Raw genomic sequence first — 56702 nt, 5'->3', positions numbered from 1 at the left:
GCCACGGCCGTGGCGTTGAGCTCCTTGACCGCGTCCTGCTGGAGCTTCTCGCCGTTGTCGACCGGCGGCGCCCCGGCGCCCTCGATGGCCTTGGCGAGCGCCCGGTCCGCGTCGGCGATGTCCTGGAAAGCCTTCGAGTCGGCGGCCTGGATATCGGCGGGCTTGCCGTCCGCGGCCGTCGAGATGATCAGCTGCTGGGCGTTGGCCCGCTTCTGGATCTGGGGCTTCGCCTGGTCGCAGACCGTCTTGGCCCAGTCGTTCACCTTGTCGCCGTCGTCGCCGCAGCCGGACAGCGTGAGCACCAGTACAGCGGCGCCGGACAGCGCGACAGCAAGCTTCTTGTTCACCGGATCGGTCCCTTCCAAGGCTCTCGGCCCCGGAACATACACGCCGAGCGGGCGCCATCCATCTTTCGTGCGATGGATTCATCCGTTTTTGCAGCCGATTGCACCAAGGGAGACACGCCTCACGCGCCCATGACAACGGGCGGGCAGCATGTCAACACATGCTGCCCGCCCGCTCTCTGACCTGGTGTTACGAAATCACCGGCGCGTCCGGTGAGGCCGCCGTCCGCCGCGCGGCGTTGTCTTCGTCACCCACGTCGTTGCTCGCGTCGTCGCCGACGACCACGGAGCGCCGCTTGGAGACGTAGACCGCGCCGACGATGACGACGATCGCGAGGACCGCGACCAGCGACCGCAGGCCGCTGCTCGCGTCGTCGCCGTAGCTGAACTGCACCACCGCGGGCGCGATCAGCAGGGCGACCAGGTTCATCACCTTCAGCAGCGGGTTGATGGCCGGTCCCGCCGTGTCCTTGAACGGGTCGCCGACGGTGTCGCCGATGACGGTCGCGGCATGCGCCTCGCTGCCCTTGCCGCCGTGGTGGCCGTCCTCGACGAGCTTCTTGGCGTTGTCCCAGGCGCCGCCGGAGTTGGCGAGGAAGACGGCCATCAGCGTGCCCGTGGCGATGGCGCCGGCGAGGTACGAACCGAGCGCGCCGACGCCGAGGGTGAAGCCGACCGCGATCGGCGCCATGACGGCGAGCAGTCCGGGCGTGGCGAGTTCGCGCAGCGCGTCCTTGGTGCAGATGTCGACCACGCGCCCGTACTCTGGCTTCTCGGTGTAGTTCATGATCCCGGGGTGCTCGCGGAACTGCCGCCGCACCTCGTAGACCACGGCGCCGGCCGAGCGCGACACCGCGTTGATCGCGAGCCCCGAGAAGAGGAAGACGACCGCGGCGCCGAGGACCATGCCGAAGAGGTTGTTGGGCTGCGAGATGTTCATCGACAGGTTCATCTCGGTGGCCCTGGCCCCGACGTCGGAGACCGCCGTGGCGATCGCGTCGCGGTACGAGCCGAAGAGCGCCGCCGCCGCCAGGACGGCGGTGGCGATGGCGATGCCCTTGGTGATGGCCTTGGTCGTGTTGCCGACGGCGTCGAGGTCGGTGAGGACCTGCGCGCCTGCACCGTGGACGTCGCCGGACATCTCGGCGATGCCCTGCGCGTTGTCGGAGACCGGGCCGAAGGTGTCCATGGCGACGATCACGCCGACGGTGGTCAGCAGACCGGTGCCGGCCAGGGCGACCGCGAAGAGCGCCAGCATGATCGACGTACCGCCGAGCAGGAACGCCCCGTAGACCCCGAGGCCGATGAGCAGGGCGGTGTAGACGGCGGACTCCATGCCGATGGAGATGCCGGCGAGGACGACGGTGGCGGCGCCGGTGAGCGAGGACTTGCCGATGTCCCTGACCGGGCGCCGGGTCGTCTCGGTGAAGTAGCCGGTGAGCTGCTGGATCAGCGCGGCCAGGACGATGCCGATGGCGACGGCCACCAGGGCGAGGATCCGCGGGTCTCCGGGGTGGTCCTGGATGCCGGGCTCGGTGACGCCCTTGAGGTCGGCGTAGGAGGACGGCAGGTAGACGAAGACGGCGACGGCCACCAGGGCGAGGGAGATCACCGCGGAGATGAAGAAGCCGCGGTTGATCGCGGTCATTCCGCTGCGGTCGGCGCGCCGCGGGGCGACCGCGAAGATGCCGATCATCGCGGTGACCACGCCGATCGCCGGGACGATCAGCGGAAAGGCGAGTCCGAGGTCGCCGAAGGCCGCCTTGCCCAGGATGAGGGCGGCGACGAGCGTGACGGCGTACGACTCGAAGAGGTCGGCGGCCATGCCTGCGCAGTCGCCGACGTTGTCGCCCACGTTGTCGGCGATGGTCGCGGCATTGCGCGGGTCGTCCTCGGGGATGCCCTGCTCGACCTTGCCGACGAGGTCGGCGCCGACGTCGGCGGCCTTGGTGAAGATGCCGCCGCCGACACGCATGAACATGGCGATGAGCGCCGCTCCCAGGCCGAAGCCCTCCAGGACCTTGGGCGCGTCGGCCGCGTAGACGAGGACGACACAGGCGGCACCGAGCAGGCCGAGGCCCACGGTGAACATGCCGACCACTCCGCCGGTACGGAAAGCGATCTTCATCGCCTTGTGCGCGACGGCTGTCAGATCCTTTTCCGGTTCACCCGGCGCCGGGGTCGCCTCGCGGGCGGCCGCGGCCACGCGCACATTCGCCCGTACGGCGAGCCGCATGCCGATGTATCCGGTGGCCGCCGAGAAAAGCGCACCCACCAGGAAGAACAGGGAACGCCCGGCACGCTGCGACCAGTCGTCGGCGGGCAGCAGCATCAGCAGGAAGAACACGACGACGGCGAAGATCCCGAGGGTGCGCAACTGTCGTGCGAGATAGGCGTTGGCGCCTTCCTGCACGGCAGCGGCGATCTTCTTCATCGAGTCGGTGCCCTCGCCTGCGGCGAGCACCTGACGTACCAGCAGCTGGGCGACGAGCAGGGCCGCGAGCGCGACGCCCGCGATGACGATCACGATCATGCGGTTCTCGTTGGTGAGTACCGCTGCGGCGAGAGAAGTGGGGTGTCCGGTCAGTTCTGGGTTGAAGAGCCCCGCCATTCGTCCTCCTTGACGTTGCGAGCTCAAGATGTGGACGGATTCTAGGGAGCGGAACCTGATCAAAACAGGGCGCCGCAATTGGAATTCCCCATTGCCACGATCTTCCAGCCGAAAGCGGTAATGGGCCAAAAGCATTGACGGATGATCGATGATCTAGGGAAATGAAAAGAGGCCCTGCTCGGCAGGGCCTCTTCACGTGCGTCCGGGGTCGGCTTCCGCCGGTCGGTCCGGCGTCGGTCAGGTGAGGTCGATCACCGGAGTCGTCGGCCAGCTCATCCTGATGACCCCGCCTTCCTCACCGGCTCTCACCTCGACGTCGTCGACGAGCCCGCGGATCACCGCGAGACCCATCTCGTCCTCCCCGTCGGCGTCGTCGAACTCCTCGACGGGCGCCTCGCCCCGCGCTCCGGGCACACCGGCGGCATCGGCCGCCGCCACACCCGCGCCCGGCACCTCGTCGCCGACCTCGATGGAGAACGTCTTCTCCTCCTCGGTCAGCACGACCTTGACGGGCGTGGTGACCCCGTTGCTGCGGTGCAGCCCGACGGCACGGGAGCACGCCTCGCCGACGGCGAGCCTGACCTCGTCGAGGACCGCCTCGTCGACCCCGGCCCGGCGCGCCACCGCGGCCGCCACCAGGCGGGCCGTGCGGACGTGCTCGGGCTGGGCGCTGAAGCGGAGTTCAACGGTGGCCATGCGGTCCCCCTAGGAACATCTGGGCGGGCAACTCGGAGGACCGGGCGTGTCCGGCCCGGCTCTCCACTCCTTCTTCCGACGCCGGCCGGCCGTCAGTCGGTGGCGTTGACGGCCTCTTCGACCGTGGTGTGGATGGGGAACACCTTGGTCAGACCGGTGATCCGGAAGATCTTGAGAATGCGCTCCTGGTTGCAGACCAGGCGCAGCGATCCTTCGTGCGCGCGCACGCGCTTCAGGCCGCCCACCAGCACGCCGAGGCCGGTCGAGTCGAGGAAGTCGACGCCCTCCATGTCGACTACCAGGTGGTAGCTGCCGTCGTTCACCAACTCGACCAACTGCTCGCGCAGCTTGGGCGCGGTATACACATCAATCTCGCCACCGACCTCGACGACCGTACGGTCGCCACTCGGGCCGGACACATTGCGAGTCGACAGGGACAGGTCCACGGATCCTCCAGCACCTTGCTATCGAGCGGTCGCCCCTCAAGTCTCCCCGGCGGAGTCGGGGGACGGATCGCCAGCCGCGATGGCATTCAATCACTTACCAGCAGCCATGCACGACGCCTTGGGAGCATTGTCCGTCACTCCAGTGACACACTCGGTGCCGATGGCCAAGAATCACCGCCCCAGTCGTCCAGCCGGGGACACGGGCAACCGCCCCTCCCCCGGCCTGGTCCTCGACCGGCTCTCCTCGGGCGAGAGCCGGGCTGCGCGCATCACTCATACGGAGCACTTGCCCGCCCGGGAGGGCCGCCATGCAGTCTGGCCGCATCGCATCCGGGCGGAAGTGATCAGCGCGATCGAGGCGGCGGGCATCGAGCATCCCTGGGCCCACCAGGCGGAGGCCGCCGAGCACGCCCTGGACGGCGAATCCGTGGTGATCGCGACGGGCACCGCCTCTGGCAAGTCGCTGGCCTATCTCGCCCCGGTCCTGACCACCCTCCTGGACGGCTCCGAGGCCCCCAACGGCCGCGGCACGACGGCGCTGTACCTGGCGCCCACCAAGGCCCTCGCCGCCGACCAGCGCCGCGCGGTCCGTGAACTGGCGGCTCCGCTCGGCAACCGGATCCGGCCCGCGGTCTACGACGGCGACACGCCCGTCGAGGAACGCGAGTGGGTCCGCCAGTACGCGAACTACGTGCTCACCAACCCCGACATGCTGCACCGGGGCATACTCCCCTCCCACCCCAGGTGGTCCTCCTTCCTGCGCTCCCTGCGCTATGTCGTGATCGACGAGTGCCACACCTACCGGGGCGTCTTCGGCTCCCACGTCGCCCAGGTGCTGCGCCGGCTGCGGCGTGTCTGCGCCCGGTACGGCGCGGATCCCGTCTTCCTGCTGGCCTCCGCCACCTCGGCCGAGCCCGCCCTGGCCGCCGGCCGGCTGACCGGCCTGCCGGTCTCGGAGGTCTCCGACGACGCCTCCCCGCGCGGCGAGCTGGTCTTCGCTCTCTGGGAGCCGCCGCTGACCGAGCTCCACGGCGAGCAGGGCGCCCCGGTGCGCCGCACGGCCACCGCAGAGACCGCCGACCTGCTGACCGATCTGACCGTCCAGGGCGTCCGCTCGGTCGCCTTCGTCCGCTCGCGGCGCGGCGCCGAGCTGATCTCGGTCATCGCCCAGGAGCGTCTGGCCGAGGTCGACCGCTCGCTGGCCCGGCGTGTCGCGGCCTACCGGGGCGGCTATCTCCCGGAGGAGCGCCGGGCCCTGGAGCGCGCCCTGCACTCGGGCGAGCTCCTCGGCCTGGCCGCCACGACGGCCCTGGAGCTGGGCGTGGACGTCTCCGGCCTGGACGCCGTGGTGATCGCCGGGTATCCGGGCACCCGGGCGTCCCTGTGGCAGCAGGCGGGCCGCGCCGGGCGGTCCGGCGAGGGCGCCCTGGCGATCCTGGTCGCCCGGGACGACCCGCTGGACACGTTCCTGGTCCACCACCCCGAGGCCCTCTTCCAGCAGCCGGTCGAGTCGACCGTCCTGGACCCCGACAACCCGTACGTCCTCGCCCCCCATCTGTGCGCCGCCGCCGCGGAGCTGCCGCTGACCGACGCCGACCTGGCCCTCTTCGGCCCCGCCGTCCCCGGCCTGCTGCCCCAGCTGGAGGCCGCCGGGCTGCTCCGCCGGCGCTCCACCGGCTGGTACTGGACCCGCCGTGAGCGGGCCGCCGACCTCACCGACATCCGGGGCGGAGGCGGCAGCCCCGTCCAGATCGTGGAGGCCGCCACCGGCCGCCTCCTCGGCACGGTCGACGAGGCCGCCTCCCATACGGCCGTCCACGAGGGCGCGGTCCACCTCCACCAGGGCCGCACGTATCTGGTGAAGACCCTCGACCTGAAGGACTCCGTGGCCCTGGTCGAGGAGGCCAGTCCGCCGTACTCCACCACCGCCCGGGACACCACCTCCATCTCCGTCCTCGAGACCGACACCGAGATCCCCTGGGGAGCCGGCCGCCTCTGCTACGGCTCCGTCGAGGTCACCAACCAGGTCGTCTCCTTCCTGCGCCGTCGTCTGATCACCGGCGAGGTGCTCGGCGAGACCAAGCTCGACCTGCCGCCCCGCACCCTGCGCACCCGGGCCGTGTGGTGGACGGTCACCGAGGACCAGCTGGACGCCGCCCGGATCAACCCGGAGATCCTCGGTGGCGCCCTGCACGCCGCCGAACACGCCTCCATCGGCATGCTGCCGCTCTTCGCCACCTGCGACCGCTGGGACATCGGCGGGGTGTCCGTGCCGCTCCACCCCGACACCCTGCTGCCCACCGTCTTCGTCTACGACGGGCACCCGGGCGGCGCCGGCTTCGCCGAGCGGGCCTTCCATACCGCCCGCGCCTGGCTGACGGCCACCCGGGAGGCGATCGCCTCCTGCGAGTGCGACGCGGGCTGCCCGTCCTGCATCCAGTCCCCCAAGTGCGGCAACGGCAACGACCCGCTGCACAAGCGCGGCGCCGTACGCCTGCTCATGGAACTGCTGCGGGAAGCCCCGGCAGAGCCCGAGGAGGCCCCGCCCGCGCCCTGACCGCCGGCGCGTACGGCCCGGCGCGCACCACGGCCGTCACGTCCGCGACATCGCCCCGCACCGCGCACCGCACCACGGAGGCCCCCTGCGCGCCCGCGACCCGGGCCGCCGCCGCACAGGCGGTCTCCTCGCCCCACAGGGCCCGGTCGGCGGCGGCGAGCGCGGCCAGGTCCGCTGCCCCGCCCGCCCGGTGCCGGGCCGCCACCGCCTGCCCCAGCGCGAGAACCGCACCGAACACCACGCACAGGACACAGGCCGCGAAGGCCGTCCACACCGTCGCCATCCCACGGTCGTCCCGCGCCCCCGCCGTGCCCTTCGCGCCGCCGGTCATGGCGCCGTCACCCCCACCGAGTCCTCCGCGAGCGCCGCCGCGCCGGCGCGCAGCGTGAGCCCCATCCCGCCGGGCCCGGGGGCCGGTGCCTCCACCGTCACCCGCCACAGCTCGCCCGACCGCGCGACCGAGACCCTGGCGCCCTCCGGCGCTGCCGCCCGGGCGGCGGCCTCGGCACCGGACACCGGCTCCGACCGGGCCGCGGCCCGCGCACCGGCCCGCGCCGCGTCCACACACTGGATCTGCGCCGCCGCGGCGGCGAGCGCCCAGACCAGGGCCATGGCGAAGACCACCAGCGTCGGCAGGGCCATCGCCGCCTCCACGGTCACGGCGCCCCGGTCATCAGAACGGCGCATCGAGTGCCTTCCCGATCACCGACTCCAGCGCGCTGGAGACCGAACCGCTGGTCACGATCTTGTACAGCACGGCCGCGAAGCCGGCCGCCGCGATGGTGCCCATGGCGTACTCCGACGTGGTCATCCCCGCATCGCTCCGGGCCGCCCACCGGGCCCGCCACCACGCGCTCATCCTCTTCATGCCAACCCCCATGTGTCGTTGTCGTGTTCGTCTTCGTGTTCGGTTTCGTGTCTCAGTTCCGCAGCAGCCCGGTCGCGAGGCCGATCACCACCGGGGCCACTCCCACCGCCAGGAAGGCGGGCAGGAAGCAGAGCCCCACCGGAGCGGTGATCAGCACCTGGGCCCGCTGGGCCCGGGCAGCTGCCTTCCTGGCCCGGTCCGCCCGCAGGTCGGCCGCGTGTCTCGAGACGGCCTCCGCGGCGGGCGCCCCGGAGGAACCGGCCCGCTCCAGGCAGCGAGCCAGGCCCTCGGCACCCGGTATCGCGCCGAACCTCCGCCACACATCGGCCGGTTCGCCCCCCAGTCGCAGCTCCGCGGCCGTTCGTGCCAGCCGCTCGCCGACCGGTCCGCCCAGCGACCGCCCCACGGCCTCCGCGGCCTCGCCCGGCCCGGCTCCGGCGGACGCGCAGGCCGCCAACAGATCGGCCGCGAGCGGAAGCTGCCGTGCGGCCTCCTCTTCGTCACCGGCCGCCGAGGCACTGCGCGTGCTCCATCGCCGTACGGCCAAGCCCGCCGCGATCCCCGCCAGGATTCCGGCCGGCCCGCCGATCACGGCCCAGCCCACGGCCGCTGCCGCGAGCGGCGCGGCCCACCTCCGCAGCCAGGGCGGAAACCCGTTCCCGCGCCGTCCACGGCGCACCGGCCCGGCCCCTACCAGGGCCGTGATCCGCTTCCGAGTGCGCCGCTCGCGCCGCCGGTCGGCCACGGTCCAGGCCGCCCAGGCGACCGAGGCGGCCACCGCGACCGCCATCCCCAGTCTGTGGACGAACTCCCCCAGGAGACCCGCCGCTCCGGTCACACCCGCTCACCTCCCCTGACGATCCGCGCGGCCCACCACAGGCCGGCCGCCTCCAGTGCCACGCCGACGGCCAGACATCCGAGCCCCACCGGCGTGTGCAGCAGCACGTGCAGCGGTCGCGCGCCCAGCGCCGTCCCGAGCACGAGCCCCACCGCGGGGAGCACCGCGAGGACGGCCACCGTGGCCCAGGCCCCGGCCAGTTGAGCCCGCAGTCGCTCCCGCTGGTCCCGGTGCTCCCGCAGCGCGGCCTCCAGCCGGTCCAGCCCGGCGGCCAGTCCCGCGCCACCGTCCACGGAGACCTGCCAGCAGGCCGCCATGCCGGCCAGCCCGTCCGCCCCGTCCTGCCGCGCCGCGCTCCGCAGCGCCCGCGCCACATCACCGCCGAACCGGGCCGCCGCGAGCACCTCGGCCTCCTCCGGCCCGAGCGCCCCGGTCTCCCCGACCGCGAAGCGCAGCGCCGGAGCGGGCTGTCGGCCGGCTCTCAGCTCGGCCGCGACCGCCCCGCACAGAGCCACCACCGCGTCGGACCGGGCCTCCCGCTCCCTGCGGAGCGCCACCGCCCGCAGCCGCCGCCCCACCAGCGGCACCGCGAGCGCACCCGCCACCAGCGGCAACGGCGACTGCCCCAGGAGCGCGAGGACCGCCGCCACCGGCAGACAGAGCCAGGCGCGCCGCCCCCGCGTGACCGCCCGCCAGCGCTCGCCGATCGCACGCCACGACGGACCTGCCCGCCCCGGTTCCCCCGGAAGCCCCAGAGCCCCCACGCCCGCGAGCACCGCCCGCGCCCGGCGCAGACCACGCTCCCGCTCGACCACCCACCACATCGCGGCCCCGGCGCACAGCACCGCCGCGCTCTGGGCCAGCACCCACTGCTCCCTCATCACGACACGCCCCCGATCAGCGACCGCAGCCGCTCCCAGCCCCGCTCCCGCTCGAACCCGGCCGCGCCCCAGCGCAGCGCGGGCACGGTCACCACCAGCCCCTCCCGGTTCCTCTCCAGGACATGGATCTCCGCGATCCGCCGCCGCCCCGCCCGGTCCCGCACGAGATGGAGCACGGCCGACAGGCCGGCCCCCAACTGGCTGTGCAGCGCCGCCCGGTCGAGCCCTGCGGCCGTGCCGAGGGCTTCGAGACGGGCCGGGACGTCCGCCGCCGTATTGGCATGAACCGTGCACGAGCCGCCTTCGTGGCCGGTGTTCAGAGCGGCCAACAGATCGACCGCCTCCCCGCCCCGTACCTCTCCGACCACCAACCGGTCGGGCCGCATCCGCAGGGCCTGCCGGACCAGGTCCCGCAAGGTCACCAGTCCCGCGCCCTCCTGGTTCGCCGGCCGCGCCTCCAGGCGCACCACGTGCGGATGGTCGGGCCGCAGCTCGGCCGAGTCCTCTGCGAGGACGATCCGCTCCCGCTCGCCGACCAGACCGAGCAGCGTGGACAGGAGGGTCGTCTTTCCCGAACCCGTGCCGCCGGAGATCAGATACGAGACCCGAGCCTCGATCAGGGCGCGCAGGATCCGCTCCCCGCCCGGCGGGACCGTCCCAGCGTCGGTCAACTCCCCTACGGAGAAGGCCCGCGGCCGGACCACCCGCAGCGACAGGCACGTCGATCCGACGGCCACTGGCGGCAGTACGGCATGCATGCGGGTCCCGTCCGGGAGACGGGCGTCCACCCAGGGCCGGGCGTCGTCCAGGCGCCGCCCGGCGACCGCCGCGAGCCGCTGCGCCAGCCGGCGCACGGCCGGAGCGTCCGCGAAGCGGACCGTGGTGAGTTCGAGTCCGGCACCCCGGTCGACCCAGACCCGGTCGGGGGCCGAGACCAGCACGTCGGTGACCGCGGGATCGGCCAGCAGCGGCTCCAGCGTGCCGGTGCCGACCAGTTCGCACCGCAACGCCTCGGCAGCGCCGAGGACTTCCGTGTCGCCCAGCAGCCGCCCCTGCGCCCGCAGCGCCGCCGCGACCCGCGCGGGCGTCGGCTCGGCCCCGCTCTCGGCGAGCCGCTGCCGCACGGCCTCCAGGAGCCCCGCGCCGCCCACGGGCGTACCGGCGCTCACGCGGCGCCCTCCGGGGCCAGGGCGCACTCCCAGAACGCGGCGCAGAACCGGCCGAGCGGTCCGCCCGGCTCTCCGCCCGGCGGCGCGCCGGTGTCGAGGGCGGCCACGAGGCCTGGATCGTGCGGGAGTTCCCCGGCGAGCGGCAGCCCCAGCGTGTCCGCGACCCACTGCTCGTCGAGCCCCGGCGCGTACGGTCCGCGCACCACAGCGCGCAGGTCGCCCAGCACCGTGCCCGCCAGGGAGGCGACCCGGTGGGCAGCCGCGACGGCCCGCAATTCGCCGGGGACGACCAGGAGCCCGAGGTCGAGCTGAGCCAGCGCCTCGGTCACCGCCCCGTCGAACCGGCGTGGCAGGTCCACGACGACAATGCCGCCCCTCCTTCGCGCCGCGGCGAGCACCGAGCGCATGGCCTCGGCCGGGACGAGGACCGAGTCTCCCCGGTCCCAGCTGAGCACCCGAAGCCCGCGCACCGACGGCAGCGACTCCTCCAGGGCGCCGCCCGCGACCCGCCCCTTGGAGGCGACGAAGTCGGGCCATCGCCTGCCTTCGGCCCGCTCCCCGCCGAGCAGGACGTCGAGCCCTCCGCCGAGCGGATCGCCGTCGACGAGCAGGGTGCGCCGCCCGGTCCTGGCGGCGGCCAGCGCGAGCGCGCAGGCCAGCGTCGAGGCCCCGGCGCCGCCACGTCCGCCGATGACGCCGACGGTCAGCGCCTGCTTCCCCGTGCCCTCGGCGGCGTCGGCGATCCGGTCGACGAGCCAGCTCTCGGCGTCCGGCAGCCGCAGCACGCAGTCGGCGCCGATCTCGACGGCCTGCCGCCACACCTCAGGGTCGTCGAGATCAACCGGATCCCGGCCGACGAGGATCACCCCCTGCCTGCGCGCCGCACCGCGGCAGCGGGCCGCCGCGTCGTCGCCGACCAGGACGAGCGGGGCGTCGGCCCAGCTCGTGCGGTGTTCCGGCACCGTGTGGTGCACCTCGGGCTCCGCCCCCGCTGCGGCGCACAGCCGCAGCAGGTCGTCGAGGAGCGCGAGGTCCTCGGTGACGATCAAGGGCCCGTTCCCCCGTCCCGCCCCGCCCGGCCGGACACCCACATCCGGGAAGGAGCGGGCGGACCTGGCCGGCCCGGAAGCCCCGGACGTTCCGGAAGCCCCCGACGTTCTGAAAGTCATGATTCCCGCCACAGCACACGCCCCCTGTCCTTGTGATCCCGCCCGCGCCCGTCGCGCAGCCGAGATCGGTGATTCCTTCCGTCCGCGGAGTTCGCGGCGGGAATCACCGTGGCGCCATCCCGGAAATCGTGTGGATCTTGCTCAAAAACTGTGGATAACTCCGTGGCTGTGAATATCCCCGTCGCCCATACCGGGGATGTCCGGAGAGCACCCCGACGGCTACGCTGAGTGATGAAACGACGGCATCGCGCCGTGGCGGCCGGACGGCCGACGAGAGGGGGACACATGAGGATCGTCGGGACGAAAACGCGTCCGGACATGCGACGACCCCCGCCGGGGGGGAGAGCGGGGGTCGTCTCTCCGGCCGACTCGGGGGGGGAGGAGCCGGACCGGGTTAGCACGGTCGCGAACGATCCGTGACTTCCATGGTGTACCCGAGAGCCTTCTCAGGCAAACCCACACGCCCGAGCGTACGCCGAATGGCGGGCACCTATGCTCGGCTCGTGGAAAACCACTCGTTGCCGCGCACAGCCGCCTTCTTTGACCTGGACAAGACGGTCATTGCGAAGTCCTCGACGCTGACCTTCAGCAAGTCCTTCTACCAAGGCGGACTGATCAACCGCCGCGCCGTCCTGCGGACTGCCTACATCCAGTTCGTCTTCCTCGTGGGCGGCGCCGACCACGATCAGATGGAGCGGATGCGCGAATATCTTTCCGCGCTCTGCAAGGGATGGAACGTCGCGCAGGTCAAGGAGTTGGTCGCCGAGACCCTGCACGAGCTGATCGACCCGATCATCTACGACGAGGCGGCCTCCCTCATCGAGGAGCACCATGCCGCCGGCCGGGACGTCGTGATCGTCTCCACCTCGGGCGCCGAGGTCGTGGAGCCGATCGGTGAGATGCTCGGCGCCGACCGGGTCGTCGCCACCCGGATGGTCGTCGGTGACGACGGCTGCTTCACCGGGGAGGTGGCGTACTACGCCTATGGACCCACCAAGGCGGAGGCGATCCGGGAGCTCGCGGAGTCGGAGGGGTACGACCTCTCGCGCTGTTACGCCTACAGCGACTCGGCGACCGACGTACCGATGCTGGAGTCCGTGGGCCATCCGTACGCGGTCAATCCCGACCGGGCGCTCCGCCGCGAGGCCACCGCCCGGGGCTGGCCGATCCTGGCCTTCGAAAAGCCGGTCCGGCTCAAGCAGCGCCTGCCGGCCTTCCGGATGCCACCGCGCCCCGCGCTCCTGGCCGCGGCCGCCGTGGGCGCGGCCGCGGCGACGGCGGGCCTGGTCTGGTACGCCAATCGGCGGCGCCACTCCGCCCTTGCCGATCGCTTTGCCCGGATTTGATACGAAAGTAAAGAACTGGAGCCAGGACTTTCGCTTCCCACCCGACAGGAGTAGAAAGGACTTAGGCCCGCGAGACCTAGGACATCCGAGAGGATCACCTGTTGAGCAAAAAGGCCCCACGGACCATGCACAGAAGCTGAGCACCCACGCGACGTCGACCCGTCGATTACGGGCCAGCCGCACCAGGCGATGGGCAAAGTTCCCCCGCCTGATGGGCACATATCGAGGACGCTTGGTAACTCGGCGGACGTGCCAGCGGCGGTACCAGGACTGGTACCGCCGCAACCCTTTGTGAGGACGGTTTTCAGGCCGCGCCGCGCTGCAGCGCCTCGCAGACCGCCGTCGACTCCCGGACCCCCAGCTCCACGGCCCGCCCGCAGTGGGCGATCCAGGCGGCCATGCCCTCGGGGGTCCCCGACAGATAGCCGTCGAACGCGGCGACGTACGCCGCCCGCCCCTGTTCCGCGTGGCCCACCTCGGCCGGGCAGATCGACTTGGGGTCGAGTCCGCTGCCGACCAGCACGATCCGCTCGGCGGCCCGGGCGATCAGCCCGTTGTACGAGGTGAAGGGGCGCAGCGCGAGCAGTTCGCCGTGTACCACGGCCGCCGTCACGAGCGCCGGGGCCGTACCGCCCGCGATGATCAGCTCGGAGAGTCCGTCGAGCCGCCCCGCGACCTCCGCCGGGTCCGGCAGCGGGGCCTCGATCAGCGGTTCGTCGACCTCCTCGCCGGCCTGCCGCGGCCTGCCGACGGAGTCGGCGACCTCGCCCGGTGCCGCCCCGAGCGCCGCGTCGCCGACCGCGACCAGGTGCAGCCGGGCGAGCACACGCAGCGGCGACTGGCGCCAGATGGAGAGCAGCTGGCCCGCCTCGGCGCCAAGCCGCAGGGCCGCGCCCACCGTCCGCGCCTCGGCGTCGCCGCCGAAGTCGGTGCGCCGGCGGACCTCTTCCAGAGCCCAGTCGGCACCGGACAGCGCGGCCGAGGCGCGCGCGCCGCGCAGGGCGGCCTCGGAGGTGATCTCGTTGCTGCGGCGCCGCATCACGCGGTGTCCGTAGACCCGGTCGACGGCCTTGCGTACGGAGTCCACCGAGTCGGCGACGCCCGGCAGGGAGCCGAGGGCGGCCAGGGGGTCAGAGGCGTGCGTACTCATAAGTAGGGAGGCTACGCGCCCGGGACGCCCGCCCCACGTTGGAGTGGTCTTCTTCACGGAGCTTGACCACTCGACGCGATCGTGCGGCTACCCTTCGTGAACATGAAGATCGCTTTCGTAGGGAAGGGCGGCAGCGGCAAGACCACGCTGTCCTCGCTCTTCATCCGCCATCTCGCCGCCAACGAGGCCGCCGTCGTCGCGGTGGACGCCGACATCAACCAGCATCTCGGGGCCGCGCTCGGGCTCGACGAGGCGGAGGCGGCGGCGCTGCCCGCGATGGGCGCGCATCTGCCGCTGATCAAGGAGTATCTGCGTGGCTCGAACCCGCGGATCGCCTCCGCGGAGTCGATGATCAAGACGACCCCGCCCGGCGAGGGCTCGCGGCTGCTGCGGGTCCGCGAGGACAACCCGGTGTACGAGGCCTGCGCGCGGACCGTGCGCCTCGACGACGGCGAGATCCGGCTGATGGCGACGGGCCCGTTCACCGAGTCGGACCTGGGGGTGGCCTGCTACCACTCCAAGGTGGGTGCGGTGGAGCTGTGCCTGAACCACATGGTCGACGGGGTGGACGAGTACGTGGTCGTCGACATGACGGCGGGCTCGGACTCCTTCGCCTCGGGGATGTTCACCCGCTTCGACATGACGTTCCTGGTCGCCGAGCCGACCCGCAAGGGCGTGTCGGTCTACCGCCAGTACAAGGAGTACGCGCGGGACTTCGGGGTCGCGCTGAAGGTCGTCGGCAACAAGGTGCAGGGCCGGGACGACGTGGACTTCCTGCGCGCCGAGGTGGGCGAGGACCTGCTGGTGACGGTGGGCCACTCGGACTGGGTCCGCGCGATGGAGAAGGGCCGCCCGTCCCGCTTCGAACTCCTTGAGGCGGACAACCGGATGGCGCTCCAGGCGCTCCAGGACGCGGCGGACGACTCGTACGCCGGCCGCGACTGGGAGCAGTACACCCGCCAGATGGTCCACTTCCACCTGCGGAACGCGGAGAGCTGGGGCAACGCCAAGACGGGGGTCGACCTGGCGGCGCAGGTCGACCCCGGTTTCGTGCTCGGCGAGGAGCTGGCCGTACCCCAGCCCAGCTGAGGGACGGCCGCCGGAGAGATCAGTGCTTGAGGTCCGGCTGGGGTGAGGTCAGGGGCTGGGGGCCAGGAAGGTCGCCCAGCCGCCCTTCGGGGCCTCGCCGACCTTCAGGGTCCGCATCTTCTCGATCACCGCCGGGTCCTGGGCGTCGAGCCAGTCGGCGAGCTGCCGGAAGGACACGCACTTCACGTCCTTCTGCACGCACACCGTCGCGATGGTCTCCTCGATCGCGCGCATGTACGTGCCGCCGTTCCAGGACTCGAAGTGGTTGCCGATGATCAGCGGCGCCCGGTTGCCGTGGTACGAGCGGTTGAAGGCCTGCACCAGGCCGTCGCGCATCTGGTTGCCCCAGAACTCGTGCATGGACGGGTCGCCCTGGGTCTTACCGGACTGGTTGACCAGGAAGTTGTAGTCCATCGAGGTCGTCTGGAACGCGCGGCCCGGGAACGGGACGAGCTGCATCGACAAGTCCCACAGACCGTGGTCCTTCTTGGGCCAGATCTGTTCGTTGACGCCGCTGCTGTCGTAGCGGAAACCCAGCTCGGACGCGGCCCGCACGAAGTTCTCACGGCCCTCCAGGCACGGGGTGCGGGCGCCGATCAGCTCCTTGTCGTAGTCGAAGGGGAGCGGCTGCTCGGCGGTCAGGCCGGCGTTCGTCTTCCAGTTCTTCACGAAGGACTTGGCCTGGCTGATCTCGCTCTTCCAGTCGTCGACCGACCAGGTGCCGACGCCGCCGTCCTTGCCGCAGAAGTGGCCGTTGAAGTGCGTTCCGACCTCGTTGCCCTCCTGCCAGGCGCCGCGCAGTTCACGGACGGTGTCACGGATGCCCTGGATGTCGTTGAAGCCGATGTCCGAGCGGCCGGGGGCGTGTCGCGGCGGCTCGTAGAGCTTCCGCTTGTCCTCGGGCAGCAGATACACGCCGCTGAGGAAGTACGTCATGGTCGCGTCGTACTTCCGGCCCACCTTGCGGAAGTGGGAGAAGAGCTTCTGGCTGTCCTCGCCCGCGCCGTCCCAGGAGAACACCACGAACTGCGGGGGCTCCTCCCCCGGCTTCAGCTTCCGCCAGACGGGCTGATGCGGCTGCGCGCCGGTGAAGGCGGTGGAGCCGTCGCCGATCAGGCGCACCGCGCTCTGCGGGGCCGCGGCGGGCTTCTGCGGTCCGGGGGCACCCCGCGGGGTCGTCTCCTGCGAGTCCGAACACCCGGCGAGCCCGGTGGCAAGTGCGACGACGAGGGCACCGACGGCGAGTGCCCTCCTGCGGACAGTGGTCCTTCTCCCGGCGGCTGACATCCGCCCACCTCTCCTCGGATTCCGTACGGCGTGCGAGCGGCGTCAAGGTCGCACCACGGATCCCGGAAAGATGAAACGACAAGCGGAATGGCAGCCGCCCGTCACCCCAACCGGTGAATCATTGCCCTGTTTGCCCCGAAAATAATGCCGCAGTCTTTACTCTCCATTACGATCCATTTACCGAGCGTTGATACTTGCCCGGTCATCCCGCCACTGCACGCCGTGACCCAGCCGCGCCCGCGCTGCCCCGGAAGAGACGGGAAAACATGACTCTCTGCACCCCACCCGACCGCACGACATCCGACCGCACGACATCCGACCGAACGACCACCCGGCCCGACGCCCAGCGACCCCACAGCCCGCCGGACGGCCGCGGCCGCCGCCGCTTCCCCGTCGCGGGCGCCGACCTGTCCGCGTCCATCGCCGTCTTCCTGATCGCGCTGCCACTCTCCCTGGGCATCGCACTCGCCACCGGAGCCCCGCTCCAGGCCGGCCTCGTCGCCGCCGCCGTCGGCGGCATCGTCGCCGGCCGGATCGGCGGCGCACCGCTCCAGGTCAGCGGACCCGCCGCGGGCCTCACCGTGGTCACCGCCGAACTGATCCAGCGCTACGGCTGGCGCACCACCTGCGCCATCACCGTCCTCGCCGGGCTCGCCCAACTCGGCCTGGCCGCCCTGCGGGTGGCCCGCTCCGCCCTCGCGGTCTCCCCCGCGATCGTGCACGGCATGCTGGCCGGCATCGGCGTGACCATCGCCCTCGCCCAGCTCCACATCGTGCTCGGCGGCACACCGCAGAGCTCCACCGTGGACAACGTCCGTGGCCTGCCCGCCCAGTTGGCCGACCTCCACCTGGCGGCCCTGTCCATCAGCGCCCTCACCGTCGCCGTCCTGCTGCTCTGGCCCCGCCTGCCCGGGCGCGCCGGACGGTTCCTGCGGAGGATCCCCGCCGCTCTCGCCGCCGTTGCCGCGGCGACGGCGGCGGCAGCACTCGCCGGGCTCACCCTCCCCCGCGTCGATCTGCCGTCCTGGCGCAGCCACGCCCTGCCCGAGCTGCCCGACGGGCCGGTCCTCGGCCTGCTCGCAGCCGTGCTGACCATCACCCTCGTCGGCAGCGTCGAGTCGCTGCTCTCCGCCGTCGCCGTCGACAAGCTGGTGGCCGCCCGCAAGAGCGGGCCACCCGTTCCCCGGGCTCGGCTGGACCGCGAGCTGGCCGGCCAGGGCGCGGCGAACGCGCTCTCGGGGGCGCTCGGCGGGCTGCCCGTCACCGGCGTCGCGGTCCGCAGTGCCGCCAACGTCTCGGCGGGCGCGGTCAGTCGCGACGCGGCGATCCTGCACGGCGCGTGGGTCGTGCTCGCCGCGCTGTTCCTCGTCCCCGTGCTCGATCTGATCCCGCTGGCCGCCCTCGCCGCGCTGGTCACCGTCGTCGGCGTCCAGATGGTCAACATCACCCATCTGCGCAGCGTCCACCGCAACCGCGAGGTGCTCGTCTACGCGGCGACCCTGATCGCCGTCGTCCTCAGCGGTGTCCTGGAAGGCGTACTGATCGGCATCGCGGTCGCCGTGGCCGTGGCGCTGCACCGCCTGACGCGGACGCGGATCACCGTCGAGGAGACAGAGCTCGGCCACCGGGTGCGGGCGCGCGGGCAGTTGACCTTCCTCGCCGTGCCCCGGCTGAGTCGAGTACTGCACCAGGTGCCGCACGGCTCCCCCTGCGTGGTGGAGCTGGACGGATCGTTCATGGACCACGCGGCGTACGAGGCGCTGCACGACTGGCAGACCTCCCACGGCGGCGCCGTGGAGATCACCGGCCCGTCCGGCGACCTGATCGCCGAGCCCGATTCCGCGTCCCACGCCTGCTGCCGCCCCTGGACCCCCTGGCGCAACCACCACTGCGGCGAACACCACCCCACCGACGAGACCCGGCGGACGACCGGTCACCAACTGGTGAGCGGCATCGGCAAGTTCCAGCGCAACACGGCCCCGCTGGTACGGGACGAGCTCGCGCGCCTCGCCCGCGAGGGCCAGCGCCCCTCGCAGCTCTTCCTCACCTGCGCCGACTCCCGGCTGGTCACGAGCATGATCACGTCCAGCGGGCCGGGCGACCTGTTCACCGTACGGAACGTGGGCAATCTGGTTCCGCTGCCCGGCGAGGAGAGCGGGGACGACTCGGTGGCCGCGGCGATCGAGTACGCGGTGGAGGTCCTGCGGGTCCAGTCGATCACCGTCTGCGGACACTCCGGCTGCGGCGCGATGCAGGCCCTGCTGAACGGCGGACCGGACACGTCGCAGACCCCGCTGCGGCGCTGGCTGCGCCACGGCCGGCCCAGCCTGGAGCGGATGGACAGCCGCAGACACGCCTGGGCCCGGATCGCGGGGCGGCTGCCGGCCGACGCGGTCGAGCAGCTGTGCATGACCAACGTGGTCCAGCAGCTGGAGCATCTGCGGGCGTACGAGTCGGTGGCGCGGCGGCTCGCCGAGGGCACGCTCACGCTCCACGGGATGTACTTCCATGTCGGCGAGGCCCAGGCGTACCTGCTGGCGGACACGGACGCGCCGCACCGCTACGACGACGTCTTCGACCGCGTCCCGCCCTCCCAGGTGCCTTCCCGGGACCAGATCACCCCGCCCGAGGACCGGATCACCCGGCCCGGGGACCCGATCACCCCGACCGCGATCAAGGGCCGGACAGCGGCGCGCGCGTCCTGAACCATCCCCTCCCCACGTCCGTGAGACTGAGTGGCCCCTTCCTCCCACCGCTCGGAGGGAGGGGCCACCGCACGCCCGCCACCCCATAGGTCTAAACCAATTTCCTGGAGACTCTTGTCACCCGGGCATCTGACTGATGAGCTATGGCGCGGGACACATAGGCACATAGGACGCCCTGGGAAAGGGAGATGTCGTGAGCAACGAAAGCCTGGCCAACCTCTTGAAGGAAGAGCGGCGGTTCGCGCCGCCGGCCGAGCTGGCCGCGCACGCCAACGTGACGGCGGAGGCGTACGAGCAGGCCGCGGCGGACAGGCTTGGCTTCTGGGCCGAGCAGGCGAAGCGGCTCACCTGGGCCACCGAGCCGACCGAGACCCTCGACTGGTCGAACCCGCCGTTCGCCAAGTGGTTCGCCGACGGCGCGCTCAACGTGGCGTACAACTGCGTCGACCGCCACGTCGAGGCCGGCAACGGCGACCGGGTCGCCATCCACTTCGAGGGCGAGCCGGGCGACAGCCGCTCCCTCACCTACGCCGAGCTCAAGGACGAGGTCTCCAGGGCCGCCCACGCCCTGACCGAGCTGGGCGTCACCAAGGGCGACCGGGTCGCGATCTACCTCCCGATGATCCCCGAGGCCGTCGTCTCGATGCTGGCCTGCGCCCGCATCGGTGCCGCGCACTCCGTGGTCTTCGGCGGCTTCTCCGCCGACGCCATCGCCACCCGCATCGAGGACGCCGACGCCAAGCTCGTCATCACCGCGGACGGCGGCTACCGCCGCGGCAAGCCGAGCGCCCTCAAGCCCGCCGTGGACGAGGCCATCAGCCGCGTCGACCGGGTGCGCAACGTCCTCGTCGTCCGCCGCACCGGCCAGGACGTGGCCTGGACCGAGGGCCGGGACGTGTGGTGGGACGACATCGTCGCCCGCCAGTCCGCCGACCACACACCCGAGGCGTTCGAGGCCGAGCACCCGCTCTTCATCCTCTACACCTCCGGTACGACGGGTAAGCCCAAGGGCATCCTGCACACCTCCGGCGGCTACCTCACCCAGGCGGCGTACACCCACCACGCCGTCTTCGACCTCAAGCCGGAGACCGACGTCTACTGGTGCACCGCCGACATCGGCTGGGTGACCGGACACTCGTACATCACGTACGGGCCGCTGGCCAACGGCGCGACGCAGGTCATGTACGAGGGCACGCCGGACACCCCGCACCAGGGCCGGTTCTGGGAGATCGTGCAGAAGTACGGCGTCACGATCCTCTACACGGCGCCGACCGCGATCCGTACGTTCATGAAGTGGGGCGACGACATCCCCGCGAAGTTCGACCTGTCGAGCCTGCGCGTCCTCGGCTCGGTCGGCGAGCCGATCAACCCCGAGGCGTGGGTCTGGTACCGCGACCACATCGGCGCGGGCAGGACCCCGATCGTGGACACCTGGTGGCAGACCGAGACCGGCGCGATGATGATCTCGCCGCTGCCGGGCGTCACCGAGACCAAGCCGGGCTCGGCGCAGCGCCCGCTGCCCGGCATCTCCGCCACCGTCGTCGACGACGAGGCGAACGAGGTGCCGAACGGGGGCGGCGGCTACCTGGTCCTCACCGAGCCGTGGCCGTCGATGCTGCGCACCATCTGGGGCGACGACCAGCGGTTCCTCGACACGTACTGGTCGCGCTTCGAGGGCAAGTACTTCGCCGGCGACGGCGCGAAGAAGGACGAGGACGGCGACATCTGGCTGCTCGGCCGGGTCGACGACGTCATGCTCGTCTCCGGGCACAACATCTCCACCACCGAGGTCGAGTCGGCGCTCGTCTCGCACCCGTCCGTCGCCGAGGCGGCGGTGGTCGGGGCGGCCGACGAGACGACCGGCCAGGCGATCGTCGCCTTCGTCATCCTGCGCGGTACGGCGAGCGAGGACGACGGGCTCGTCGCGGAGCTGCGCAACCACGTCGGCACGACGCTCGGCCCGATCGCGAAGCCGAAGCGGATCCTGCCGGTGGCGGAGCTGCCCAAGACCCGGTCCGGCAAGATCATGCGGCGGCTGCTGCGGGACGTGGCGGAGAACCGGGAGCTGGGTGACGTGACGACGCTGACGGACTCGTCCGTCATGGACCTCATCCAGACCAAGCTGCCGTCGGCTGCCAGCGAGGACTGAGCCGCCCTAAGGCTCTTGTGGGCGCCCACTCCAGGACACCTGGGGTGGGCGTCCTTGTGTGCGGCGCCACGCTCGTGCCCACAGTTCCGCCCTGCGGAACGTACGCCCACAACGCAAACGTATGCCCACAACGCAAAGGGGACTTTCCGGACCTAAAGTGAGGATCGCCGGACACCGCGCGACCTCGTTAGGTAACGTAAGGATCGCGTCAGAGACGCGACAGAAATACCTAGGTGCGCCGGGAAGTCTGGTCGGCATGTGCTTCGCCCTGCCAACCGACCGGAGGTCGCCCACCGTGCCCGCGCCCACGCCCGCACCCAGCCGTCCCAATGGCCGTAAGTTCCTCGGCCGCCTGTCGCTGCCCGAGCGACGGTTCGTGGCCGACGCGCTGCGTGCCGAGACCGTCGGTGGCGTGCTCCTGCTCGCGGCCGCCGTCACCGCGCTCGTCTGGGCGAACACCCCCCTCAACGACAGCTACGCGACGGTACAGAACTTCCACATAGGGCCCGCCGCCCTCGGCCTGGACCTCTCCATCCAGCACTGGGCGGCCGACGGCCTGCTCGCGATCTTCTTCTTCGTCGCCGGCATCGAGCTCAAGCGTGAACTCGTCGCGGGCGAGCTGCGCGAGCCCAAGGCCGCCGCGCTCCCCGTCATCGCCGCCGTCTGCGGCATGGCCGTCCCGGCCCTCGTCTACGCCCTGACCAACATCATCGGCGGCGGCTCCTTGGACGGCTGGGCCGTGCCCACCGCCACCGACATCGCCTTCGCGCTCGCGGTCCTCGCCGTCATCGGCACCTCGCTGCCGTCCGCGCTCCGCGCGTTCCTGCTCACGCTCGCCGTCGTCGACGACCTCTTCGCGATCCTGATCATCGCGATCTTCTTCACCAGCGACCTGAATTTCGCCGCGCTCGGCGGCGCCATCGCCGGCCTCGCCGTCTTCTGGCTGCTGCTGCACAAGGGCGTCCGCGGCTGGTACGTCTACGTCCCGCTCGCCCTGGTCATCTGGGGCCTGATGTACAACAGCGGCGTCCACGCCACCATCGCCGGTGTCGCCATGGGCCTGATGCTGCGCTGCACCAAGCGCGAGGGCGAGGAACACTCCCCCGGCGAGCACATCGAGCACCTGGTCCGGCCGTACTCCGCCGGTCTGGCCGTGCCGCTGTTCGCCCTGTTCTCGGCCGGCGTGAGCATCACGGGGAAGACGATCGCCGACATCTCCACCAACCCGGTCACCCTCGGCGTCATCCTCGGCCTCGTCGTCGGCAAGACCGTCGGCATCTTCGGCGGCACCTGGCTCGCGGCCCGCTTCACCCGGGCGGAGCTCAACAGCGACCTGGCCTGGCCGGACGTCCTCGCCGTCGCCTCCCTCGCCGGAATCGGCTTCACCGTCTCGCTCCTCATCGGCGAACTGGCCTTCGAAGGCGAGGGCACGCTGACCGCCGAGGTCAAGGCGGCCGTCCTCATCGGCTCGCTCACGGCCGCCGTGCTCGCGACGATCCTGCTCAAGCTGCGGGTGCGCACGTACGAGGCGCTGCTGGCCGACGAGGAGCGCGACGAGGACCAGGACGGCATCCCCGACATCTACGAGGAGGACAACCCGGAGTACCACCTGCGGATGGCCGCGATCTACGAGAGGAAGGCCGCCGAGCACCGCGAGCGCGCCCAAGTGGCGGGGGCATCGCGCGATGACGGCGACAGTCCGGCATGATCTGAGGTCGGACCGCAGAAGAGAAGTCGGACCGTAGAAGAGAAGAGGGAGCAGCGATGAGCGACCCGGTCAACGGAGCCGAGCGCAGCCTCGGTCAGCTGGTCGCCTCGGCGACCGCCGAGATGTCCGCGCTGGTGCACGACGAGATCGCCCTGGCCAAGGCCGAGATCCGGCAGGACGTCAAGCGGGGCGCCATCGGCGGCGCGGCCGGCGTGGCGGCAGCCGCGGTGCTCCTCTTCTCGCTGCCGATGCTGAGCTTCGCGCTCGCCTACGGCATCCAGGCCTGGAGCCACTGGCACATCTCGGTCTGCTTCCTGCTCTCCTTCGCGGCGAACGTGCTGCTCGCGGGGCTGCTCGGGCTGATCGCCTACGCCAAGTTCAAGAAGGTCAAGCGGCCGGAGAAGTCCATCAACTCGGCCAAGCAGACCGCCGCGGTCCTCCAGAACGCCAAGCCGCACGCCCGCCCCCAACGGGCGGCTCTGCCCGGCGCGGTCCAGGAGAAGGTCGCCGCTGTGGGACGCTCGTCCGCATGACCGTCCCTGAGAGCAGCAACGGCAGCGGCAGTCCCGGCGGTAGTCCCGCCGGCAGTCCGGTACGGATCGACGGCCCCTGGACCCACCGCGACGTGGCCGCCAACGGCGCGCGTTTCCACATCGCGGAGATGGGCGAAGGGCCGCTCGTCCTCCTGCTGCACGGCTTCCCGCAGTTCTGGTGGACCTGGCGCCACCAGCTGCCTGCTCTCGCCGACGCCGGCTTCCGGGCCGTGGCGATGGACCTCCGGGGTGTCGGCGGCAGCGACCGTACGCCCCGGGGTTACGACCCCGCCAACCTGGCGCTCGACATCACCGGCGTCGTCCGCTCCCTCGGCGAGCCGGACGCGGCCCTGGTCGGCCACGATCTGGGCGGCTACCTCGCCTGGACGGCGGCGGTCATGCGGCCGAAGCTGGTGCGCCGCCTCGCGGTCTCCTCGATGCCGCACCCGCGCCGCTGGCGCTCGGCGATGCTGTCCGACTTCTCGCAGTCGCGCGCCGGATCGTACGTATGGGGCTTCCAGCGCCCTTGGCTGCCAGAACGTCAGCTCGTGGCGAACGAGGCGGCCTTGGTGGGGCGGCTGATCGAGGACTGGTCCGGACCCGGACTGCCGGACGAGGAGGCGATCGCGGTGTACCGGCGGGCGATGTGCATCCCGTCGACGGCGCACTGCTCGATCGAGCCGTACCGGTGGATGGTGCGGTCCATGGCACGGCCCGACGGCATCCAGTTCAACCGGCGTATGAAGCGCCCGGTGCGGGTACCCACACTGCATCTGCACGGTTCGATGGACCCCGCGATGCGGACGCGCAGCGCGGCCGGTTCGGGCGAGTACGTGGAGGCGCCGTACCGCTGGCGGCTCTTCGACGGCCTCGGGCACTTCCCCCACGAGGAGGACCCGGTGGCCTTCTCCACGGAGCTCGTCAACTGGCTGAAGGACCCCGAGCCCGACCGGTGACGTACTGCCGTTCTACGAACGGCCATGTGCCCCGCGCATACTCCAATTGGCGGGCCCCCGGGAGGTTACCGACCTTGGGCCACGGGCAGACGTCGGGGTATGGGCTGGACGCACGACTACGGTGACACAGCACGCAACCGCCGCTCGGCCGCTGGGCCGGGCTCCCACGAGAGGAGCGGCACGCAGGAACAGGGCCGCTCGCATCCCGTGCAGGGCATCGGGATCCCGCGCATCCTGCGCCGCCGGGCCCGCTGGGTCTCGGCCCGGCTCAGGCACACCCGGGACTGAGCCACCCGCCGTCTCCGCGTACGGCGGTACACCCGCTCGGAGCGGCGCACACGCCACCCGCCGTACGGCCGCTCGGAGCGGCGCACACGCCACCCGCCGTACGCCCGCTCGGGGCAGAACACTGCCTACAGCGCGCACCCCTGGCTGTCGACCTGCTGCGTCGCCGCGCGGCCCTGGGCGATGTCGTCCTGGATCTCGTCGACCGTCAGCGCGTAGCCGGTGTTCCTGTCGTCGAGCGAGCGGGCGAAGATCACGCCGGACACCTTGCCGTCCGCGGTGAGCAGCGGCCCGCCGGAGTTCCCCTGACGGACCGTCGCGTACAGCGAGTACACGTCCCTGCGCACCTCGCCGCGGTGGTAGATGTCCGGGCCCTGAGCGTTGATACGGCCCCGGACGCGCGCCGAGCGGACGTCGTACGAGCCGTTCTCGGGGAAGCCCGCGACGATCGCGCTGTCGCCGCTGCGGGCGTCCTCGTCGGTGAACCTCAGCGGTTCGACGTCCAGGTTCGGCACGTCCAGTACGGCGATGTCGCGCTGCCAGTCGTAGAGGACGACCTTCGCGTCGTACAGCCTGCCCTCGCCGCCTATCTGGACGGTCGGCTCGTCGACACCGCCGACGACGTGGGCGTTGGTCATGACCCGGCGCTCGTCGAAGACGAACCCGGTGCCTTCGAGGACCTTGCCGCAGCTCGGGGCCGTACCGACGACCTTGACGATGGCCCGCTGGGCCCGGGCGGCGACCGGGCTGCCGGCGAGCGCCGGGTCCGGGGGCCGGACCTCGGTGATGGGCTCGTTGGCGAACGGGCTGAAGACCTGCGGGAAGCCGTTCTGGGCGAGCGTCGAGGTGAAGTTCGTGAACCAGGTGGACGCCTGATCGGGCATCACCTGTTCGACCCCGAGCAGCACCTTGGAGTTGCGCACCTCCTTGCCCAGCGTGGGCATCGAGGTGCCGGCGAGGGCGGAGCCGAGGAGCCAGGCCACGAGCAGCATCGCGACCACGTTGACCAGCGCGCCGCCGGTGGCGTCCAGGGCGCGCGCCGGTGACCAGGTGATGTGCCGGCGCAGCTTGTTCCCGAGGTGGGTGGTGAAGGCCTGCCCGACCGAGGCGCAGACGATCACGACGACCACGAAGACGACCGTCGCCGTGGTGGAGACCTCGGAGTGGTCCGTCAGCCAGTCCCAGACGACCGGGAGCAGCAGGACGGCGACGAGGCCGCCGCCGAGAAAGCCGATGACCGACAGGATGCCGACCACGAATCCCTGGCGATAACCGATGATCGCGAACCACACGGCGGCGAGCAGCAACAAGATGTCCAGCACGTTCACCGTCAATAGCCTCGCAGATTCGTCTTCGGTCGCCCCGGCTCCGGGGGTCAGCCTGTCATGAGCGCCAGTCCAGCGGGACCTGGTTGGCGCGGTCCCACGGCCGCTCCCAGCCGGAGTAGTGCAACAGCCGGTCGATCACTCCGGCCGTAAAACCCCAGACCAGGGCGGATGCGACAAGGAATGCCGGGCCCTTGTGGCCGCTGGGGTGGACGGCGGTCGCGCGGTTGGCAGGGTCCGTGAGATCCGCCACGGGGACGGTGAAGACCCGGGCGGTCTCACCGGGGTCGACGACCCCGACGGGGCTGGGGGTGCGCCACCAGCCGAGGACGGGGGTGACGACGAAGCCGCTGACCGGGATGTAGAGCTGGGGCAGGACGCCGAAGAGCTGGACGCCGGAGGGGTCGAGGCCTGTCTCCTCCTCGGCCTCGCGGAGAGCGGCCCGCAGCAGACCGCCGTCGCCCGGTTCGCCGTCCTCGGGGTCCAGGGCGCCACCGGGGAAGGAAGGCTGTCCCGCGTGGGAGCGCAGGGAGCCTGCGCGCTCCATGAGCAGCAGCTCGGGGCCGCGCTCGCCCTCGCCGAAGAGGATGAGGACGGCGGACTGCCGCCCGGCGCCGCTCGCGGGCGGCAGGAAGCGGCTGAGCTGCTCGGGCTCGACCGTGCGCGCCGCCCGGTCGACGGGCGCGAGCCAGTCGGGCAGCCCGTCCCGGTCCAGCAGCCCACCGGTACCCACGCCATGGGGCGCGGCGGTCGTTTCCTCGGTCTCTTCTTCAGTGCGCGTCATAGGCACCCCGTGTTTCACAACGCACTCCGCACGTGGGTTCGTTCCCTCGGGTCTCGGCTCATTCGGCCCCCGGGGCCACGCCGGGCGCGGGGGCGGCGGGGCGCCCCGGGTAGTCCGGGGGCGGATTGAGGCGCTGGCCCGGGAAGCCGCCCTTCTCGTACTTCAGGAGCTTCCGCGCCTTCTCCGGGTCCGTCTCGCCCTCCCCGTATGCCGGGCAGAGCGGGGCGATCGGGCAGGCACCGCAGGCGGGCTTGCGGGCGTGGCAGATCCGGCGGCCGTGGAAGATCACCCGGTGCGAGAGCATCGTCCACTCGCTCTTCGGGAAGATCTCGGCGACCTCGGCCTCGATCTTGACCGGGTCGTCGCTCTCGGTCCACTTCCAGCGGCGGGCGAGGCGCATGAAGTGGGTGTCGACGGTGATGCCGGGCACCCCATAGGCGTTGCCGAGGACGACGAAGGCGGTCTTGCGGCCCACGCCGGGCAGCTTGACCAGGTCGTCCAGGCGGTCGGGGACCTCGCCGCCGAATTCGTCCCGGAGGGCCGCGGCGAGGCCCATGATCGACTTGGTCTTGGCGCGGAAGAAGCCGGTGGGCCGGATCAGCTCCTCGACCTCCTCGGGGACGGCGGCGGCCAGGTCCTCGGGCGTCGGGTACCTCGCGAAGAGCGCGGGGGTGGTCTGGTTGACCCGGAGGTCGGTGGTCTGGGCGGAGAGGACCGTGGCGACGAGCAGCTCGAAGGGGTTCCGGAAGTCCAGTTCGGGATGGGCGTACGGATAGACGTCGGCCAGCTCCCGGTTGATCTTCCGGGCCCGGCGGACCATTGCCAGCCGGGATTCCGCTTTCGCGGGCTTCGCGCCGGCCTTCGGGGCCTTCGCGCCTGCGGCGGGCTTCGCCGCCGGCTTGGCACCGGCCGCCTTCGCACCCGACTTCGCGGTCGCCTTTGCAGTCGACTTCGCCGCAGCCTTCTCCGGCGCCCTCGCAGTCGACTTCGCGGCAGCCTTCTTCGTCGCCTTCACCGCGGCCTTCTTCGTCGCCTTCACCGCGGGCTTCTCCGTCGCCTTCCGGCTCGCCTTCGCGGGGCGTTTCGGGGCATTTGTCCCCTTCGGCGTACCCTGTTCGCCCACAGCGGAATTACCTTTGGCGGACACTCTTCCAGCCCCCTTGGCCTGCGCTCTCACCGGCGAGTTGGACACCCAGCCAGCCTAAGGGCCACCACTGACATCCGCCCCGAGCACGGCCGATGAGGACCCAATCGGGCCCCTGACGTACAGACGGGCGGTTCGGTACGTCAAACTTGTTGTGATTGATCGCACTGTTTTGTGCGTCCGGCATCATGGGATCAAGGTCCCCTGAGCAGGTCGACATAGGAGAGAACTCGTGGACGACGTTCTGCGGCGCGCCCCGCTCTTCGCGGCGCTCGATGACGAGCAGGCCGCGGAGCTGCGCGCCTCGATGAGTGAAGCGACGCTCGCCCGTGGCGACGCGCTCTTCCACGAGGGAGACCCCGGCGACCGCCTGTACGTGGTCACCGAGGGCAAGGTGAAGCTGCACCGCACCTCCCCCGACGGCCGCGAGAACATGCTGGCCGTCCTCGGCCCCGGCGAGCTCATCGGCGAGCTCTCCCTCTTCGACCCGGGCCCGCGCACCGCCACCGCGACCGCGCTGACCGAGGTCAAGCTGCTCGGTCTCGGCCACGGCGACCTCCAGCCCTGGCTGAACGCCCGCCCCGAGGTGGCCACCGCCCTGCTGCGCGCGGTCGCCCGTCGGCTCCGCAAGACCAACGACCAGATGTCCGACCTGGTCTTCTCCGACGTGCCGGGCCGTGTCGCCCGCGCGCTCCTCGACCTGTCGCGCCGCTTCGGTGTGCAGTCGGAGGAGGGCATCCACGTCGTCCACGACCTCACCCAGGAGGAGCTCGCCCAGCTGGTCGGCGCCTCCCGCGAGACGGTCAACAAGGCCCTGGCGGACTTCGCCCAGCGCGGCTGGCTGCGCCTGGAGGCCCGCGCCGTGATCCTGCTGGACGTGGAGCGCCTCGCGAAGCGCTCGCGGTAGGCAGTCCCGTACATACGAGAAAGGCCGCCCGGTCGACGACCGGGCGGCCTTCTTCGTACGTACGACCTGCGCGACTACCGCTTCGTGCCGTCCACGATCAGCGGGTTCCCGTTGCCGCCGCCGCACGGAACCGCGTACACGGGGTTCTGCGCCGCGGCCTCCTTGTACGCGTCGATGCACTGGTTCATCAGGACCTTGTCGGTCAGCGACTCGTTGAGGATCTTGTTGGCGCGGGCGATGCCCTCGGCCTCGATACGGCGCCGGTCGGCCTCGGCCTTGGCCGTGCGGGACGCCTCGGTGGCACGCTCGGTCGCCTGCTGCTGCTGGATCTTGCGGTCGATCTGGTCCTGCAGGGCCTTCGAGGGCTTCACATTGCGCAGATTGACGGCCGTGACGTCGATGCCGCGCGGGGCCAGGCGCTCCTTGATGAGCGTGCCGATCTCGGCGTTGATCTTCTCCCGGTCCGTGGCGTAGCCCTGCTCGCTCGTGTAGCGGGCGAAGACGTTGCGAACGATCTCCCGGCTGTCCGGGTAGACCAGACGCTGCTGGATGGCCTCCTCGGTGCCCGCGAGACGGTACAGCTCGACCGCCTTGGCCGGCGTGACCGCCCACTTCACGGTCACCTCCACCTCCATCACGCCGCCCTGCGAGGAGCGGACCTCGACCACGTCCTTGTCGGAGAGGTTGAGGTCGACGGGGCGGGTGGAGAAGGTCGTGACGTCGGTGAACGGCGACTTGACGTGCATGCCGGAGGTCATCGGCTCACCGACCTTGCCGAAGGCGACCGGGACGCCGACCTCGTACGCGCTGACCACGTACGTCATGCTGGCGATCAGCGCGAAGGCACCGGCGAGGACGGCGCCGAGCGCGCCGAGCTTGAGCCCCTTCGAGTCGTTCGAGCGGGCGACGAAGAAGAGCACCACTGCCGCGATGAGCAGCAGGATGGATATGACGAACACGAGTGTTCCCCCCGAGAGCTACGGTCAGAAGTGAGCGGAGCGTAAGACACGAACCGCGAGTGAGTACCCAGGGGGTGGGGGTCAGATCAGTCCGTGCTCCCGCAGATACTCGAGCTGGGCCCGTACGGAGAGTTCGGCAGCCGGCCACAGCGAGCGGTCCACGTCCGCGTACACATGGGCGACGACCTCCGCAGGGGTGCGGTAGCCGCTCTCGACGGCCGTCTCGACCTGCGCGAGGCGGCCCGCGCGGTGCGCGAGGTAGTACTCCACCGCGCCCTGCGCGTCCTCCAGGACCGGCCCGTGGCCCGGCAGCACGGTGTGGACGCCGTCGTCGACGGTGAGCGAGCGCAGCCGGCGCAGCGAGTCCAGATAGTCGCCGAGCCGCCCGTCGGGGTGGGCCACCATCGTCGTACCCCGCCCCAGGATCGTGTCGCCCGTCAGGACGGCCCGGTCGGCGGGCAGATGGAAGGAGAGCGAGTCCGCGGTGTGACCGGGCGTCGGCACCACCCGCAGCTCCAGACCGCCGACGGTGATCACGTCACCGGCGGCCAGCCCCTCGTCGCCGAGCCGCAGCGCCGGGTCCAGGGCCCGCACCTGAGTCCCGGTCAGCTCGGCGAACCGGCCGGCGCCCTCGGCGTGGTCGGGGTGGCCGTGGGTGAGCAGGGTGAGTGCGACGCGCTTGCCGAGCTCCTCGGCGGTCGCGACGACGTTCCGGAGGTGACCCTCGTCGAGCGGGCCCGGGTCGATCACGACGGCAAGGTCGGAGTCGGGTTCGGAGACGATCCAGGTGTTGGTTCCATCCAGGGTCATCGCGGACGGATTCGGCGCGAGGACGTTGACGGCGCGGGCGGTCGCGCGGCCGGAGAGGGCCCCGCCCCGCGGCTGCCCGGGCAGCGCGGCGGCATCGCTCATCGCGCCCCTCCCTCCTCCACGTCAGGGCCCGAGGCCGGGCCGGCGGCCGGGTCCTGGCCAGCAGCGGCGTCCGGGGCCGGGCCCGCACCCGCGTCCGAAGCCGGGCCTTCTCCCGAACTCCCCGGGCCTTCTCCCGAACCCCCCGCGCCGGAACCCAGAGCGCCCGGAGCGCCCGGAGCGGCAGCACCCGGACCCGTCGGGATGTGCTTCGTGAACTCCTCGTGCCCCGGCCAGGACAGGATCAGCTCCTCCCCCTCCAGGCGCGCCTGCGCGAGTACGGGAGTCAGGTCCTGGCCCCCCGCCGCGGCCAGCGCCTCGGCGGCCGAGCCGAAGCGCGTGAGCCCACGCAGGGTCGAGATCGTCGGCGGCATCATCGTCAGCTCGCCCCGGTCGTACCCGGCCGCGGCCTCCGCCGGCCGGATCCAGACCGTGCGGTCGGCCTCCGACGACGCGTTACGGGTGCGCTGGCCGGCCGGCAGCGCGGCCACGAAGAACCAGGTGTCGTACCGCCGGGGCTCGAACTCCGGCGTGATCCAGCGCGCCCACGCGCCGAGCAGGTCCGAGCGCAGCACGAGACCGCGCCGGTCGAGGAAGTCGGCGAAGGACAGCTCGCGCGCGACCAGCGCCTCCCGGTCCTTCTCCCAGTCGTCGCCGGTCGTGTCCCCGACCACGGAGTCGGCGGTCTCCCCGGCGAGCAGCACGCCCGCCTCCTCGTACGTCTCGCGCACGGCCGCGCAGACGATCGCCTGGGCCTCTTCCGTACCCGTGACGCCGAGGCGCTCGGCCCAGCTCTCCAGGGAGGGCCCGGCCCACCGCACCGGGTGCTCGTCGCGCGGGTCGACACCGCCGCCGGGATACGCGTACGCCCCGCCCGCGAAGGCCATGGAGGCCCGTCGCCGCAACATGTGGACGCTCGGCCCCTCGGCGGCGTCGCGCAGGAGCAGGACGGTGGCCGCCCGCTTGGGTGTCGCGGGGGTGAGCTCGCCCGCGGCCAGGGCGCGGATGCGGTCGGGCCATTCCGGTGGGTACCACTGACCATTCGGCATGGCCGGATGGTATGCGCAACTACCCGTATGCACGAGAGCCGGTTCCCCCCGGACGGGAGAACCGGCTCTCGACGGTGTTGACGGTCGGTCCTGGACAGGCTCAGGCCTGGTCGAGCTCCACCTGGACCTCGACCTCGACCGGGGCGTCGAGCGGGAGCACCGCGACACCCACCGCGCTGCGCGCGTGCACGCCCTTGTCCCCGAGGACCGCGCCGAGCAGCTCGCTGGCGCCGTTGATGACGCCCGGCTGTCCGGTGAAGTCGGCGGCCGAGGCGACGAAGCCGACGACCTTCACGACCCGCTTGATCCGGTCAAGGTCACCGGCGACCGACTTCACGGCGGCGAGCGCGTTGAGCGCGCAGGTGGCCGCGAGCTCCTTGGCCTCCTCGGCGGTGACCTCCGCGCCGACCTTGCCGGTCAGCTGGAGCTTGCCGCCCACCATCGGGAGCTGGCCCGAGGTGTAGACGTACACGCCCGACTGCACGGCCGGCTGGTAGGCGGCCAGCGGCGGCACGACCTCCGGCAGGGTCAGGCCCAGCTCGGCGAGCTTCGCCTCGACGGTTCCGCTCACGCGCTCTTCTCCCGCTTCAGGTAGGCCACGAGCTGCTCGGGGTTGTTCGGTCCGGGAACGACCTGGACGAGCTCCCACCCGTCCTCGCCCCAGGTGTCCAGAATCTGCTTCGTCGCGTGCACGAGAAGGGGCACGGTCGCGTATTCCCACTTGGTCATGGAGCCGACTGTATCCGCTGCCACAGGCAGCCTCCTGCTTAGGCGGGCGCCGCAGTGGTTAGGCTCGAAGGCGTGAGCAGGCTCCAGGTCGTCAGCGGCAAGGGTGGTACCGGTAAGACGACGGTCGCCGCCGCCCTCGCGCTCGCCCTCGCGACGGAGGGCAAGCGGACCCTCCTCGTCGAGGTCGAAGGCAGACAGGGCATCGCACAGCTCTTCGAGACGGAGGCACTTCCGTACGAGGAGCGCAAGATCGCCGTCGCCCCGGGCGGCGGCGAGGTGTTCGCGCTGGCCATCGACGCCGAGCGCGCCCTCCTCGACTACCTCCAGATGTTCTACAAGCTGGGCAGCGCGGGCCGGGCACTGAAGAAGCTCGGCGCGATCGACTTCGCGACGACGATAGCGCCGGGCGTACGGGACGTGCTGCTGACCGGCAAGGCGTGCGAGGCGGTCCGCCGGCGCGAGAAGCACGGCGGCTACACGTACGACCACGTCGTCATGGACGCGCCCCCGACGGGCCGGATCACCCGCTTCCTCAACGTCAACGACGAGGTCGCGGGGCTCGCGCGGATCGGCCCGATACACAATCAGGCGCAGGCCGTGATGCGGGTCCTGAAGTCCCCGGAGACGGCCGTGCACCTGGTGACCCTCCTGGAGGAGATGCCGGTGCAGGAGACCGCGGACGGCATCGCGGAGCTGCGCGAGGCCGAACTGCCGCTGGGCGGCGTCATCGTGAACATGGTCCGTCCGCACGTCCTCGACGAGGCGGCGGTACGGGCGGCCTCCGGCGACCACCGGGACGCGGTCGCACGGACCCTGGCCGCGGCGGGCGTCCGCGGCGGTACGAAGCTGGTCGAGCCGCTCCTGGAGCAGGCGGCCGAGCACGCGCAGCGGGTGGAGCTGGAGCGCGAGCAGCGGGCGGTGCTCATGGAACTCGGCGTACCGGCGTACGAACTCCCCTTCCTGGGGGACGGGGCGGACATCGCGGGCCTGTACCGGCTGGCGAAGGAGCTGCGGAAGCAAGGGGTGGGCGCGTGACGGAGAAGGCTGCCGCGGTGGATGGTCTCGACTCCCTGCCGGCCGTGAACGGGCTCGACTCCTTGCCGGCAGTGAACGGGCTCGACTCCTTGCCGGCCGTGAACGGTCTCGATTCCGCCCCCGTCCTGCACCTTGATCCGCTCATCGACGACCCGGGCACGCGGATCATCGTCTGCTGCGGTGCGGGCGGCGTCGGCAAGACGACGACGGCGGCGGCGCTGGGCGTACGGGCGGCAGAGCGGGGCCGGAAGGTGGTCGTCCTGACAATCGACCCGGCGCGGCGACTGGCCCAGTCGATGGGGATCGACTCGCTCGACAACATCCCGCGCAAGGTCGACGGCATCAAGGGCTCCGACTGCGGGGAGCTGCACGCGATGATGCTCGACATGAAGCGGACGTTCGACGAGATCGTCGAGGCGCACGCCGACGCCGAGCGGGCCCGGGCGATCCTGGAGAACCCCTTCTACCAGTCCCTGTCGGCCGGTTTCGCCGGTACGCAGGAGTACATGGCGATGGAGAAGCTCGGGCAGCTGAGGGCCCGCGACGAGTGGGACCTGATCGTCGTCGACACCCCGCCGTCCCGCTCCGCGCTCGACTTCCTGGACGCGCCGAAGCGGCTCGGGTCCTTCCTGGACGGGAAGTTCATCAAGCTGCTGATGGCCCCGGCGAAGATGGGCGGCCGGGCGGGGATGAAGTTCCTCAACGTCGGTATGTCGATGATGACGGGGACGCTGGGGAAGCTGCTGGGCGGTCAGTTCCTGAAGGACGTACAGACCTTCGTGGCGGCGATGGACACGATGTTCGGCGGCTTCCGGACCCGGGCGGACGCGACGTACAAGCTGCTCCAGGCCCCGGGGACGGCGTTTCTCGTGGTGGCGACGCCGGAGGGGGACGCGCTGCGCGAGGCGGCGTACTTCGTGGAACGGCTGGCCGCGGAGGAGATGCCGCTGGCCGGGCTCGTCCTCAACCGCGTCCATGGCAGTGGCGCCGCACGGCTTTCGGCCGAGCGGGCGCGGGCCGCGGCGGAAAATCTTGACGAGGGGCGCATGGTGGATCAGGGGGGTGGGAAGACTGTTGGGCGTGGCTCCCGTGCCACTGCCCCCGAGCCGTCAGACACCGCGACCGCCGCCGCACGTTCTTCGCACGACGAGGCTGCCCCCACAGCCGAACCCGACGACGACGCACCCGACATTCAGCAGTTGACCGCCGGCCTGCTCCGTCTCCATGCCGAGCGGATGCAGGTGCTCGCGCGTGAACAGCGCACGCGCGACCGTTTCACGGCGCTCCACCCCGAGGTGGCTGTCGCCGAAGTGGCCGCCCTGCCCGGCGACGTACACGATCTGACAGGGCTTCGGGCCATCGGTGACCGGCTCACGGCCGACCGGATGCCGTCGGCCTGAGCGCCCGCGTGACGGCGGGCCTTCCGGCATCGCGCGTGCGTCCCGCACGGCGTCGCGGGTCCCGCACGGCGCGCGTACGTCGTGTACGGCGGCGGCGCGTACGTCAGGCGTTGCTCCGCGGACTGTCAGGCGTTGCCCCGCGGACCTCGCAGTTCCTCTTCCGGCTGCGCGGGGGTTATCCCACTGCCGCGTACGCCTCGTACGTCGCGTCGTCCTCCATCGCCACGGGCAGCAGGCCCGCTCCGCGCTCGTACTCCGTGCGCGCGGTCTCGAGCAGTCGCCGCCACGAGGTGACGGTCGGCCGCCGGCGCAGCAGGGCGCGGCGCTCGCGCTCCGTCATGCCGCCCCACACGCCGAACTCCACGCGGTTGTCGAGCGCGTCGGCCAGGCACTCGGTCCGCACCGGACACCCGGTGCACACCGCCTTCGCCCTGTTCTGCGCCGCTCCCTGCACGAAAAGTTCATCCGGATCGGTAGTGCGGCAGGCCGCCTGCGCACTCCAGTCAGCTACCCAGCCCATACCGGCGCCGTCCTCTCCCGAATCGAGGCTCCCCCACGGCGGTAGCGGCATATTCACCGCTGCCAGTTGGTGACGTTACGGAAGGTGGGCACAGCGCAACACCCCCTTCGGGCCCAATCTTGAATGGCCCGAACGGACTATGCGTACGCGGCAGATCACCCAGGGGAGTGACCCGAGGACATACGCGTCGAACCCGGCGAACCGGTACAGTTCGCCCGACTGTGACGGAGTCACATGGGGCGTCGAGTGACGCAAGGGGCGGAATCGGGCATGGCTTCCCAGGGTTCGGGTCCAAGGGAATTCCTGCCGATGTCACGCCCGGGTCTTGATGCGGAACCACACTGCTGTGACAGTTGGGAGCAGCTTAGGCCAAGGCATATACGTGTGTCCGGCGAATGAGAACGTAGACACCTCACGACGCGGCCCCATCACGCACCCCGCGCAAGGACCGCTCAAGGTTGCAAGCGGCAGGTCACGCCCTCTCGACGGCTCGGCTGCCTCTGGATGTCACGGTCTGGTACTCGAACGCTCCGAGAAGCACCCGCTCCTACGGAACGCTCATAACTACGGATTAGGCTGCCCCCCATGGCAAAGAAGCGCTCGGGCGGAGGTCTGACCGGGACCCAGCAGGCCGCCAAGTTCCTCGGTGTCAGTGTGCTCTCCGGAGCCGTGCTGGCGGGCATCGCCCTGCCCGCGGCCGGAGCACTGGGGCTCGCGGCGAAGGGGACGGTCGAGGGGTTCGACGAGATCCCGTCCAACCTGAAGACCCCGCCGCTGAGTCAGCGCACCACCATCCTCGACTCGGAGGGCGGCACCCTCGCCACCGTGTACTCGCGCGACCGGAAGGTCGTGCCGCTGGAGAAGATCTCTCCGTACATGCAGAAGGCGATCGTCGCGATCGAGGACTCACGCTTCTACGAGCACGGGGCCATCGACCTCAAGGGCGTGCTGCGCGCGATCAACCGCAACGCCCAGTCGGGCGGCGTGGCCCAGGGCGCGTCCACGCTCACCCAGCAGTACGTGAAGAACGTCTTCGTCGAGGAGGCCGGTGACGACCCCGAGAAGGTCGCCCAGGCCACCCAGCAGACCATCGGCCGCAAGGTGCGCGAACTGAAGTACGCGATCCAGGTCGAGGAGGAGCTGGGGAAGAAGAAGATCCTCGAGAACTACCTCAACATCACCTTCTTCGGCCAGCAGGCCTACGGCATCGAGGCGGCGGCCCAGCGCTACTTCTCCAAGCCCGCCGCCGACCTGAAGCTGGAGGAGGCCGCGATGATGGCCGGCCTCGTCCAGTCGCCGAGCCGGTACGACCCGATCAACGACCTCCAGGAAGCCACCAAGCGCCGCAACGTGGTGCTCCAGCGGATGGCCGATGTACGGGACATCAGCCAGGCGGAGGCGGACAAGGCCAAGGCCGCCCCGATCAAGCTGAAGGTGAAGAGCCCGAAGAACGGCTGCATCACCGCCGTCGACGGCGCCGGCTTCTTCTGCGACTACGTGCGCAAGACCATCCTCAACGACCCGGTCTTCGGCAAGACGGTCGAGGAGCGGCAGAAGCTGTGGAACCTGGGCGGCCTCACCGTCCGGACCACCCTCGACCCGCGCGCCCAGGCGGCGGCCAACGAGGCGGCCGTCGCGAAGATCAACGAGGACGACAAGGTCGCCGCCTCGGTGGTCCAGGTCCAGCCGGGCACCGGCAAGATCCTCTCGATGGGCCAGTCCCGCCCGTACGGCCTGGACCAGAAGCAGCACCAGACCACGCTCAACCTGGCCGTCGGCAGCAAGATGGGCGGCACGACGTACGGCTTCCAGGTCGGTTCGACGTTCAAGCCGATCACCGCCGCGGCGGCCCTGGAGAAGGGCCTGAGCCCGGCGCAGAGCTTCTCCACCGGCTACCAGATCAACCTGCCGGAGAACTCGTACACGCGCTGCGACGGCAGGCCGGCAGGCTACGCCAACTGGGAAGTCGGCAACGAGCTCAAGTCCGAGACCGGCACCTGGGACATGACGAGCGCGCTCGGCAAGTCCATCAACACGTACTTCGCCAAGCTGGAGCAGATGGCCGGACTGTGCGAGACGGTCACGATGGCGAAGAAGGTCGGGTACGAGCGGGAGCTGGGCAAGAACATCAAGGAAAGCCCCTCGATCACGCTCGGCGCGATCGAGGCCACCCCGCTCGACATGGCCGCGGTGTACGCCACCTTCGCCAACCGGGGCACGTACTGCACGCCCGTCGCCATCGAGTCGATCAAGACGGCGAACGGCGAGCAGCTGAAGGTGCCTCAGACCGAGTGCTCGCCGGCGATGAGCGAGCGGACGGCCGACACCATCAACCAGATGCTGAAGGGCGTCGTGGAGGACGGCACCGGTACGAGGGCGGGTCTGAGCGACCGCGACAACGCCGGCAAGACGGGTACGACCAACGACCGCAAGGACGCCTGGTTCGTCGGGTACACCCCGAACCTCTCCACGGCGGTGTGGGTCGGTGACGACGTCGGCGAGAAGCAGTCGATGTACGACATCACCATCGGCGGCGAGTACTACGACAAGGTCTGCGGTGGCTGCCTCCCGGGCCCGATCTGGAAGATCGCGATGACCGGGGCGCTGAGCGCCTCCGAGACGCCGGCCTTCGCCCCCATCTCCGTACCGCGCGGCGAGAAGCCGGAGGAGAAGGACAAGGGCAAGCCCCGCGACGACAACAAGCCGGGTGACGGGGACACCGACAACCCCTTCCCGGGGATCACCTTCCCGCCGGACCTGATCGGCGGCGGGAACGGCCGCGGTGGCAGCAACGGCGGCGGCAACGGCCGCTAGGGCCGCGATGACCGCATGAGTGAGGGCGACTCCCCAATTGGGGAGTCGCCCTCAGTCGTCTGTACGGGACTACGGGATTCAGCCCGCGAGCAGTCGTCCATACAGGGCTACGGGACTCAGCCCGCCGGTAGTCGTCCGTACGGGACTACCGGACTCAGCCCGCGAGCAGCTTCTTCACCGCGGCCGCCACGCGGCCGCCCTCCGCCTGGCCCGCGACCTTCGGGTTCACGATCTTCATGACGGCGCCCATGGCGCGCGGGCCCTCGGCGCCGGCGCCCTTCGCCTCGGCGACGGCCGCGGCGACGATCTGCTCCAGCTCGTCGTCGCTGAGCTGCTTCGGCAGGTACGCGTCGAGGATCACGCCCTCCGCCTTCTCCCGCTCCGCCGACTCGGCGCGACCGCCCTGGGCGAAGGCGTCCGCGGCCTCGCGGCGCTTCTTCGCCTCCTTGGCGATCACCTTCTGCACCTCGTCGTCGGAGAGCTCGCGCTTGGTCTTGCCCGCGACCTCCTCCTTGGTGATCGCGGCGAGGGTGAGCCGCAGCGTCGAGGAGCGCAGCTCGTCGCGCTCCTTGATGGCGGCGTTGAGGTCGTCCTGAAGCTTGGCCTTGAGCGTGGTCATGACCCAAGTGTGTCAGGTGCCCCTGCCGACCCGCCCGCACATTTCCGCCCAGTCTGCGACGATGGGGGGATGCGCGCACGGTACGGGATCCCCCTGAAGATCACGGCAGGTCTCACGGCGACGGCGGCTGCCGGAATCGTCTACGCGGCGGGCTTCGAGGCCCGCTCGTTCCGGCTGCGCCGGGTGACGATCCCGGTGCTCCCGCGCGGGATGCGGGACCTGCGGGTTCTTCAGGTCTCCGACATCCACATGGTGTGCGGGCAGCGCAAGAAGCGGGCGTGGCTGCAGAAACTCGCGGGGCTGCGCCCGGATTTCGTCGTGAACACCGGCGACAACCTCTCGGACACGGACGCGATCCCGGAGGTCCTGGACGCGCTCGGCCCGCTGATGGAGTTCCCGGGCGTGTACGTCTTCGGCTCCAACGACTACTACGGGCCGCGGCTGCGCAACCCCGCCCGCTACCTCCTTGAGAAGGCCCAGGGTCGGCACGGTCTGAACGGCAACAAGCCGGTGGTGGGCGCGGTGCACAACCCGTGGGAGGGCATGCGGGACGCTTTCGACGAGGCGGGCTGGGTGAACCTGACCAACACCCGCGGCCGACTGAAGCTGCCCGGCGGCCCGGAGCTGGCCTTCACCGGCCTCGATGACCCGCACATCAAGCGGGACCGGTACGAGCGGGTGGCCGGCGGCCCGGAGCTGTCGGCGGACTTCTCGATGGGCGTGGTGCACGCCCCGTACCTGCGGACCCTCGACGCGTTCACGGCGGACGGCTACGGGCTGATCCTGGCGGGTCACACGCACGGCGGCCAGCTGTGCGTCCCCTTCTACGGCGCGCTCGTGACCAACTGCGACCTGGACACGGACCGGGTGAAGGGCCTCTCCACGCACACGGCGGCGGGCCGGACCTCGTACCTCCACGTCTCGGCAGGGTGCGGCACGAACCGGTTCACCCCGGTCCGCTTCGCCTGCCCCCCGGAGGCGACCCTGCTGACGCTGACCGCGCGCGACTGAGCGTCCCTCGCGATCGTCGGCCTGGACCGCGTCCGACCTGCGGTGAGGGGCCGCGAAAACCGGATTTCGTCTCAGGGCGTGGGTGGGCTAAAGTAATCGATGTCGCCGCGACGTGAAGAGCAGAGCAGCGACATCGGGGTGTAGCGCAGCTTGGCAGCGCGCTTCGTTCGGGACGAAGAGGTCGTGGGTTCAAATCCCGCCACCCCGACAGCTGAAACACCAGGTCAGGGGCCTGATCCGCGAAAGCGGGTCGGGCCCCTGAGTGGTTTCCGGGGGCGGTTCCCAATGGGTACGGATCCGGCTCGGCGATTGGGCTCACGTGACTCCTCTACGAGGAGGGCCTGCCGAGGACGGCCGCGCGGCTCGTGAGCGAGCGTGTGGTGCCGGGGCGTGTGTGGGAAGTCGATCAAGCGGCTCTACCCTGATACCGCATCGGTGCCGGACGGCGGAGTACGGCGACGCGTGCTTACCGTCAGGTTGTCGACCGTCGAAAGGCTGGGTCTCAGGTGCTGGTCGCGGACCGATATCGGCTCCACATGTGTGTCGGCCGTGGCGGCATGGGCGAGGTGTGGCAGGCCACCGACGAGGTGCTCGGGCGGGCCGTGGCCGTGAAGTTGATGCTGGGGCACGAGACTGATCCCTCCGCGGCCGAGCGGTTCCGGCTGGAGGCGCAGACAGCGGCACGGCTGAGTCATCCGCATGTCGTCGGAGTCTTCGACTTCGGTACGTGGGACGGAAAGCTGTTCCTCGTCATGGAGTTCGTCGAAGGGGCCAGTCTCGCCTCCGACCCCGGCGCGCCGCCCTTGGTACTGCCGGCGGAGCGGGTGGCCGTCGTGGCCGCGCATGCCGCCGCGGGGCTCGCCGCCGCGCATCGGGAGGGCGTGGTGCACCGGGACATCAAGCCCGGGAACCTGCTGCTCGACGGGGACGGGACCGTGAAGCTCGCGGACTTCGGGATCGCCCGGTTCGTCGACGATCCGTCCGCCGCGCTCACGACCACGGGCCAGATCGTCGGCACCGGCCTCTATCTCGCCCCCGAGCGGGCCCTCGGCCGGCCCGCGTCGCCGGCCTCCGACGTGTACTCGCTGGGCTGTGTGCTGTACCAACTCCTCACCGGACGGCCCCCGTTCCAGGGCGACACCGCCACCGCCCTGCTGTACCAGCACATCGACACGCCGCCCGCGCCGCCCCGGCAGCTCGGGGTGGGGCTGCCCGCCGCGTTCGAGGCGTACCTCCTGTCGCTGCTCGCGAAGGAGCCGGAGCAGAGACCCCCGGCCCAGGCGATCGCCGACTGGTTCTCCTCGGGCGCCTGGCGCGCCCACCCGCAGCCCCCGCACCGGCCCGCCGCACCGCACTCGGCGCCCCGGTCCCAGCCGAGGTCTCAGCCCCGGCCCCAGCCCCGGTCCCAGCCGAGGTCCCAGCCCCGGCCCCAGCCCCGGTCCCAGCCGAGGTCCCAGCCGAGGTCGCAGGCTCGGCAGCAAGCGCGCCGTAGCGAGAGCGGCCTCGCGGCCCTCTCCCGGCGGCGCCCCAGGAAGACCGCCGCCGTCGCCGGCGGCATAGCCTTCGTCGTCTTCTTGCTGATCGGCATGGCCTGGCTCTCGTGAGCCGTCTGACCCGAACGGGGCCCGCCGGGTGGCCCGGGGGGCCTCGGTCCGGTCCCCTGGGGACATGCACCCCCTCCGGACAGCCGCCGAGGCGGCGGCCACCGTTCCCGCCGAGGTCGTCTCCGACTCCGGCCCGTCCGCGATCGCCCTGGGCCTCGGGGCCGCCGCCGTCGTGGGGGCCATCGGTACCGCCGTCGTCCGCAGGCGGCTGTCGAAGACGGTCAGAGAGCCAGCCAGGCAAGCGCCCCCAACAGGATCAGCGTCAGACAGATCCCGAGGTTGACCGCCTTGTACTGGAGGAAGACCGCGACGAACTCGCGTATGGTCGCGCTCGGCCAGAAGTACGCCGCCGTCGGAGAGCCGACCACCTGACCGTTCACCCCGACCCGACGGGCCATCAAGGCCGCCCGGAAGGCATGGAAGTTGTTGGTCACGATCACGCACTCCGCGCCCGGGACGGCCGCCTCCATCAGCTCGCGGCTGAAGAGCATGTTCTCCTCGGTGGTCCGCGAGCGGTCCTCGCGCAGGACCCGTTCCTCAGGGAAGCCGCGCTCCACGAGGTAGTCCGCCATCGCGTGCGACTCGGGCAGCTCCTCGTCCGGACCCTGCCCGCCCGAGGTGATCAGGACCGGCGGGCGTCCCCCGCGCGCGGCGAGCGAGCCGTACACCTCACGGCCGCGCTCCAGTCTGCTCGCGAGCAGCGGCGGGACGCGCCGGCCGCCTATCAGACCGGAGCCGAGGACGACCACGAAGTCCGCGTCGCGGCGCAGCCGCATGCGCCCGTACAGGAACGCGTACCCGACGAAGCAGAGGAACAGGAAGGAGACATAGCCGAGCACCATCAGCATCGTGCCGACGAACACGCCCAGGGCCCAGGAGCGCGTGACCACGGCGGCCACCATCAGGCCCATCACACCGAACATGCCGAGGCCGGCGAGGAGCGAGAGCAGGTTCGCGGGGCGTCTGCCCTCCTTGCGGACCATCTTCACGCCGTTCGCGCACAGCAGCGCCGCCAGGACGACCGGGCCGAGGCCGAGGACGAGCAGCGCGACGATCATCAGCGTCTCGGCGACGCCCGGCGGCGCCCTGTCGATCCCCGCGAGCAGGCCCAGTCCTAGGAAGGTGACGGCGAGCCCCAGATACACGGCGTTGCTGAAGCGCCTGCGGTCGCGCAGCACGCCGGCCCCGAAGAGCGCGAGGAACGCGGCGGCCACGACGAAAGCGATCATTCCAGCATCGTAGGCAGGGGCACCGACAACGGTCCCGGGTATGCCCCGACTCCATGCCCCGACTCCGCGGCGCCGAGGCCGGGGCACCCCCGAGTTATCCACAGGTTGCGGACGCGGCGGACGGGATGTCGGTCGGTCGGCGCATGATGGGGGGCATGACCGAGAGCAACGAGATGATCGACTTCGCCGACATGCCCGCCTGGGAGCAGCGGTTCCGGGCGCCGCGCGTGTCCCTGCCCGAGTGGGCCGAGGAGGCGCACGACCGTTCGCTGTTCGTGTCCAATGCGACCGGGACGTACGAGCTCTACGCGTGGGACCGGGCGAGCGGTGCGCAGCGGCAGGTCACGGACCGGCCGAACGGGACGACGGACGGCACGCTGTCCCCGGACGGCCGGTGGATCTGGTGGTTCTCGGACAAGGACGGGGACGAGTTCGGGGTGTGGATGCGCCAGCCCTTCGACGGCGGCGCGGACGAGCCCGCCGTGGACGGGCTCGCGCCCTCGTATCCGGCGGGGCTCGCGATCGGCCGGGACGGCACGGTGGTCGTCGGGCGCTCGACGGACGAGGAGGGCTCGACGATCCATCTCGTACGGGGCGGGGCGGCGCCCGTCGAGATCTACCGGCACCGGGAGTCGGCCGGGGTGGGCGACCTCTCGCACGACGGCTCGCTGATCGCGATCGAGCACACCGAGCACGGCGACGCCATGCACTCGGCTCTGCGGGTGCTGCGCGCGGAGGACTCCTCGGTGGTGGCCGAGCTGGACGACTCCAAGGGCGGCACGAAGGAGCTGGGCCTGGCGGTGCTGGGCTTCGCGCCGGTGGACGGAGACACTCGGCTGCTCGTCGGCCACCAGCGGCGGGGCCGCTGGGAGCCGCTGCTGTGGGACGTGGCGACGGGCCGGGAGACCGATCTCCGGCTCGAGCTGCCGGGCGACGTGTCGGCGGAGTGGTACGCGGACGGCACAGGCCTGCTGATCGTGCACAGCTTCGAGGCGCGCAGCGAGCTGTGGCGGTACGACATTGCGACGGGCGCGCTGGTGCGGGTGGAGACCCCTGCCGGGTCGGTGTCGGAGGCCACGGCCCGCCCGGACGGCAGCGTGGAGTACCTGTGGTCCTCGGCGGCCGAGCCGCCGCAGGTGCGCTCGACGGCCGGCGGCGTCGTCCTCGACCCCCCGGGCCTGCGGGCGCCCGGGTCGGTGCCGGTGGAGGACGTGTGGGTGGAGGGCCCCGGCGGCCGGATCCACGCCCTCGTGCAGCGGCCGGCGGAGGGCGAGGGCCCCTTTCCGACGATCTTCGAGGTGCACGGCGGGCCGGCCTGGCACGACAGCGACGCCTTCGCCTCGGGCCCGGCGGCCTGGCTCGACCACGGCTACGCGGTGGTCCGCGTCAACTACCGCGGTTCGACCGGGTACGGCCGGGAGTGGACGGACGCGCTCAAGCACCGCGTCGGCCTGATCGAGCTGGAGGACGTCGCCGCGGTCCGCGAGTGGGCGGTCGCCTCCGGGCTCGCGGACCCGGCGAAGCTGGTCCTGTCGGGCGGCTCGTGGGGCGGCTATCTGACACTGCTCGGGCTCGGCACGCAGCCGGAGGCCTGGTCGGTGGGGCTCGCCGCCGTCCCGGTCGCGGACTACGTGACGGCGTACGAGGACGAGATGGAGGCCCTGAAGGCGCTGGACCGGACGCTCTTCGGCGGCTCGCCGGAGGAGGTGCCGGACCGGTTCGTGGCCTCGTCCCCGCTGACGTACGTGGACAAGGTCACGGCCCCGGTGTACATCTCGGCGGGCGTCAACGATCCGCGCTGCCCGATCCGCCAGATCGACAACTACGTGGACCGGCTGGCCGCCCGGGGCGCGGTCCACGAGGTGTACCGGTACGACGCGGGGCACGGCTCCCTGGTGGTGGAGGAGCGGATCAAGCAGGTCCGCCTGGAGCTCGCCTTCGCCGCGCGTCACCTGGGGACCCGGCCGGTCGGGGGGTGAGGCGGCTGCGTACCGTGGAGGGGTGTACCGGTTCCTGAGAACGCCCCGCTGGTGGGGGATCAATGTCTTCGTCCTCCTCGCGATCCCGTTCTGCCTGTTCATGGGGACGTGGCAGATGGGCAAGTTCGAGGAGCGCGTCGACTCCCACCGGGAGGCGGAGCGGGCCCCGGACCCGGGCACGCTGAAGACCGAGCCGCTGGACGCGCTGCTGCCGGTGGACAAGGAGACCTCGGGCCGGCACGCGGAGGCGAGCGGCCGGTACGGGGAGCAGTTCCTGGTGCCGGACCGTGACCTGGACGGACGCCCCGGCGCGTACGTCCTGACGCTGCTGAAGACGGACGGCGGCAAGTCGCTGCCGGTGGTACGGGGCTGGCTGCCGGCCGGCGCGAAGGCCCCGGCCCCGCCGTCGGGCGAGGTCACCGTGGTGGGCGCCCTCCAGGCGTCCGAGAACGCGGGGACGAAGGGGGTCCACGCGGCGGGCGGGCTCCCGGACGGGCAGCTCGCCATGATCAGCGCGGGCTCCCTGGTCAACGTGGTCTCCGACGACGTCTACGACGCGTGGGTCACGCTCACGGACTCCCCCGCCGGGCTGACCCCGGTCCCGGCGGCGGCCGCGGCGGGCACGTCGCTGGACCTGAAGGCGTTCCAGAACCTCGGCTACACGGCGGAGTGGTTCGTCTTCGCGGGCTTCGTCCTCTTCATGTGGTTCCGCCTCCTCCGCCGAGAGTCGGAGGCCCAACGCGACGAGGCCCTGGGTCTGTAGGCCCGGGGCGTCTCGGCCCGGGCCTACAGGTCTGGGGGCCTCCAGGTCTGGGGCCTCCAGGTCCGACGGCCTCACGGGCCGGGGCCTACGGCCCGGGCCTCTGGGTCCGGGGCCCCTGGGTCCGAGGGCGTCTAGGTCCGACGGCCTCATGACCCGGTGCCCTCACGGGTCGGGGTGCCCTCACGGGTCGGGGTGCCCTCACGGGTCGGGGCGCTCGGGCCTCACGCCCCGAGCGCCCGCTAGGACGCGTCCAGGACGCCCGTGCGGTAGATGGTGCCCGCGCAGGCGTTGGCGATCGTGGTGGCCGCCTGAGGGCCGCCCGGTTCAGCCGTGTGGCTGACCGCGATGCTGCCCTCGGCGGGCGTACCGTCCGTGGCGAGCTGAGGGGCCGTGCCCTCGGTCGCCTCCCCGCCGGTCGAGCCCGTGGACCCCGACGTGCCGTCGCCGTCCTTCGAAGGACTCGGGCTCGGGTCCGGGTCCGGGCTCGGCGTCGGGTCCGGGCCGGGGTCCGGTGAGGTGTCCGTGGTCGGGCAGGTCGCCGCGGGGACCCAGGCGAACTTCACCTCGTACGCGTTGTCCGGCTGGAGTACCAGCGTGGGCGTCTCCTGCGAGGGGTCGGGCAGTCCGCTCGCCGCGTCGCCCGCCGTGTGCGCGACGACGGTGATCTTGGCCGGGTCCGCCGCCCCGAGCGCCTGGAAGCCGACGCTGCCGTCGCCGCTGACCACGCACTCCTTGCCGGAGACGTTGGCGATGCGGAAGGTGCCGTATACCTTGCCCTCCGCGTCGGGCCCGCCCGCCTGCACTGCGCTGACGCCCAGCTGCCCGGCCTCGCACACCGGCGAGGAGCCGGCCGGCGGCTTCGAGCCGCTCCCCCCGCTCCCGCTCGCGGCATCCTTCGCCTCGCCCGCGCCCGCGGCCGCCCCCTGGCTGGGAGCCGCGGTGCCGCTCGGTGCGCCCGTGCCCTTCCCGCCGCCCTCGACGCCGGTCTCGGAGCCGGTGCCGCCCTGCGCCTGCTCGCCGTGGCCGGCGTTCACGGCCTGGTCGGCGGTGATGCCGCCGGAGTTGGCGACGTGCACGAAGGCCGGCACGGCCGTGCCGAGCAGCACGGCGGCCGCGGCGAAGCCGACGACGGCCTGGCGCTTGCGGGTGCGCCGCGCGGGGACGGCACGGCGCAGGTGGTCGAGGGCTCCGTCGGTGGGCTGGAGGTCGGCCACGGCGCCGTGGAGCAGCCGCCGCAGCGCCAGTTCGTCGCCGCCGAAGAGGTCGTCGTGGCCGCCGGCCCGCACGTCGTCGTAGCCGTCGGCCCGCTCGCCGTCGTAGCCCTCGGCCCGCTCGCCGTCGTAGCCGTCGGCCCGCTCGCCGTCGTGGGCGTCGGCCCGCTCGTTGTCCGGCCCGTCGTTCACAATCCCGTGTCCCATGTCGTCGCGGTCGCCGTCGGGCAGTCCACTCGTACCGCCGCTGTCCGCGCCGCAGCCGTTCGCATCGCGGCCGTTGGCATCGCCGCTGTCCGCGCCCCAGCCGTTCGCGCCGCGGCCGTTCGCATCGCCGGAGCTCATGCCGTCGCCTCCATCGCGACGCGCAGCGCCGCGATGCCACGCGAGCCGTACGCCTTCACCGACCCCAGGGATATGCCGAGCGTCTCGGCCACCTGAGCCTCCGTCATGTCCGCGAAGTATCGCAGGACCAGCACCTCGCGCTGACGCCGCTGGAGTCCGCGCATCGCCTTGATCAGCGCGTCCCGCTCCAGCTGGTCGTACGCGCCCTCCTCCGCGCTCGCCATGTCCGGCATCGGCTTGGAGAGCAGCTTGAGCCCGAGGATGCGGCGGCGGAGCGCGGAGCGGGAGAGGTTGACGACCGTCTGGCGCAGATAGGCCAGGGTCTTCTCCGGGTCCCGCACCCGTTTGCGCGCGGAGTGGACGCGGATGAACGCCTCCTGGACGACGTCCTCGCAGGAGGCCGTGTCGTCGAGGAGCAGCGCGGCGAGACCGAGCAGCGAGCGGTAGTGCGCTCGGTAGGTCTCGGTCAGGTGGTCGACGGAGGTGCCCGCGGACACGACGCCTTCAGTGCTCTCGCGGGGCGACGGTATGCCGGACACGCCGGCCGCGCGGGTCCCTGCGGGCATGGGGGCGATCACCGGCATGCCGCCGGCCGGACGCGGTCGCCGGAGCGGGCGCACCATGGTGCCCACGCTGCCGCGTGCGGGAACCGTGAGCGTGCCCCGCGCGGGGACGACTGTCGCACCGCGGAGCGGGACGACGGCTGCGATCTCGAGTACCTCTGCCACGTCTGTTGGACACGCTTCCCCCCGTCAGGGTTGTACGAGTACGCCACCGTTTTTGACGGTGCACCAATTGCCCTCATGCGTACCCGATCTTCCCCAATGCCCCGTTTTCACAGTCCGCGTTGCGACACCACGTGGGCGCACCCACAGACGCCTCCCACCCAACTGCCGGTTGCGGTAAGGAGAGAACAGCATCGTCGGACATGACGTCACCCCAGTTCAAGGGGCACCTGACGCCTATTTGCTCACAGGGCCTTCACGCTCCGGACGCTCCGGACGAATGATCGACTCCGCGATCTGTACGGCGTTCAGCGCGGCGCCCTTGCGGAGGTTGTCGCCGCAGACGAAGAACTCGAGCGCCCGCTCGTCGTCCATCGACCGGCGCACCCGCCCGACCCAGACGGGGTCCGTGCCCACGACGTCGGCGGGCGTGGGGAAGTCGCCCGCGGCCGGATCGTCGTACAGCACCACACCCGGCGAGGTCGCCAGGATCTCGTGCGCCCGTCCGACGCTCACCGGCCGCTCGAACCGCGCGTGCACGGAGACCGAGTGCGCGGTCACCACCGGGACGCGGACGCACGTGGCGGCGACGGGCAGCCGGGGAAGGCCGAGGATCTTGCGGGTCTCCTCGCGCAGCCGCAGCTCCTCGGAGGACCAGCCGTCCGCCATCAGCTCCCCCGACCAGGGCAGCACATTGAGCGCGACCGGCCCGGGAAACGGCCCGGTGTGGTCGCCGACGGCCCGCCGTACGTCTCCGGGGTGCGTGCCGAGCTCGGTCCCGGCCACCAGCGACAGCTGCCCGCGCAGGGCGGCGACTCCCGCCTGCCCGCCCCCGCTCGCGGCCTGCTGGGCGGTCACCACCAGCTCGCCGACCCCGAACTCGGCGTGCAGCGCGCCGACGGCGACGATGAGGGCCAGCGTGGAGCAGCCGGGGCTCGCGACGATGCCCCGGGGCCGTACCCGTACGGCGTGCGGGTTGATCTCGGGGACCACGAGCGGCACGTCCGGATCCGCACGGAACGCCGGCGAGGTGTCCACCACCACCGCGCCCTTGGCGGCGGCGATCGGCGCCCAGCGCGCGGCGATGTCCTCGGGCACGAGGAAGAGGGCGAGGTCGACGCCCTCGAGTGCCTCCTCGCTCAGGGCGAGGACCTCGGTCTCCTCACCGCGCACGGCCAGCTTGCGGCCGGCCGAACGCGGGGAGGAGACGAGTCGGATCTCGCCCCAGACGTCCGCGTGCTGCGTGAGCATCTGGAGCATGACCGCACCGACGGCTCCGGTCGCACCGACGACCGCGAGCGTCGGCTTACGGGTCATCGGCCGGTGCCTCCATAGACGACGGCCTCGTCGGAGTCGCTGTCGAGACCGAAGGCGCTGTGCACGGCGCGCACGGCATCGTTCACATCGTCCTCGCGGGTGACGACCGAGATGCGGATCTCGGAGGTCGAGATCAGCTCGATGTTCACACCGGCGTCGGACAGCGCCCGGAAGAAGTCGGCGGTGACGCCGGGGTTCGTCTTCATACCGGCGCCGACCAGGGAGATCTTGCCGATCTGGTCGTCGTAGCGCAGCGAGTCGAAGCCGATCGCGCTCTTCGCCTTGTCCAGGGCGTCCATGGCCTTGCGGCCCTCGGCCTTGGGGAGGGTGAAGGAGATGTCCGTCAGGCCGGTCGAGGCGGCGGACACGTTCTGCACGATCATGTCGATGTTGATCTCGGCGTCCGCGACGGCACGGAAGATGGCCGCGGCCTCGCCCGGCTTGTCCGGCACGCCGACGACGGTGATCTTCGCCTCGGAGGTGTCGTGGGCGACGCCCGAGATGATGGCCTGCTCCACCTTGCGGTCCCCTTGCGGCTCGTTGCTGACCCACGTGCCCTGCAGCCCGGAGAAGGACGAGCGGACGTGGATCGGGATGTTGTAACGGCGTGCGTACTCGACGCACCGGTGCAGCAGCACCTTGGAGCCGGAGGCGGCGAGCTCCAGCATGTCCTCGAAGGAGATCCAGTCGATCTTCTTCGCCTTCTTCACCACGCGCGGGTCGGCCGTGAACACACCGTCGACGTCGGTGTAGATCTCACAGACCTCGGCGTCGAGCGCGGCGGCGAGGGCGACGGCGGTTGTGTCCGAGCCGCCGCGGCCGAGCGTGGTGATGTCCTTCTTGTCCTGGGACACACCCTGGAAGCCGGCGACGATGGCGATGTTGCCCTCGTCGAGGGCGGTACGGATCCGGCCCGGCGTGACATCGATGATGCGCGCTTTGTTGTGGACCGAGTCGGTGATGACACCGGCCTGGCTGCCCGTGAACGACTGGGCCTCGTGGCCCAGGTTTTTGATCGCCATGGCCAGCAGGGCCATGGAGATCCGCTCTCCGGCGGTCAGCAGCATGTCGAACTCACGCCCGGCAGGGATCGGGGATACCTGCTCGGCGAGATCGATCAACTCGTCCGTCGTGTCGCCCATCGCGGAAACCACGACGACCACCTGGTGGCCGTTCTTCTTGGCGTCCACGATCCGCTTGGCGACGCGCTTGATGCCTTCGGCATCGGCAACGGAGGAGCCTCCGTACTTCTGCACGACAAGGCCCACGTGCGCTCCTCGCTCAGTCTCTGCCGCAGTCATTACTGCGGTCGGCTCAGTTTAACGAGCGGTCCGGAATCGCCGACCGTATATCACATCCTGAGATGTCCCGCTCAGGTAGTGATCACGGCCGGAAGGGCCCGGACCGCCCGGTGGGGGTGCCTGCCCGGGAGGTGCGGGACTACGCGGTGGTACGCCGATATGTGCGCGGGCTCACATGTCGCCCGTCCTGGGAGGAGCCTCGGGGCTACTTCTTCAGCGTCCGCAGGCCCAGCGGGCCCGCGATCTCCTCCGCCATGACGCGCCCCGCCTCCTCGGCGAGGACGTCCTCCGCCATGTCCTCGTCCGTGTCGAGGCCGTCCAGGGCCGCGAGCGGCTGGTCGAGCCGGACGTGGGCGACGAGGGACTGGAGTGCCCGGAGGGTCGCCGAGGCCGTCGGGCCCCAGTTGGAGAAGTAGGAGAACTGCCACCACCACAGGGCCTCGCTCGTGCGCCCCGCCCGGTAGTGGGCCAGTCCGTGCCGCAGGTCGGTGACGATGTCGGCGAGGTTGTCGGAGATCCGGGCCGGTACGGGCGCCTTGCGGGGCTCGTACGGGTCGAACACCTCCGAGAAGACGTCCACCGGGTCCAGCATCGCCGCGAACCGCTCGCGCAGGTCGTCCACGTCCGGCTCCGGACCGGTGTCCGTCTCGTACCGCTCGTCCGGGACGATGTCCTCGTGCGCGCCCAGCCGGCCGCCCGCGAGCAGCAGCTGGGAGAGCTCGAGCAGCAGGAAGGGCACGGCGCTGTCGGGCTCGTCGCCCTTGGCCACTTCCGTGGTCGCCACGATGAAGGACTCGATCGAGTCGGCGATCTGGACCGCGAAGTCGTCCGGATCCTGCGTGATCGCGTGCAGTGTGGCGTCAGACATCGCGGATGCCTCCTTGGGGAGCGGGCGCGGGCGCGCAAACCCTGTCGTCATACATCTAGCAGTCGCCGCCCCTCGAAGGCACGCCCCAGGGTGACCTCGTCGGCGTACTCCAGATCGCCGCCGACCGGCAGGCCGCTCGCCAGGCGCGTGACCTTCAGGCCCATGGGCTTGATCATCCGCGCCAGATACGTCGCGGTGGCCTCGCCCTCCAGATTCGGGTCGGTCGCCAGGATCAGCTCCGTGACCGTCCCGTCCGCGAGCCGCGCGAGCAGCTCACGGATGCGCAGATCGTCCGGGCCGACGCCCTCGATCGGGCTGATCGCGCCGCCCAGCACGTGGTAGCGGCCGCGGAACTCACGCGTCCGCTCGATCGCCACGACGTCCTTGGGCTCCTCGACCACACAGATCACCGACAGGTCCCGGCGCGGGTCGCGGCAGATGTTGCACTGCTCCTGCTGCGCGACGTTGCCGCAGACCGCGCAGAACCGGACCTTCTCCTTGACCTCCAGGAGCGCGTGCGCGAGACGTCGTACGTCCGTCGGCTCGGCCTGGAGGATGTGGAAGGCGATCCGCTGGGCGCTCTTGGGACCGACGCCGGGCAGCCTGCCCAGTTCGTCGATGAGGTCCTGCACCACGCCTTCGTACAACGGAACGCCCTTCTCAGAAGTGCTTGATTCTTACGGTAGTGGCTGCCGGGGCGCCTTAGAAGCCCAGGCGTGCAAGCGGCTCGCGAACCGCCTCGGGAAGCGGCTCAGTACCAAAGGCCGGAGAGGGCCTCAGAACCCCAGGCCCGGCATGCCGCCCAGGCCCTGCGTCAGCGGGCCGAGCTTGGCCTGCTGGAGCTGCTGCGCGTTGTCGTTGGCGGCCTTCACCGCGGCGACGACCAGATCGGCCAGCGTCTCGGTGTCCTCGGGGTCGACCGCCTTGGGGTCGATCACCAGGCCGCGGAGCTCGCCGGAGCCGGTGACCGTCGCCGTCACCAGGCCGCCGCCCGCCTGGCCCTCGACCACGGTCGCGGCGAGCTCTTCCTGGGCACGCGCGAGATCCTGCTGCATCTTCTGGGCCTGCTGGAGGAGCTGCTGCATGTTGGGCTGGCCACCACCGGGAATCACGGGTCACTCCTGATGTTCGGTATGTCGGTAAGCCGAGCCTACGTGGTCCATGCCCGGCCTGCCGCCACAACTCTTTCGAGTGAGAAACTGCGGGCTCCTCTACCTGATCAAGACCCCCTTGCGGGCGGAAATCCCGGGATTCCGGGCCCACAGCCCACCATTCGGCGGTAGGAAGGGCAGGCACCACGTGCACCGCACGTCACAGAAGGACACGAGCGCTGAGCTGAACAGAGGAGTGCCCCGGTGAGCCAGCAGCCGGAGATGCCGCCGCCGCAGCCGCCGCCCGGGCAGCCGGGAGAACCGGGAAAGACCGGGACGCCGGGACAGCCCGGCGAACCGGGGCAGCCCGGGCGGCCCGCCGCGCGTCGCGATCTGACCGGGACGCCGTTCCCGCTCGGCGACTGGGGCGAGCCCGCTGAGCGTCTGGACGAGCTGTACCGCTGGGTGGAGTCGAACGCGCTGCGCACGGTGGAGTGGTACCTGTCCGACCGGGTCTGGAAGCGCCGCTGCGCACGGGCGCTCCGGGTCGGTACGGCGCTGGGCGTGATCGCCGGCGCCGCGCTGCCGCTCCTCGACCTGACCGGTGTCGCGGCGGACGGGGCGGCGGGCTGGGGGTACCTGTCCCTGCTGCTCGGCGCGGCGTGCATGGCGTGCGACCGGTACTTCGGCCTGACGTCGGGCTGGATAAGGGACGTCGCGACGGCGCAGGCGGTGCAGCGCAGGCTCCAAGCCCTGCAGTTCGACTGGGCGTCGGAGAGCGTACGGGAGGTCCTCGGGCCCACCGAGGGGACCGCGAGCGAGGCGGCGGAGCGGTGCCTGGGGGTGCTGCGCCGGTTCTCGGAGGACGTGACGGAGCTCGTGCGAGCGGAGACGGCGGACTGGATGATCGAGTTCCGCTCGGGCCCGGCGCCGCTGGCCCTGCAGTCGGTGGGGACGGGCGCCCCCCGCCCCGAGGGCGGGCACCCCTCGTCCCGCTTCCCGCTCCCGCCGGGCACCCGCCCCAACATGCCGAGGCAGCGGCCGCCGGAGCCGCGCTGACGGCCGTACGACCGGAAGAAGGGCGCCCCCGTCCTGCGGGGGCGCCCTTCATTCCGTCGGTGTCAGCTGAGGATGATCATCGAGCCCTGGCCGAGGCTGCGGGTCGCCGCAGCGTGCAGCCCGAGCCACACATGGCGCTCGCGCGCGAACGGACTGTCGTCGTACGCGATCGGCCCCGCCGGTTCCTCCAGCGAGGTCGGCCGCTCCGGCGGCAGCGGCGCGGCGGGCGGGTTGGCCGGGTCGATCCCGATCGCGGGAGCGACGAACTCCAGCTCCCGCAGCAGGCCGTGGGACGAGCCCAGCGGGCCGCCGCCTTCCAGGAGTTCGTCGTTGGAGAGCGGAGCCGGGAAGTCCACGGGGACGTACGCGCCGGCGTGGTCGTAGTGCCAGACGAGGTGGGACTGCTGTGCCGTGGCCTCGAACATCTCCAGGAGCTGTTCGTAGTCCCCGCCGAGCTCGTCGACCGGCTCGACGGGCAGGCCGCACAGGTGCAGCAGGTAGGCGCGGCGCAGGAAGTGCAGGGCGTCGTAGTCGAACCCGGCGACGGGCGCGACATCGCCGGAGAGCCCCGGCATGTAGGCGAACACGGGGACGGTGGGCAGACCGGACGCGGTCAGGGCCTTGTCGTAGGCGGCGATCTCTTCGGCGAAGGGATTGTCGGGGCTGTGGCACAGCACGTCGACAAGGGGGACCAGCCACAGGTCACAGGCCAAGGGAGGCTCGCTCTCCGTCAGTTGCAGGGACGGCCAGGGTAGTCGGCGCTGTCCGCGCCGCACACCCGGTGGGGACCTGCCCCTCGACGCACGGCGCGACACCCGCGCCGGGCTGTCCCGTCAGCCGGACTGCCGCTCCAGGCCCTCCAGGCCCTACAGGCCTTCCAGGCGCTCCAGGCCCTCCAGGCGGTCCGCCCACTCCATCGACTGCTGGTTGTACGCCTGTATGACCGCGACGGCCGCGTCCGCGTCGCCGAGGGTCAGCGCGTCGACGAGATCGACGTGCCCGCTCCACAGCCAGCCGAGGACGTCCCGGTCGGAGCGCAGGTACGGCACGGAGAACACCCATGCCTGGACCCGCAGCCGGTGCAGGAAGTCGGCGATGTAGTCGTTGGAGGAGACCAGCCGGGCCAGTTCGCGCCAGTAGCGGATGTCGTACCCGATGAGGACGTCGAGGTCCCCGGCGCGGGCCGCCCGCGCCGCCGCCTCGCCCCGGCGCCGTACGGCGACGAGCGCGACCCCGCGCGTGACGTCGGGGCCCTGCGGATGAACGACGGGGTCGTGACGGCGGAAGATGCCGTCCACGACGAGCATGCGGGCCTCGACCATGCCCCGGTAGTCGTCGATCGTGAACTGGTGCACGCGGAAGCCGCGGTGCTGGTCGGAGTCGAGGAGCCCCTGCGCGGAGAGGTCGACGAGGGCTTCGCGTACCGGCGTCGCCGAGACGCCGTACTGCTCGGCGATCTGTTTGACGGTGAATTCCTCACCCGGCTGCAAACGCCCGGCGAGCACTTCGTCACGGAGCGCGTCCGCGATCTGCCGCCGCAGGGTGTTGCGGGTGACAGCTCCGCTCGCGGGCATCTTGGTCGGCCCCCTCCGTCCGGCTGTTGGACACCCTAGACCAGACGGAGGGTTCGGCTCCGTGACGCTTCTAACGCTCGTATGCGCTCGGTATGCGTTACGCGGTGTGCTCGTCGGCCACGGAGAGCGCCGTGTCGAGGGCGGCGAGGCCTTCCTTGGCCTCCGCCTCGGAGATGGTGCAGGCGGGGACGGCGTGGGTGCGGTTCATGTTGATGAAGGGCCACAGGCCGTGCTTCTTGGCCGCCGCGCCGAAGGCCGCCATGGGGGCGTTGGCCTCGCCCGTCGCGTTGTACGGGACGAGCGGCTCGCGCGTCTCCTTGTTCCTGACAAGGTCGAGGGCCCAGAACGTACCCATGCCGCGGACCTCGCCGACGGACGGGTGGCGCTCGGCGAGCTCGCGCAGGCCGGGGCCGAGGACGGTCTCGCCGATGTGGGCGGAGTGCTCGACGACCTTCTCGTCCTCCATGACCTGGATGGTGGCGACGGCGGCGGCGCAGGCGAGCGGGTGACCGGAGTAGGTCAGTCCGCCCGGGTAGGGCCGGGTGCGGAAGGTGTCGGCGATCTTCTCGCTGATGGCGACGCCGCCGAGGGGCACGTAGCCGGAGTTCACGCCCTTGGCGAAGGTCATCAGGTCGGGCACGACGTCGAAGTGCTCGGAGGCGAACCACTTTCCGGTGCGGCCGAAGCCGGCCATGACCTCGTCGAGGACGAAGACGATGCCGTACTTGTCGCAGATCTCGCGGACGCCGGCGAGGTAGCCGGGTGGCGGGGTCATGATGCCGGCGGTGCCGGGGACGGTCTCCAGGATGATCGCGGCGATGGTGGCGGGCCCCTCGAAGGCGATGGTGTCCTCGAGGTGGCTCAGGGCGCGCTCGCACTCCTGCTGCTCGTTCTCGGCGTAGAACGGCGAGCGGTAGAGGAAGGGCGCCCAGAAGCGCACGACGCCCGCGGAGCCGGTGTCGGAGGCCCAGCGGCGCGGGTCGCCGGTCAGGTTGATCGCGGTGGAGGTGGCGCCGTGGTACGAGCGGAAGGCGCTCATGACCTTGTGACGGCCGGTGTGCAGCCGGGCCATCCGTACGGCGTTCTCGACGGCCTCGGCGCCGCCGTTCGTGAAGAAGATCTTGTCCAGGTCGCCCGGGGTGCGCTCGGCGATGAGGCGTGCGGCCTCGGAGCGTACGTCGATGGCGAAGGCGGGCGCGAAGGTGGTGAGCTTCGCGGCCTGCTCCTGGATGGCGGCGACCACGCGGGGGTGCTGGTAGCCGATGTTGGTGTAGACGAGGCCGCTGGTGAAGTCGAGGTAGCGGTTGCCGTCGTAGTCCCAGAAGTACGAACCCTCGGCGCCGGCGACGGCGAGCGGGTCGATCAGGCCCTGGGCGGACCAGGAGTGGAACACGTGCGCGCGGTCTGCGGCCTTCACGGCCGCGCCGGCCTGGGGATCGGGTACGACATGAGGGGTCATGCGGCCAGGGTAAGTACGCGCAGGTCGGAGCGGCCATGACCATCTTGTCCACCGAGACCGGGGCCGACGCGACACGTTGCGTGCCCACGCCCGTTGTGGGCATTCGTTCCGCTGGGGCGGAACGGGTGGGCACAACGGACGGCGCCTTTGCGGGCGCCTCCGCCCCGTGCCCCTACGCCCACCCC

General features: G+C 71.4%; 51 protein-coding genes, 1 tRNA gene and 1 pseudogene (1 of these 53 running past the window's edge). 19 read left to right on the top strand and 34 right to left on the bottom strand.

Going from position 1 to position 56702, the window contains the following annotated elements:
- The 4 genes from ACZ4VI_RS30050 to ACZ4VI_RS30035 form a co-directional block, all read right to left on the bottom strand.
- Window positions 1-347 carry the 5' portion of a small secreted protein gene (locus ACZ4VI_RS30050; RefSeq protein ID WP_468004286.1) on the bottom strand. It extends 271 nt beyond the left edge of the window, so only the first 347 of its 618 coding nucleotides appear in the window; it begins with the start codon at window positions 345-347; its stop codon lies off the left edge, out of view.
- Window positions 348-534: 187 nt separating this feature from the next.
- Entirely contained in the window at window positions 535-2955 is a 2421-nt protein-coding gene (locus ACZ4VI_RS30045; protein WP_468004284.1) for a sodium-translocating pyrophosphatase, read from the bottom strand.
- Between the two features lie 237 nt (window positions 2956-3192).
- Window positions 3193-3651 carry an ATP-binding protein gene (locus ACZ4VI_RS30040; protein WP_468004282.1) on the bottom strand — a complete coding sequence of 153 codons (459 nt, stop codon included), beginning with the start codon at window positions 3649-3651 and terminating at the stop codon, window positions 3193-3195.
- A gap of 92 nt (window positions 3652-3743) precedes the next feature.
- Entirely contained in the window at window positions 3744-4097 is a 354-nt protein-coding gene (locus ACZ4VI_RS30035) for an STAS domain-containing protein (RefSeq protein ID WP_147979000.1), read from the bottom strand.
- Between the two features lie 79 nt (window positions 4098-4176).
- Here ACZ4VI_RS30035 and ACZ4VI_RS30030 point away from each other — a divergent pair, with 79 nt between their 5' ends.
- Window positions 4177-6654: a DEAD/DEAH box helicase gene (locus tag ACZ4VI_RS30030; RefSeq protein WP_468004280.1), complete on the top strand. Its 2478-nt coding sequence runs from the start codon at window positions 4177-4179 to the stop codon at window positions 6652-6654.
- Here ACZ4VI_RS30030 and ACZ4VI_RS30025 read toward each other — a convergent pair.
- The 7 genes from ACZ4VI_RS30025 to ssd are packed head-to-tail and all read right to left on the bottom strand — an operon-like array spanning window position 6596 to window position 11579.
- A complete protein-coding gene (locus ACZ4VI_RS30025; protein WP_468004278.1) occupies window positions 6596-6985 on the bottom strand; it encodes an Rv3654c family TadE-like protein in 390 nt (129 codons plus the stop codon). The two genes, ACZ4VI_RS30030 and ACZ4VI_RS30025, sit on opposite strands and share 59 nt — an antisense overlap.
- Entirely contained in the window at window positions 6982-7341 is a 360-nt protein-coding gene (locus tag ACZ4VI_RS30020; protein WP_468004276.1) for a TadE family type IV pilus minor pilin, read from the bottom strand. Before ACZ4VI_RS30020 ends, ACZ4VI_RS30025 begins: the two co-directional genes overlap by 4 nt.
- On the bottom strand, window positions 7328-7534 hold the full coding sequence (locus ACZ4VI_RS30015; RefSeq protein WP_468004274.1) for a DUF4244 domain-containing protein: 207 nt from the start codon (window positions 7532-7534) through the stop codon (window positions 7328-7330). The genes ACZ4VI_RS30020 and ACZ4VI_RS30015 overlap by 14 nt, the downstream gene beginning before the upstream one ends.
- Before the next feature lie 40 nt (window positions 7535-7574).
- Window positions 7575-8312, bottom strand: coding sequence for a type II secretion system F family protein (locus ACZ4VI_RS30010; protein ID WP_468004443.1), 738 nt, complete (start codon window positions 8310-8312; stop codon window positions 7575-7577).
- Window positions 8313-8356: 44 nt separating this feature from the next.
- Window positions 8357-9241, bottom strand: a complete 885-nt coding sequence (locus tag ACZ4VI_RS30005; RefSeq protein WP_468004272.1) for a type II secretion system F family protein — start codon at window positions 9239-9241, stop codon at window positions 8357-8359.
- Window positions 9241-10410 carry a TadA family conjugal transfer-associated ATPase gene (locus ACZ4VI_RS30000; protein ID WP_468004270.1) on the bottom strand — a complete coding sequence of 390 codons (1170 nt, stop codon included), beginning with the start codon at window positions 10408-10410 and terminating at the stop codon, window positions 9241-9243. Before ACZ4VI_RS30000 ends, ACZ4VI_RS30005 begins: the two co-directional genes overlap by 1 nt.
- Window positions 10407-11579, bottom strand: coding sequence for a septum site-determining protein Ssd (ssd, locus tag ACZ4VI_RS29995; RefSeq protein WP_468004268.1), 1173 nt, complete (start codon window positions 11577-11579; stop codon window positions 10407-10409). The genes ACZ4VI_RS30000 and ssd overlap by 4 nt, the downstream gene beginning before the upstream one ends.
- A 479-nt stretch (window positions 11580-12058) precedes the next feature.
- On the opposite strand from ssd, the gene ACZ4VI_RS29990 reads away from it, so the two are divergent.
- Entirely contained in the window at window positions 12059-12925 is an 867-nt protein-coding gene (locus ACZ4VI_RS29990; RefSeq protein ID WP_468004266.1) for an HAD family hydrolase, read from the top strand.
- A 304-nt stretch (window positions 12926-13229) separates the two neighbouring features.
- On the opposite strand, the gene ACZ4VI_RS29985 is transcribed toward ACZ4VI_RS29990, so the two are convergent.
- The gene (locus ACZ4VI_RS29985; RefSeq protein WP_468004264.1) at window positions 13230-14075 is read right to left on the bottom strand and encodes a Fic family protein; all 846 of its coding nucleotides are present in this window, start codon (window positions 14073-14075) and stop codon (window positions 13230-13232) included.
- Between the two features lie 102 nt (window positions 14076-14177).
- Here ACZ4VI_RS29985 and ACZ4VI_RS29980 point away from each other — a divergent pair, with 102 nt between their 5' ends.
- Entirely contained in the window at window positions 14178-15164 is a 987-nt protein-coding gene (locus ACZ4VI_RS29980) for an ATP-binding protein (protein WP_468004262.1), read from the top strand.
- 48 nt (window positions 15165-15212) lie between these two features.
- Here ACZ4VI_RS29980 and ACZ4VI_RS29975 read toward each other — a convergent pair whose 3' ends face one another.
- A complete protein-coding gene (locus tag ACZ4VI_RS29975; protein ID WP_468004260.1) occupies window positions 15213-16451 on the bottom strand; it encodes a polysaccharide deacetylase family protein in 1239 nt (412 codons plus the stop codon).
- A gap of 266 nt (window positions 16452-16717) precedes the next feature.
- Between ACZ4VI_RS29975 and ACZ4VI_RS29970 the strand changes: the two genes are divergently transcribed.
- From ACZ4VI_RS29970 to ACZ4VI_RS29945, 6 genes are all read left to right on the top strand, one after another.
- Window positions 16718-19156, top strand: coding sequence for a bifunctional SulP family inorganic anion transporter/carbonic anhydrase (locus tag ACZ4VI_RS29970; protein WP_468004258.1), 2439 nt, complete (start codon window positions 16718-16720; stop codon window positions 19154-19156).
- A 193-nt stretch (window positions 19157-19349) separates the two neighbouring features.
- Window positions 19350-21305 (top strand): acetate--CoA ligase, encoded by a 1956-nt coding sequence (acs, locus tag ACZ4VI_RS29965; protein ID WP_468004256.1) that lies wholly within the window; start codon window positions 19350-19352, stop codon window positions 21303-21305.
- A gap of 256 nt (window positions 21306-21561) precedes the next feature.
- A complete protein-coding gene (gene nhaA, locus ACZ4VI_RS29960) occupies window positions 21562-23013 on the top strand; it encodes a Na+/H+ antiporter NhaA (protein ID WP_468004254.1) in 1452 nt (483 codons plus the stop codon).
- Between the two features lie 56 nt (window positions 23014-23069).
- A complete protein-coding gene (locus ACZ4VI_RS29955; RefSeq protein ID WP_468004252.1) occupies window positions 23070-23546 on the top strand; it encodes a phage holin family protein in 477 nt (158 codons plus the stop codon).
- Window positions 23543-24502, top strand: a complete 960-nt coding sequence (locus ACZ4VI_RS29950; protein ID WP_468004250.1) for an alpha/beta fold hydrolase — start codon at window positions 23543-23545, stop codon at window positions 24500-24502. The genes ACZ4VI_RS29955 and ACZ4VI_RS29950 overlap by 4 nt, the downstream gene beginning before the upstream one ends.
- A gap of 99 nt (window positions 24503-24601) precedes the next feature.
- Window positions 24602-24790, top strand: a complete 189-nt coding sequence (locus tag ACZ4VI_RS29945) for a hypothetical protein (RefSeq protein WP_468004248.1) — start codon at window positions 24602-24604, stop codon at window positions 24788-24790.
- 125 nt (window positions 24791-24915) lie between these two features.
- On the opposite strand, the gene ACZ4VI_RS29940 is transcribed toward ACZ4VI_RS29945, so the two are convergent.
- The 3 genes from ACZ4VI_RS29940 to nth are packed head-to-tail and all read right to left on the bottom strand — an operon-like array spanning window position 24916 to window position 27935.
- Window positions 24916-26115, bottom strand: a complete 1200-nt coding sequence (locus tag ACZ4VI_RS29940; protein ID WP_468004246.1) for a MarP family serine protease — start codon at window positions 26113-26115, stop codon at window positions 24916-24918.
- Window positions 26116-26170: 55 nt separating this feature from the next.
- Window positions 26171-26896 (bottom strand): NUDIX hydrolase, encoded by a 726-nt coding sequence (locus ACZ4VI_RS29935; RefSeq protein ID WP_468004244.1) that lies wholly within the window; start codon window positions 26894-26896, stop codon window positions 26171-26173.
- A 58-nt stretch (window positions 26897-26954) separates the two neighbouring features.
- Entirely contained in the window at window positions 26955-27935 is a 981-nt protein-coding gene (gene nth, locus ACZ4VI_RS29930) for an endonuclease III (protein WP_468004242.1), read from the bottom strand.
- Window positions 27936-28272: 337 nt separating this feature from the next.
- On the opposite strand from nth, the gene ACZ4VI_RS29925 reads away from it, so the two are divergent.
- A complete protein-coding gene (locus ACZ4VI_RS29925) occupies window positions 28273-28947 on the top strand; it encodes a Crp/Fnr family transcriptional regulator (protein WP_015034542.1) in 675 nt (224 codons plus the stop codon).
- Between the two features lie 74 nt (window positions 28948-29021).
- On the opposite strand, the gene ACZ4VI_RS29920 is transcribed toward ACZ4VI_RS29925, so the two are convergent.
- The 5 genes and pseudogenes from ACZ4VI_RS29920 to ACZ4VI_RS29900 form a co-directional block, all read right to left on the bottom strand.
- On the bottom strand, window positions 29022-29906 hold the full coding sequence (locus ACZ4VI_RS29920; RefSeq protein WP_468004240.1) for a prohibitin family protein: 885 nt from the start codon (window positions 29904-29906) through the stop codon (window positions 29022-29024).
- Window positions 29907-29987: 81 nt separating this feature from the next.
- On the bottom strand, window positions 29988-30818 hold the full coding sequence (locus ACZ4VI_RS29915) for an MBL fold metallo-hydrolase (RefSeq protein WP_468004239.1): 831 nt from the start codon (window positions 30816-30818) through the stop codon (window positions 29988-29990).
- 191 nt (window positions 30819-31009) lie between these two features.
- A pseudogene (locus ACZ4VI_RS29910) lies at window positions 31010-31864 on the bottom strand (NUDIX hydrolase); the annotation flags it as partial.
- 100 nt (window positions 31865-31964) lie between these two features.
- Entirely contained in the window at window positions 31965-32435 is a 471-nt protein-coding gene (locus tag ACZ4VI_RS29905) for a RidA family protein (protein ID WP_468004237.1), read from the bottom strand.
- On the bottom strand, window positions 32432-32593 hold the full coding sequence (locus tag ACZ4VI_RS29900; protein WP_075033571.1) for a DUF4177 domain-containing protein: 162 nt from the start codon (window positions 32591-32593) through the stop codon (window positions 32432-32434). Before ACZ4VI_RS29900 ends, ACZ4VI_RS29905 begins: the two co-directional genes overlap by 4 nt.
- A gap of 72 nt (window positions 32594-32665) precedes the next feature.
- Here ACZ4VI_RS29900 and bagA point away from each other — a divergent pair, with 72 nt between their 5' ends.
- Entirely contained in the window at window positions 32666-33628 is a 963-nt protein-coding gene (gene bagA / locus ACZ4VI_RS29895) for an ATPase BagA (RefSeq protein WP_468004235.1), read from the top strand.
- Between the two features lie 89 nt (window positions 33629-33717).
- Window positions 33718-35028, top strand: coding sequence for an ATPase BagB (gene bagB / locus ACZ4VI_RS29890; RefSeq protein ID WP_468004441.1), 1311 nt, complete (start codon window positions 33718-33720; stop codon window positions 35026-35028).
- A gap of 175 nt (window positions 35029-35203) precedes the next feature.
- Here the strand turns inward: bagB and ACZ4VI_RS29885 are convergent, their stop codons facing one another.
- Window positions 35204-35548, bottom strand: coding sequence for a WhiB family transcriptional regulator (locus tag ACZ4VI_RS29885; RefSeq protein WP_026058363.1), 345 nt, complete (start codon window positions 35546-35548; stop codon window positions 35204-35206).
- Window positions 35549-36133: 585 nt separating this feature from the next.
- Between ACZ4VI_RS29885 and ACZ4VI_RS29880 the strand changes: the two genes are divergently transcribed.
- On the top strand, window positions 36134-38362 hold the full coding sequence (locus ACZ4VI_RS29880) for a transglycosylase domain-containing protein (protein ID WP_468004234.1): 2229 nt from the start codon (window positions 36134-36136) through the stop codon (window positions 38360-38362).
- A 154-nt stretch (window positions 38363-38516) separates the two neighbouring features.
- Here the strand turns inward: ACZ4VI_RS29880 and ACZ4VI_RS29875 are convergent, their stop codons facing one another.
- Window positions 38517-38981, bottom strand: a complete 465-nt coding sequence (locus ACZ4VI_RS29875) for a GatB/YqeY domain-containing protein (protein ID WP_361856066.1) — start codon at window positions 38979-38981, stop codon at window positions 38517-38519.
- A 69-nt stretch (window positions 38982-39050) separates the two neighbouring features.
- Between ACZ4VI_RS29875 and ACZ4VI_RS29870 the strand changes: the two genes are divergently transcribed.
- The 3 genes from ACZ4VI_RS29870 to ACZ4VI_RS29860 all read left to right on the top strand — a co-directional run bounded on the left by ACZ4VI_RS29870 (window position 39051) and on the right by ACZ4VI_RS29860 (window position 41596).
- Window positions 39051-39992, top strand: coding sequence for a metallophosphoesterase (locus ACZ4VI_RS29870; RefSeq protein ID WP_468004231.1), 942 nt, complete (start codon window positions 39051-39053; stop codon window positions 39990-39992).
- A gap of 134 nt (window positions 39993-40126) precedes the next feature.
- Window positions 40127-40200 (top strand) — tRNA-Pro (locus tag ACZ4VI_RS29865).
- Window positions 40201-40498: 298 nt separating this feature from the next.
- Entirely contained in the window at window positions 40499-41596 is a 1098-nt protein-coding gene (locus ACZ4VI_RS29860; protein ID WP_468004230.1) for a serine/threonine-protein kinase, read from the top strand.
- 221 nt (window positions 41597-41817) lie between these two features.
- Here ACZ4VI_RS29860 and ACZ4VI_RS29855 read toward each other — a convergent pair whose 3' ends face one another.
- Entirely contained in the window at window positions 41818-42825 is a 1008-nt protein-coding gene (locus tag ACZ4VI_RS29855) for a YdcF family protein (protein WP_468004228.1), read from the bottom strand.
- A gap of 146 nt (window positions 42826-42971) precedes the next feature.
- Between ACZ4VI_RS29855 and ACZ4VI_RS29850 the strand changes: the two genes are divergently transcribed.
- Together ACZ4VI_RS29850 and ACZ4VI_RS29845 are read left to right on the top strand one after the other, a co-directional pair.
- On the top strand, window positions 42972-44804 hold the full coding sequence (locus ACZ4VI_RS29850; protein WP_468004439.1) for a S9 family peptidase: 1833 nt from the start codon (window positions 42972-42974) through the stop codon (window positions 44802-44804).
- Window positions 44805-44826: 22 nt separating this feature from the next.
- Window positions 44827-45567 (top strand): SURF1 family protein, encoded by a 741-nt coding sequence (locus tag ACZ4VI_RS29845; protein ID WP_468004226.1) that lies wholly within the window; start codon window positions 44827-44829, stop codon window positions 45565-45567.
- A gap of 239 nt (window positions 45568-45806) precedes the next feature.
- Here ACZ4VI_RS29845 and ACZ4VI_RS29840 read toward each other — a convergent pair whose 3' ends face one another.
- From ACZ4VI_RS29840 to ACZ4VI_RS29810, 7 genes are all read right to left on the bottom strand, one after another.
- Window positions 45807-47123, bottom strand: a complete 1317-nt coding sequence (locus ACZ4VI_RS29840; protein WP_468004224.1) for a hypothetical protein — start codon at window positions 47121-47123, stop codon at window positions 45807-45809.
- Window positions 47120-47851, bottom strand: a complete 732-nt coding sequence (locus ACZ4VI_RS29835) for a SigE family RNA polymerase sigma factor (RefSeq protein WP_468004222.1) — start codon at window positions 47849-47851, stop codon at window positions 47120-47122. Before ACZ4VI_RS29835 ends, ACZ4VI_RS29840 begins: the two co-directional genes overlap by 4 nt.
- 234 nt (window positions 47852-48085) lie before the next feature.
- Entirely contained in the window at window positions 48086-49165 is a 1080-nt protein-coding gene (locus tag ACZ4VI_RS29830; RefSeq protein WP_468004220.1) for an aspartate-semialdehyde dehydrogenase, read from the bottom strand.
- On the bottom strand, window positions 49162-50433 hold the full coding sequence (locus tag ACZ4VI_RS29825) for an aspartate kinase (protein ID WP_468004218.1): 1272 nt from the start codon (window positions 50431-50433) through the stop codon (window positions 49162-49164). The genes ACZ4VI_RS29830 and ACZ4VI_RS29825 overlap by 4 nt, the downstream gene beginning before the upstream one ends.
- A 238-nt stretch (window positions 50434-50671) precedes the next feature.
- On the bottom strand, window positions 50672-51334 hold the full coding sequence (locus ACZ4VI_RS29820) for a DUF5063 domain-containing protein (RefSeq protein ID WP_468004216.1): 663 nt from the start codon (window positions 51332-51334) through the stop codon (window positions 50672-50674).
- A 47-nt stretch (window positions 51335-51381) separates the two neighbouring features.
- Complete coding sequence (recR, locus tag ACZ4VI_RS29815) at window positions 51382-51981, bottom strand: recombination mediator RecR (protein WP_356888252.1); 600 nt, start codon at window positions 51979-51981, stop codon at window positions 51382-51384.
- A 129-nt stretch (window positions 51982-52110) separates the two neighbouring features.
- Window positions 52111-52446: a YbaB/EbfC family nucleoid-associated protein gene (locus ACZ4VI_RS29810; RefSeq protein WP_468004214.1), complete on the bottom strand. Its 336-nt coding sequence runs from the start codon at window positions 52444-52446 to the stop codon at window positions 52111-52113.
- A 261-nt stretch (window positions 52447-52707) separates the two neighbouring features.
- On the opposite strand from ACZ4VI_RS29810, the gene ACZ4VI_RS29805 reads away from it, so the two are divergent.
- Window positions 52708-53484, top strand: coding sequence for an SLATT domain-containing protein (locus ACZ4VI_RS29805; RefSeq protein ID WP_468004437.1), 777 nt, complete (start codon window positions 52708-52710; stop codon window positions 53482-53484).
- A 62-nt stretch (window positions 53485-53546) separates the two neighbouring features.
- Here ACZ4VI_RS29805 and ACZ4VI_RS29800 read toward each other — a convergent pair whose 3' ends face one another.
- From ACZ4VI_RS29800 to ACZ4VI_RS29790, 3 genes are all read right to left on the bottom strand, one after another.
- Window positions 53547-54197, bottom strand: a complete 651-nt coding sequence (locus ACZ4VI_RS29800; RefSeq protein ID WP_468004212.1) for a hypothetical protein — start codon at window positions 54195-54197, stop codon at window positions 53547-53549.
- A gap of 153 nt (window positions 54198-54350) precedes the next feature.
- Window positions 54351-55058 (bottom strand): GntR family transcriptional regulator, encoded by a 708-nt coding sequence (locus ACZ4VI_RS29795; protein ID WP_468004210.1) that lies wholly within the window; start codon window positions 55056-55058, stop codon window positions 54351-54353.
- A 97-nt stretch (window positions 55059-55155) separates the two neighbouring features.
- The gene (locus tag ACZ4VI_RS29790) at window positions 55156-56517 is read right to left on the bottom strand and encodes an aminotransferase class III-fold pyridoxal phosphate-dependent enzyme (RefSeq protein WP_468004208.1); all 1362 of its coding nucleotides are present in this window, start codon (window positions 56515-56517) and stop codon (window positions 55156-55158) included.
- Between the last annotated feature and the right edge of the window lie 185 nt (window positions 56518-56702).

The sequence above is a fragment of the Streptomyces sp. NPDC029169 genome (genome assembly GCF_055563935.1).
Note: the sequence above shows the minus strand (reverse complement) of the source record. Positions and strands in the feature narration are given on the sequence as shown.

Coding starts and splice junctions, on each gene's coding strand:
- ACZ4VI_RS30045 (WP_468004284.1), bottom strand. CDS start 2,955: ATGGCGGGGCTCTTCAACCCAGAACTGACCGGACACCCCACTTCTCTC.
- ACZ4VI_RS30040 (WP_468004282.1), bottom strand. CDS start 3,651: ATGGCCACCGTTGAACTCCGCTTCAGCGCCCAGCCCGAGCACGTCCGC.
- ACZ4VI_RS30030 (WP_468004280.1), top strand. CDS start 4,177: ATGGCATTCAATCACTTACCAGCAGCCATGCACGACGCCTTGGGAGCA.
- ACZ4VI_RS30025 (WP_468004278.1), bottom strand. CDS start 6,985: ATGACCGGCGGCGCGAAGGGCACGGCGGGGGCGCGGGACGACCGTGGG.
- ACZ4VI_RS30020 (WP_468004276.1), bottom strand. CDS start 7,341: ATGCGCCGTTCTGATGACCGGGGCGCCGTGACCGTGGAGGCGGCGATG.
- ACZ4VI_RS30015 (WP_468004274.1), bottom strand. CDS start 7,534: ATGGGGGTTGGCATGAAGAGGATGAGCGCGTGGTGGCGGGCCCGGTGG.
- ACZ4VI_RS30010 (WP_468004443.1), bottom strand. CDS start 8,312: ATGGCGGTCGCGGTGGCCGCCTCGGTCGCCTGGGCGGCCTGGACCGTG.
- ACZ4VI_RS30005 (WP_468004272.1), bottom strand. CDS start 9,241: ATGAGGGAGCAGTGGGTGCTGGCCCAGAGCGCGGCGGTGCTGTGCGCC.
- ssd (WP_468004268.1), bottom strand. CDS start 11,579: ATGACTTTCAGAACGTCGGGGGCTTCCGGAACGTCCGGGGCTTCCGGG.
- ACZ4VI_RS29990 (WP_468004266.1), top strand. CDS start 12,059: ATGGCGGGCACCTATGCTCGGCTCGTGGAAAACCACTCGTTGCCGCGC.
- ACZ4VI_RS29985 (WP_468004264.1), bottom strand. CDS start 14,075: ATGAGTACGCACGCCTCTGACCCCCTGGCCGCCCTCGGCTCCCTGCCG.
- ACZ4VI_RS29980 (WP_468004262.1), top strand. CDS start 14,178: ATGAAGATCGCTTTCGTAGGGAAGGGCGGCAGCGGCAAGACCACGCTG.
- ACZ4VI_RS29975 (WP_468004260.1), bottom strand. CDS start 16,451: ATGTCAGCCGCCGGGAGAAGGACCACTGTCCGCAGGAGGGCACTCGCC.
- ACZ4VI_RS29970 (WP_468004258.1), top strand. CDS start 16,718: ATGACTCTCTGCACCCCACCCGACCGCACGACATCCGACCGCACGACA.
- nhaA (WP_468004254.1), top strand. CDS start 21,562: ATGTGCTTCGCCCTGCCAACCGACCGGAGGTCGCCCACCGTGCCCGCG.
- ACZ4VI_RS29955 (WP_468004252.1), top strand. CDS start 23,070: ATGAGCGACCCGGTCAACGGAGCCGAGCGCAGCCTCGGTCAGCTGGTC.
- ACZ4VI_RS29950 (WP_468004250.1), top strand. CDS start 23,543: ATGACCGTCCCTGAGAGCAGCAACGGCAGCGGCAGTCCCGGCGGTAGT.
- ACZ4VI_RS29945 (WP_468004248.1), top strand. CDS start 24,602: ATGGGCTGGACGCACGACTACGGTGACACAGCACGCAACCGCCGCTCG.
- ACZ4VI_RS29935 (WP_468004244.1), bottom strand. CDS start 26,896: ATGACGCGCACTGAAGAAGAGACCGAGGAAACGACCGCCGCGCCCCAT.
- ACZ4VI_RS29915 (WP_468004239.1), bottom strand. CDS start 30,818: ATGAGCGATGCCGCCGCGCTGCCCGGGCAGCCGCGGGGCGGGGCCCTC.
- ACZ4VI_RS29900 (WP_075033571.1), bottom strand. CDS start 32,593: ATGACCAAGTGGGAATACGCGACCGTGCCCCTTCTCGTGCACGCGACG.
- ACZ4VI_RS29885 (WP_026058363.1), bottom strand. CDS start 35,548: ATGGGCTGGGTAGCTGACTGGAGTGCGCAGGCGGCCTGCCGCACTACC.
- ACZ4VI_RS29880 (WP_468004234.1), top strand. CDS start 36,134: ATGGCAAAGAAGCGCTCGGGCGGAGGTCTGACCGGGACCCAGCAGGCC.
- ACZ4VI_RS29875 (WP_361856066.1), bottom strand. CDS start 38,981: ATGACCACGCTCAAGGCCAAGCTTCAGGACGACCTCAACGCCGCCATC.
- ACZ4VI_RS29870 (WP_468004231.1), top strand. CDS start 39,051: ATGCGCGCACGGTACGGGATCCCCCTGAAGATCACGGCAGGTCTCACG.
- ACZ4VI_RS29855 (WP_468004228.1), bottom strand. CDS start 42,825: ATGATCGCTTTCGTCGTGGCCGCCGCGTTCCTCGCGCTCTTCGGGGCC.
- ACZ4VI_RS29850 (WP_468004439.1), top strand. CDS start 42,972: ATGGGGGGCATGACCGAGAGCAACGAGATGATCGACTTCGCCGACATG.
- ACZ4VI_RS29840 (WP_468004224.1), bottom strand. CDS start 47,123: ATGAGCTCCGGCGATGCGAACGGCCGCGGCGCGAACGGCTGGGGCGCG.
- ACZ4VI_RS29830 (WP_468004220.1), bottom strand. CDS start 49,165: ATGACCCGTAAGCCGACGCTCGCGGTCGTCGGTGCGACCGGAGCCGTC.
- ACZ4VI_RS29820 (WP_468004216.1), bottom strand. CDS start 51,334: ATGTCTGACGCCACACTGCACGCGATCACGCAGGATCCGGACGACTTC.
- ACZ4VI_RS29805 (WP_468004437.1), top strand. CDS start 52,708: ATGCCGCCGCCGCAGCCGCCGCCCGGGCAGCCGGGAGAACCGGGAAAG.
- ACZ4VI_RS29795 (WP_468004210.1), bottom strand. CDS start 55,058: ATGCCCGCGAGCGGAGCTGTCACCCGCAACACCCTGCGGCGGCAGATC.
- ACZ4VI_RS29790 (WP_468004208.1), bottom strand. CDS start 56,517: ATGACCCCTCATGTCGTACCCGATCCCCAGGCCGGCGCGGCCGTGAAG.